Origin of the sequence: Tropicimonas isoalkanivorans, assembly GCF_900112335.1 — a bacterium.
GTDB classification, from domain to species: Bacteria; Pseudomonadota; Alphaproteobacteria; order Rhodobacterales; family Rhodobacteraceae; genus Tropicimonas; species Tropicimonas isoalkanivorans.
The window spans coordinates 446,058-502,844 of record NZ_FOLG01000002.1; the positions used below are offsets into that span (position 1 = coordinate 446,058).

52 protein-coding genes and 1 pseudogene (2 of these 53 running past the window's edge) are annotated in these 56,787 nt (G+C 65.9%); 26 read left to right on the forward strand and 27 right to left on the reverse strand.

Annotation, left to right across the window (positions count from 1 at the left end; genetic code table 11):
* The 4 genes from iolD to BM075_RS06405 form a co-directional block, all read right to left on the reverse strand.
* Positions 1 to 1,782, reverse strand: partial view of a 3D-(3,5/4)-trihydroxycyclohexane-1,2-dione acylhydrolase (decyclizing) gene (gene iolD / locus BM075_RS06390; protein ID WP_093359812.1) — the 5' portion only. 45 nt of this gene lie to the left of the window's left edge; 1,782 of the gene's 1,827 nt are visible here — the first part of the coding sequence; it begins with the start codon at positions 1,780 to 1,782; its stop codon lies beyond the left edge, outside the window.
* A gap of 75 nt (positions 1,783 to 1,857) precedes the next feature.
* On the reverse strand, positions 1,858 to 3,777 hold the full coding sequence (locus BM075_RS06395) for a bifunctional 5-dehydro-2-deoxygluconokinase/5-dehydro-2-deoxyphosphogluconate aldolase (RefSeq protein ID WP_093359813.1): 1,920 nt from the start codon (positions 3,775 to 3,777) through the stop codon (positions 1,858 to 1,860).
* Positions 3,778 to 4,978: 1,201 nt separating this feature from the next.
* A complete protein-coding gene (locus BM075_RS06400) occupies positions 4,979 to 5,797 on the reverse strand; it encodes a MurR/RpiR family transcriptional regulator (RefSeq protein ID WP_093359814.1) in 819 nt (272 codons plus the stop codon).
* A 293-nt stretch (positions 5,798 to 6,090) separates the two neighbouring features.
* The gene (locus BM075_RS06405) at positions 6,091 to 7,230 is read right to left on the reverse strand and encodes a deoxyguanosinetriphosphate triphosphohydrolase (protein WP_093359815.1); all 1,140 of its coding nucleotides are present in this window, start codon (positions 7,228 to 7,230) and stop codon (positions 6,091 to 6,093) included.
* Positions 7,231 to 7,328: 98 nt separating this feature from the next.
* Here BM075_RS06405 and BM075_RS06410 point away from each other — a divergent pair, with 98 nt between their 5' ends.
* Positions 7,329 to 7,646, forward strand: coding sequence for a HesB/IscA family protein (locus BM075_RS06410; protein WP_093359977.1), 318 nt, complete (start codon positions 7,329 to 7,331; stop codon positions 7,644 to 7,646).
* A 30-nt stretch (positions 7,647 to 7,676) separates the two neighbouring features.
* Here the strand turns inward: BM075_RS06410 and BM075_RS06415 are convergent, their stop codons facing one another.
* Positions 7,677 to 8,159 (reverse strand): D-galactarate dehydratase, encoded by a 483-nt coding sequence (locus BM075_RS06415; RefSeq protein ID WP_245758755.1) that lies wholly within the window; start codon positions 8,157 to 8,159, stop codon positions 7,677 to 7,679.
* Between the two features lie 105 nt (positions 8,160 to 8,264).
* Between BM075_RS06415 and moaA the strand changes: the two genes are divergently transcribed.
* Positions 8,265 to 9,266, forward strand: coding sequence for a GTP 3',8-cyclase MoaA (gene moaA / locus BM075_RS06420; RefSeq protein ID WP_093359979.1), 1,002 nt, complete (start codon positions 8,265 to 8,267; stop codon positions 9,264 to 9,266).
* Between the two features lie 163 nt (positions 9,267 to 9,429).
* Here the strand turns inward: moaA and BM075_RS06425 are convergent, their stop codons facing one another.
* The 4 genes from BM075_RS06425 to BM075_RS06440 form a co-directional block, all read right to left on the reverse strand.
* Positions 9,430 to 10,230, reverse strand: a complete 801-nt coding sequence (locus tag BM075_RS06425) for a glycosyl transferase (RefSeq protein ID WP_093359816.1) — start codon at positions 10,228 to 10,230, stop codon at positions 9,430 to 9,432.
* Positions 10,231 to 10,320: 90 nt separating this feature from the next.
* On the reverse strand, positions 10,321 to 11,484 hold the full coding sequence (locus BM075_RS06430) for a M20 aminoacylase family protein (protein ID WP_093359817.1): 1,164 nt from the start codon (positions 11,482 to 11,484) through the stop codon (positions 10,321 to 10,323).
* A gap of 99 nt (positions 11,485 to 11,583) precedes the next feature.
* A complete protein-coding gene (locus BM075_RS06435) occupies positions 11,584 to 12,888 on the reverse strand; it encodes a DUF3422 family protein (RefSeq protein WP_093359980.1) in 1,305 nt (434 codons plus the stop codon).
* A gap of 136 nt (positions 12,889 to 13,024) precedes the next feature.
* Positions 13,025 to 14,200, reverse strand: a complete 1,176-nt coding sequence (locus tag BM075_RS06440) for a type III PLP-dependent enzyme (protein ID WP_093359818.1) — start codon at positions 14,198 to 14,200, stop codon at positions 13,025 to 13,027.
* A 333-nt stretch (positions 14,201 to 14,533) separates the two neighbouring features.
* On the opposite strand from BM075_RS06440, the gene BM075_RS06445 reads away from it, so the two are divergent.
* The gene (locus BM075_RS06445) at positions 14,534 to 14,962 is read left to right on the forward strand and encodes an NUDIX hydrolase (protein ID WP_093359819.1); all 429 of its coding nucleotides are present in this window, start codon (positions 14,534 to 14,536) and stop codon (positions 14,960 to 14,962) included.
* Positions 14,963 to 15,041: 79 nt separating this feature from the next.
* Here BM075_RS06445 and BM075_RS06450 read toward each other — a convergent pair whose 3' ends face one another.
* The 3 genes from BM075_RS06450 to BM075_RS06460 all read right to left on the reverse strand — a co-directional run bounded on the left by BM075_RS06450 (position 15,042) and on the right by BM075_RS06460 (position 18,674).
* Positions 15,042 to 16,475, reverse strand: coding sequence for an NAD(P)(+) transhydrogenase (Re/Si-specific) subunit beta (locus BM075_RS06450; protein ID WP_093359820.1), 1,434 nt, complete (start codon positions 16,473 to 16,475; stop codon positions 15,042 to 15,044).
* Positions 16,476 to 16,488: 13 nt separating this feature from the next.
* Positions 16,489 to 18,063 carry a Re/Si-specific NAD(P)(+) transhydrogenase subunit alpha gene (locus BM075_RS06455; protein WP_093359981.1) on the reverse strand — a complete coding sequence of 525 codons (1,575 nt, stop codon included), beginning with the start codon at positions 18,061 to 18,063 and terminating at the stop codon, positions 16,489 to 16,491.
* A 128-nt stretch (positions 18,064 to 18,191) separates the two neighbouring features.
* The gene (locus BM075_RS06460) at positions 18,192 to 18,674 is read right to left on the reverse strand and encodes a methyltransferase family protein (protein ID WP_093359821.1); all 483 of its coding nucleotides are present in this window, start codon (positions 18,672 to 18,674) and stop codon (positions 18,192 to 18,194) included.
* A 133-nt stretch (positions 18,675 to 18,807) separates the two neighbouring features.
* Between BM075_RS06460 and BM075_RS06465 the strand changes: the two genes are divergently transcribed.
* The 4 genes from BM075_RS06465 to BM075_RS06480 all read left to right on the forward strand — a co-directional run bounded on the left by BM075_RS06465 (position 18,808) and on the right by BM075_RS06480 (position 21,359).
* Complete coding sequence (locus BM075_RS06465) at positions 18,808 to 19,098, forward strand: hypothetical protein (RefSeq protein WP_093359822.1); 291 nt, start codon at positions 18,808 to 18,810, stop codon at positions 19,096 to 19,098.
* A 52-nt stretch (positions 19,099 to 19,150) separates the two neighbouring features.
* On the forward strand, positions 19,151 to 19,564 hold the full coding sequence (locus BM075_RS06470) for a hypothetical protein (RefSeq protein WP_093359823.1): 414 nt from the start codon (positions 19,151 to 19,153) through the stop codon (positions 19,562 to 19,564).
* A 134-nt stretch (positions 19,565 to 19,698) separates the two neighbouring features.
* A complete protein-coding gene (gene kynU, locus BM075_RS06475; protein WP_093359824.1) occupies positions 19,699 to 20,892 on the forward strand; it encodes a kynureninase in 1,194 nt (397 codons plus the stop codon).
* Positions 20,889 to 21,359 (forward strand): GNAT family N-acetyltransferase, encoded by a 471-nt coding sequence (locus tag BM075_RS06480; protein ID WP_093359825.1) that lies wholly within the window; start codon positions 20,889 to 20,891, stop codon positions 21,357 to 21,359. The genes kynU and BM075_RS06480 overlap by 4 nt, the downstream gene beginning before the upstream one ends.
* Before the next feature lie 36 nt (positions 21,360 to 21,395).
* Here the strand turns inward: BM075_RS06480 and BM075_RS06485 are convergent, their stop codons facing one another.
* Together BM075_RS06485 and BM075_RS06490 are read right to left on the reverse strand one after the other, a co-directional pair.
* On the reverse strand, positions 21,396 to 22,613 hold the full coding sequence (locus tag BM075_RS06485; protein ID WP_093359826.1) for an MFS transporter: 1,218 nt from the start codon (positions 22,611 to 22,613) through the stop codon (positions 21,396 to 21,398).
* 695 nt (positions 22,614 to 23,308) lie between these two features.
* Positions 23,309 to 24,085, reverse strand: a complete 777-nt coding sequence (locus tag BM075_RS06490; protein ID WP_093359827.1) for a gamma-glutamyl-gamma-aminobutyrate hydrolase family protein — start codon at positions 24,083 to 24,085, stop codon at positions 23,309 to 23,311.
* Positions 24,086 to 24,392: 307 nt separating this feature from the next.
* Here BM075_RS06490 and BM075_RS06495 point away from each other — a divergent pair, with 307 nt between their 5' ends.
* Positions 24,393 to 25,346, forward strand: coding sequence for a YihY/virulence factor BrkB family protein (locus BM075_RS06495; protein ID WP_093359828.1), 954 nt, complete (start codon positions 24,393 to 24,395; stop codon positions 25,344 to 25,346).
* A gap of 128 nt (positions 25,347 to 25,474) precedes the next feature.
* On the opposite strand, the gene BM075_RS06500 is transcribed toward BM075_RS06495, so the two are convergent.
* From BM075_RS06500 to BM075_RS06515, 4 genes are all read right to left on the reverse strand, one after another.
* On the reverse strand, positions 25,475 to 26,743 hold the full coding sequence (locus BM075_RS06500) for a calcium-binding protein (protein WP_093359829.1): 1,269 nt from the start codon (positions 26,741 to 26,743) through the stop codon (positions 25,475 to 25,477).
* A 329-nt stretch (positions 26,744 to 27,072) separates the two neighbouring features.
* The gene (locus BM075_RS06505) at positions 27,073 to 27,441 is read right to left on the reverse strand and encodes a rhodanese-like domain-containing protein (protein ID WP_093359830.1); all 369 of its coding nucleotides are present in this window, start codon (positions 27,439 to 27,441) and stop codon (positions 27,073 to 27,075) included.
* A gap of 26 nt (positions 27,442 to 27,467) precedes the next feature.
* Positions 27,468 to 27,839, reverse strand: coding sequence for a DsrE family protein (locus BM075_RS06510; RefSeq protein WP_093359831.1), 372 nt, complete (start codon positions 27,837 to 27,839; stop codon positions 27,468 to 27,470).
* Between the two features lie 143 nt (positions 27,840 to 27,982).
* A complete protein-coding gene (locus BM075_RS06515; protein ID WP_093359832.1) occupies positions 27,983 to 28,528 on the reverse strand; it encodes a YgjV family protein in 546 nt (181 codons plus the stop codon).
* 203 nt (positions 28,529 to 28,731) lie between these two features.
* Between BM075_RS06515 and BM075_RS06520 the strand changes: the two genes are divergently transcribed.
* Positions 28,732 to 29,361: a TetR/AcrR family transcriptional regulator gene (locus BM075_RS06520; RefSeq protein ID WP_093359833.1), complete on the forward strand. Its 630-nt coding sequence runs from the start codon at positions 28,732 to 28,734 to the stop codon at positions 29,359 to 29,361.
* Between the two features lie 6 nt (positions 29,362 to 29,367).
* Here BM075_RS06520 and BM075_RS06525 read toward each other — a convergent pair whose 3' ends face one another.
* The 6 genes and pseudogenes from BM075_RS06525 to BM075_RS06545 all read right to left on the reverse strand — a co-directional run bounded on the left by BM075_RS06525 (position 29,368) and on the right by BM075_RS06545 (position 34,199).
* A complete protein-coding gene (locus BM075_RS06525; protein ID WP_093359834.1) occupies positions 29,368 to 30,861 on the reverse strand; it encodes an ATP-binding protein in 1,494 nt (497 codons plus the stop codon).
* Positions 30,858 to 31,913 (reverse strand): adenylate/guanylate cyclase domain-containing protein, encoded by a 1,056-nt coding sequence (locus tag BM075_RS06530; RefSeq protein ID WP_093359835.1) that lies wholly within the window; start codon positions 31,911 to 31,913, stop codon positions 30,858 to 30,860. The genes BM075_RS06525 and BM075_RS06530 overlap by 4 nt, the downstream gene beginning before the upstream one ends.
* Entirely contained in the window at positions 31,910 to 32,272 is a 363-nt protein-coding gene (locus BM075_RS06535) for a group I truncated hemoglobin (RefSeq protein ID WP_093359836.1), read from the reverse strand. The genes BM075_RS06530 and BM075_RS06535 overlap by 4 nt, the downstream gene beginning before the upstream one ends.
* A 205-nt stretch (positions 32,273 to 32,477) precedes the next feature.
* Positions 32,478 to 32,921 (reverse strand): glutaredoxin, encoded by a 444-nt coding sequence (locus BM075_RS24765; RefSeq protein WP_281244923.1) that lies wholly within the window; start codon positions 32,919 to 32,921, stop codon positions 32,478 to 32,480.
* A gap of 6 nt (positions 32,922 to 32,927) precedes the next feature.
* Positions 32,928 to 33,986, reverse strand: a pseudogene (cysK, locus tag BM075_RS06540) (cysteine synthase A); the annotation flags it as partial.
* Between the two features lie 21 nt (positions 33,987 to 34,007).
* The gene (locus BM075_RS06545; protein WP_093359838.1) at positions 34,008 to 34,199 is read right to left on the reverse strand and encodes a hypothetical protein; all 192 of its coding nucleotides are present in this window, start codon (positions 34,197 to 34,199) and stop codon (positions 34,008 to 34,010) included.
* Positions 34,200 to 34,471: 272 nt separating this feature from the next.
* Between BM075_RS06545 and BM075_RS06550 the strand changes: the two genes are divergently transcribed.
* Both BM075_RS06550 and BM075_RS06555 read left to right on the forward strand, forming a co-directional pair.
* Positions 34,472 to 36,688, forward strand: coding sequence for an ATP-binding protein (locus BM075_RS06550; RefSeq protein ID WP_093359839.1), 2,217 nt, complete (start codon positions 34,472 to 34,474; stop codon positions 36,686 to 36,688).
* Positions 36,685 to 37,404 carry a response regulator gene (locus tag BM075_RS06555; protein WP_093359840.1) on the forward strand — a complete coding sequence of 240 codons (720 nt, stop codon included), beginning with the start codon at positions 36,685 to 36,687 and terminating at the stop codon, positions 37,402 to 37,404. Before BM075_RS06550 ends, BM075_RS06555 begins: the two co-directional genes overlap by 4 nt.
* An 80-nt stretch (positions 37,405 to 37,484) precedes the next feature.
* On the opposite strand, the gene BM075_RS24390 is transcribed toward BM075_RS06555, so the two are convergent.
* Positions 37,485 to 37,658, reverse strand: coding sequence for a hypothetical protein (locus BM075_RS24390; RefSeq protein ID WP_177208263.1), 174 nt, complete (start codon positions 37,656 to 37,658; stop codon positions 37,485 to 37,487).
* Positions 37,659 to 38,037: 379 nt separating this feature from the next.
* Here BM075_RS24390 and BM075_RS06560 point away from each other — a divergent pair, with 379 nt between their 5' ends.
* The 11 genes from BM075_RS06560 (at position 38,038) to BM075_RS06610 (ending at position 50,286) form a co-directional block, all read left to right on the forward strand.
* Entirely contained in the window at positions 38,038 to 39,156 is a 1,119-nt protein-coding gene (locus tag BM075_RS06560; RefSeq protein WP_177208264.1) for a transporter substrate-binding protein, read from the forward strand.
* A complete protein-coding gene (locus BM075_RS06565; RefSeq protein WP_093359842.1) occupies positions 39,153 to 39,746 on the forward strand; it encodes an ANTAR domain-containing response regulator in 594 nt (197 codons plus the stop codon). Before BM075_RS06560 ends, BM075_RS06565 begins: the two co-directional genes overlap by 4 nt.
* Complete coding sequence (locus BM075_RS06570) at positions 39,743 to 40,642, forward strand: ABC transporter permease (RefSeq protein ID WP_093359843.1); 900 nt, start codon at positions 39,743 to 39,745, stop codon at positions 40,640 to 40,642. The genes BM075_RS06565 and BM075_RS06570 overlap by 4 nt, the downstream gene beginning before the upstream one ends.
* On the forward strand, positions 40,642 to 41,562 hold the full coding sequence (locus BM075_RS06575; protein WP_093359844.1) for an ABC transporter permease: 921 nt from the start codon (positions 40,642 to 40,644) through the stop codon (positions 41,560 to 41,562). The genes BM075_RS06570 and BM075_RS06575 overlap by 1 nt, the downstream gene beginning before the upstream one ends.
* A gap of 130 nt (positions 41,563 to 41,692) precedes the next feature.
* Entirely contained in the window at positions 41,693 to 43,318 is a 1,626-nt protein-coding gene (locus BM075_RS06580; protein WP_177208265.1) for an ABC transporter substrate-binding protein, read from the forward strand.
* A complete protein-coding gene (locus BM075_RS06585; protein WP_093359845.1) occupies positions 43,308 to 44,252 on the forward strand; it encodes an acetamidase/formamidase family protein in 945 nt (314 codons plus the stop codon). Before BM075_RS06580 ends, BM075_RS06585 begins: the two co-directional genes overlap by 11 nt.
* The gene (locus BM075_RS06590; RefSeq protein ID WP_093359846.1) at positions 44,249 to 46,024 is read left to right on the forward strand and encodes an ABC transporter ATP-binding protein; all 1,776 of its coding nucleotides are present in this window, start codon (positions 44,249 to 44,251) and stop codon (positions 46,022 to 46,024) included. The genes BM075_RS06585 and BM075_RS06590 overlap by 4 nt, the downstream gene beginning before the upstream one ends.
* 28 nt (positions 46,025 to 46,052) lie before the next feature.
* Positions 46,053 to 46,724 carry a cysteine hydrolase family protein gene (locus tag BM075_RS06595; RefSeq protein WP_093359847.1) on the forward strand — a complete coding sequence of 224 codons (672 nt, stop codon included), beginning with the start codon at positions 46,053 to 46,055 and terminating at the stop codon, positions 46,722 to 46,724.
* Positions 46,725 to 46,911: 187 nt separating this feature from the next.
* Complete coding sequence (locus BM075_RS06600; RefSeq protein ID WP_093359848.1) at positions 46,912 to 48,285, forward strand: alanine/glycine:cation symporter family protein; 1,374 nt, start codon at positions 46,912 to 46,914, stop codon at positions 48,283 to 48,285.
* An 89-nt stretch (positions 48,286 to 48,374) separates the two neighbouring features.
* A complete protein-coding gene (locus tag BM075_RS06605; protein ID WP_093359849.1) occupies positions 48,375 to 48,788 on the forward strand; it encodes a universal stress protein in 414 nt (137 codons plus the stop codon).
* Between the two features lie 139 nt (positions 48,789 to 48,927).
* The gene (locus BM075_RS06610; RefSeq protein ID WP_093359983.1) at positions 48,928 to 50,286 is read left to right on the forward strand and encodes an FAD-dependent oxidoreductase; all 1,359 of its coding nucleotides are present in this window, start codon (positions 48,928 to 48,930) and stop codon (positions 50,284 to 50,286) included.
* A gap of 32 nt (positions 50,287 to 50,318) precedes the next feature.
* On the opposite strand, the gene BM075_RS06615 is transcribed toward BM075_RS06610, so the two are convergent.
* A complete protein-coding gene (locus tag BM075_RS06615; RefSeq protein WP_093359850.1) occupies positions 50,319 to 51,494 on the reverse strand; it encodes an aminotransferase class I/II-fold pyridoxal phosphate-dependent enzyme in 1,176 nt (391 codons plus the stop codon).
* 130 nt (positions 51,495 to 51,624) lie between these two features.
* A complete protein-coding gene (locus BM075_RS06620; protein WP_245758756.1) occupies positions 51,625 to 52,875 on the reverse strand; it encodes a polysaccharide biosynthesis/export family protein in 1,251 nt (416 codons plus the stop codon).
* 198 nt (positions 52,876 to 53,073) lie between these two features.
* Here BM075_RS06620 and BM075_RS06625 point away from each other — a divergent pair, with 198 nt between their 5' ends.
* The 4 genes in view from BM075_RS06625 to BM075_RS06640 are tightly spaced (at most 16 nt apart) and all read left to right on the forward strand, a layout consistent with a single transcriptional unit that may run on beyond the window.
* Positions 53,074 to 54,318, forward strand: coding sequence for an oligosaccharide flippase family protein (locus tag BM075_RS06625; RefSeq protein WP_245758757.1), 1,245 nt, complete (start codon positions 53,074 to 53,076; stop codon positions 54,316 to 54,318).
* A 3-nt stretch (positions 54,319 to 54,321) separates the two neighbouring features.
* On the forward strand, positions 54,322 to 55,245 hold the full coding sequence (locus tag BM075_RS06630) for a glycosyltransferase family 2 protein (protein WP_093359851.1): 924 nt from the start codon (positions 54,322 to 54,324) through the stop codon (positions 55,243 to 55,245).
* Positions 55,246 to 55,261: 16 nt separating this feature from the next.
* Positions 55,262 to 56,260, forward strand: coding sequence for a glycosyltransferase family 2 protein (locus tag BM075_RS06635; RefSeq protein WP_093359852.1), 999 nt, complete (start codon positions 55,262 to 55,264; stop codon positions 56,258 to 56,260).
* An 11-nt stretch (positions 56,261 to 56,271) separates the two neighbouring features.
* Positions 56,272 to 56,787 carry the 5' portion of a glycosyltransferase gene (locus tag BM075_RS06640; RefSeq protein ID WP_093359853.1) on the forward strand. It continues 501 nt past the right edge of the window, so only the first 516 of its 1,017 coding nucleotides appear in the window; it begins with the start codon at positions 56,272 to 56,274; the stop codon falls past the right edge of the window.

The following is a 56,787-nucleotide window of genomic DNA, read 5'->3' on the forward strand; positions in this document are numbered from 1 at the left end:
CCGGGCCTTCTCCAGCCGCTCCGGGCCGCCCACCTGAGGCACCGCGACTTGCCACCAATGGCCGCCCGCGCCGGTGCCGGACACCGCCTCGGTGTCGATCACGATCACCGACGGGATGTCCCGCCCGCGCGCCGCCGCGATCTTCGCCTCCAGGTCCGCAATGTCCGCGGCTTTCTCGGCATGCGCCCCCATGGATGCGGCATGGGCGACGAAGTCGATCTCCGGCTGAACCTCGACGTTGGCGTCCTTGTACAGGTTGTTGAACTCCGCCCCGCCGCTGGCGACCTGCAGCCGGTTGATGCAGCCGAAGCCCCGGTTGTCGGTCAGCACCACGGTGAAAGGCACGCGGCGCATCACCGCCGTCGCCAGCTCCGAGTTCGCCATCATGTAGGAGCCGTCGCCGATGAAGCAGATCACCTCCTTCTCCGGCGCCGCCAGCTTGACCCCCATCGCACCGGCAATCTCGTAGCCCATGCAGGAATAGCCGTATTCCATGTGATAGCCGCCCTTCGCGGACTGCCACAAAACCTGCAACGCCCCCGGCATCGTGCCTGCGGCGCACATCGCCACGGTATTCTCCTGCGCTTGCCGCTGAACCGCGCCGATCACCTGCGCATCGCTCGGCAGCCCCTCGTGGTTCGGCATGGCGGTCACCGTGCGCACCGTCTCGTGCCACGCCTCCCGCGCCGCCGGGTCGTGCCAGTCGAAGCGGGTGTCGCCAAGCCCGGCCGAGATCCGCTCCAGCGTCGACTTCGCGTCGCCCACGCAGGGGATCGCGTAGTGCTTGGTGGCGTCGTAGCCGTGCATGTTGATCGACACGAGCTGCCGGTCACTGCCGCTGAAGACCGTCCAGGAGCCGGTGGTGAAGTCCTGGAACCGCGTGCCCACCCCGATCACCAGATCGGCCTCCGCCGCCAGATCGTTGGCGCAGGCCGAGCCAGTCACGCCGGGCGAGCCGAAGTTGCGCGCGTCCTCGTAGCTCAGGCCGCCCTTGCCCGCCTGGGTCTCCACGAACGGGATGTTGTGGGTCTCGGCGAACCGCGCCAGCGTCTCCTCCGCGCCGGAATAGAGCACGCCCCCGCCGGAGACGATCATCGGCCGCTTCGCCGCCTTGATCGCCGCCACCACGTCGGCCACCTCGCGCGGGTCGGGCTCAGGCCGCCGGATGCGCCAGACCTTCGGCGCGAAGAAGCTCTCCGGATAGTCGTAGGCCTCCGCCTGCACATCCTGACAGAAGGCCAGGCAGACCGGCCCGCAGTTCGCCGGGTCCGTCATCACCGCAAGCGCCCGCGGCAGGCAGGTCAGCAGATGCTCGGGCCGGGTGATCCGGTCGAAATAGCGCGTGACCGGCTTGAAGCAGTCGTTGGCGCTGATCGTGCCGTCGTCGAAATCCTCGATCTGCTGCAACACCGGGTCGGGGCGGCGGTTGGCGAAGATGTCGCCCGGAATGATAAGGACCGGCAGGCGGTTCACATGCGCCAGCGCTGCCGCCGTCACCATGTTGGTCGCCCCCGGCCCGATGGAGGAGGTCACCGCGTGCGCCCGCCTCCGCTGCATCGTCTTGGCATAGGCGATGGCGGTATGGCACATCGTCTGCTCGTTCTGACCCCGCCACGTCGGGAATGCATCGCCGATCCCGTGCAAAGCCTCGCCAAGGCCCGCCACGTTGCCGTGGCCGAAAATCGCCCACACCCCCTCGATGAAGCGCTCCCCGTCCTCGGTCATCTGAACACTCAGCCACCGAACCATCGCCTGCGCCGCCGTCAGCCGGATCGTCTTCATGTCATTTCCTCCCGCATGTCCGCTCTGTTCTTTCGGCCCGCCGCGCGACGGCGGGCGCCATGTTTCCGCGATCCGTCAGACCGCTGCTGCTGCGCGCGCCCTGTTCCAGACCCCGCAGAGCCGCTCGAAGCGCTCGCTCATTTGCGCCACCGCGGCCTCGTCCGAAAGCTCGCCCTTCATCCAGGCCCGCGCGGCCTCGCCGAATATCGTCCGCCCCACCGCGAAGCCTTTGACCAGCGGCTGCCTCGCCGCCAGCTCGAACGACGCGGCAAGGGACTCTTCCGAGGCATCCAGCCCCAGAACCACAACGCCGCGGGTCCGCGGGTCGTTGCGCTCGATCGCTTCCACGGACGCTGCCCAGGCGCCTTCGCTCTCGAAGGGTTCCAGCTTCCACCAGTCGGGAGAGACCCCGATGTCATAGAACCGCTGGATCAACTTCGCGGTCGTGTCGTCCTCCACCGGGCCGACCTTCGACGGGATCACCTCCAGCAGGAACTCCAGCCGGTTGCGCCGCGTCGCGTGGAACAACCGCAGCACCGTCGCCTCCTGCTCCGCCCAGGTCTCCGCATCGTCGTCGGGATGGCAGAAGCACAGGCACTTCACCACCTGATCCTGCGGCCATTCCGTCAGGCCACCGAGGTCCGGGCCAAGCTGCGGCTCCAGCATCAGCGGCCGCGAGCCCGGCCACTCCACCGGCCGGCCGATCCAGAGGCCGGTTCCCTCGGCCCGATACAGCGCCTCGCGCCCCAGCCGTCCGTCGCACAAGATACCGTAGCCGCTGTTCTCGCCCTTCACCTGCAGCGCCGCCTTCAGGCACAGCTCCTTGAACGCCCCGATCTTCTCCGGCGTCGCCCCGTCCAAATCTTCCATCTGGATCCGGTGGTCGAAGGCGAACACCCGCATCGTGGACCAGTCGCCCCCGTTCCGGTTGCGCTGCCGGTTGGTCGCCCAGTGCACCTGCTCCAGTTCCGCGTCGTTCCGCAGGTCCGGCCGCACGACGCCCCGGTCAAAGAAGAACTGCAGCTCCTCCCACGACGGATAGGCCGGCGTGCAGCCATGCCGGCTCACCGCGAAGGCGCCGCAGGCATTGGCGTACTTGATCGCGGTCGGCCAGTCCTCGCCGTCGAGCCAGCCCTTCAGCAGCCCGCCCATGAAACCGTCGCCCGCGCCCAGCACGTTGAACACCTCGATCGGGAACCCCGGGCCGGACTGCCCCTCATCCAGATCGTCAGGAATATTCCCCACGAAGGCCGTCGCCCCCTTCGCGCCCCGCTTGCAGACGAGCGCGGCGTCCGACACCTTGCGCACGGCCCGTAGCGCCTCCACCGTGTCGGTCGAGCCACCGGCGATGTGGAACTCCTCCTCCGTGCCCACGATCAGGTCGAAGTAATGCAGATGCTCCTGCAGCTTCGCCGTCACCTGTTGCGATTCGATGAACCGCTCCTCACCCGCGCCATGCCCGGCAAGGCCCCAGAGGTTCGGCCGGTAGTCGATGTCCAGCGCCGTCTGGGCACCGTTCTCCCGCGCCAGGCGAAGCGCCTTGAGCGTCGCCGCGGTCGTCTGCGGGTGGCTGAGGTGCGTGCCGGAGGCGACGACGGCGCGGGATTGAGCGATGAACGCCGGGTCGATGTCGTCCTCGCAGAGCGCCATGTCCGCGCAGTTGTCGCGATAGAAGATCAGCGGGAACTGCTCCTGGTCGCGGATGCCCAGAAGCACCAACGCCGTCAGCCGCTCCGGGTCCGTCTTCACCCCGCGCACGTCGACGCCCTCGCGCACCAGTTGCTCGCGGATGAACCGCCCCATGTGCTCGTCGCCCACGCGCGTGATCACCGCCGACTTCAGACCAAGGCGCGCCGCCCCGCAGGCCGTGTTCGTGGGAGAGCCCCCGATGTACTTGTCGAAGGACCGCATGTCCTCCAGCCGCCCACCAATCTGCGCTCCGTACAAGTCGACCCCGGCCCGGCCGATCGTGATCACGTCCAAAGGTTTCGCCATCGTTTTCTCCAGTTTATCGGTCGCCAGCGCCGTTCAGGATCCCGCGCCCCGGTGGCTTCCCGGCCGCGCTGCACCCCTTACGCCCGTCGCGAACGTCTCCTCGGCATCTCAACGCGCTGCCTGCCCGCCCCACAGCCGCGCGCACCTCGAGCCGCCGGACCACGCGCGCTCCCCTCGTAGCGGGGACCGGGTCGCCGGTTCGGCAGACGATCGAACATGCACATAGTACCCCCCTCAGCCGCCCGGCGCAGCATTCTGCGAAACCCCGTCCCGGCTCGAACAAACCGCCAGCCGCATCCTTTAGAACGCCGGCCCACGAAATGTCATTTCAGAAAATACATTCCATAAGTGCCCGCCGTGTGCAACACATTTTCACGCCAACTGGGGCTGTTTGCCACCTCCGATACCGGGCGCCCTGCCTCCCTCTCGCCGCCCTGCACGCCCGTCGCCAGCCCGATGCCGACCGGGCCAAGACGGCGACGAAAGCGCGTCCGCTTCGGTCGGCACCGCCCGGCAGTGGCAAGCAGCCGCCTCCCGCCCGCGACCCAACCCGGACACCCACCGAAGCGACCCGCCTGCGCCGCCCAAACAGCCGGCCAGACTTTTGTTCCTGAAGGCAACCGGCAAGCGACAGCCTGTTATCCTGATGAAATTTCGGCCGATACCCGCACTACCGCCCCCCCAACGCCCCAGATCCCACGCGCCCAAACGTCATGACACCCCGGCCAAGGCCCCTTGCGAACCCAAGCCTTCGCCCCACCCCATCGCGCCATCCGGAACCATTCGGCGCCACGCCGCACGGCACCATGCTCGACAGCGGGGCGCCCTCATTTCCCGCTCGGAGCCCGACTCCCCATCTCCGCAAGCAACCAATAGTCCCGGCTCCGAAAAATGAATTATTCATTCCATTTAAACTATTTGCGGCGCAAACGTTTCCAGCCGCAGGCAGCTACCCGACATACCGCGCACTGGCCCGCAGCCGCACCTCACCGTCTGGTATCAAAAGGACCCGGGCGCCGGCCCACTCCAAGCCACCTGACCGCCCGCCGGCCGGCGAGATGCTAGGTCGCCGCCATCCTTCGCCGATGCGTACGGATCACTGCGCCGCGCAACGCAGGCGGCGCACTCGCCTCATCTCAAACCTGGAACCACATGACGGAATGTCAAGTCGGAGACTGTCCTGGATAGACCCTATATTCCATCATGCGTCGTCCCGCGCGGTCCCCACCGCGACGGCAAGCGCCAGGGCGAGCGACAGTGTGGCCGACAACGAGCGGAACGCGCCGAACGTGGCCTCTGCCACCCGGATCGGCAACACACCCTCCCGATGCAGCGGCCCGGAAGCGGAATCGGTGATCGCAACCACCGGCACCGACCTGGACGTGCATTCCGACGCGAGTTCGAGCGTTTCCTCGGTATAAGGGGCGAATGTGATCGCGATCAGCGCGTCGCCCTCGCGGATCGCATGACGGTGGCTCAGCTTGCCCACCCCATCATGCAACATCGCCGGAATGTGCATCTTGTCAAAGGCATAGGCGAGGTAGGACGAGACGGGAAAGGATCGTTTCAGGCCAATGATATGGATCATGTTGGCCTTGGCCAGCGCGGCCACCGCCTGGTCCAGAATACGCGGGTCCACGGTCGTCGTGATCTTCTCCAACGACATCCGCCCCGCATCCACGAATTCCGCCAGCATCGCCGAAGGGCTCGCCGCCCCCCGCTCCCGCAGGTTCTGCAACCGCGTTTCGTAGTCGGGCAAAGTGGGTGCGTAGGACGTGCGGAACAGCTTCTGCAGCTCGCTATAGCCGGAAAATCCGAGGATCTGGCAGAAGCGGATCAGGGCCGACGGCTGCACCCCCGCCGCGGCCGAGACCTCGGAGACCGTGGAAAGCGCGATCCGATCGCTGTGCACCGCGAAATACTCGGCACATTGCTTCAACCGCTTCGGCAGGGTGTCGGACACCTCGTTCAGACGCTCGTGAAACGCCTCGATGGACTGCGGGGCGGGCATGTCCGGCATTGGCTGGGTCCTCCACTCTGCGAGCGAGCCTGCCCGGCGATCCTCTCGACACGGACATGGAAAATAAATTCCATATCTTCCAGATGGTCAACCGAGAACCGGACCGAATTCGTGATGGCATGTCACTTATCGCCCGACACGCGACCGTCGACATGTTCGCGCAGGCCGGAGAGACCGTGCCCGCACCCAGCACGCCAGACGTATCGACACCTTTCGCAACAGCCACCACAGGCGCCCACCGCCCGAAGGGCTCAAGGGGAATGCGCCGCAGGCGCGCCGATTGGCAACCGGACCTATCCCAGCAGCCGCGCATGCTGTTGCAACGCGAAGCGGTCGGTCATCCCGGCGATGTAATCGGCAACGATCCGCGCCAGCTCGGGCGCCCCCTCCGCGCGCGCCACATCCTCCCGCCATTCCGCCGGCAGCAGGTCCGTCCGCCGCATGTAGAGCGGAAACAGATCCTCGATCACCCGGGTCACCCGCTCGCGCTCTTCCACCACTTCCGGCGCGCGGTACATCCGCGAGAACAGGAACGCCTGAATCTCCCGCAGTTGCCGCCAGACCTCGTCCGAAAAGCGCACCACCGGCCGCCCGAGGTCGCGCACCGCCTGCGCATTCGCCGGCGCCGCCTTCGCCAGCCGCGCCCGCGCCGTGCCGATCACATCCGTCACCATCACGCCAAAGACCCGCCTCAGCGCCTCGTGCCTGCGCCGCTGCGCGTCCAGCCCTGGCCAGCAGCGGTCCACCTCGGCATAGGCCCCCTCCACGATGGGCAAGTCCGCAACCTCGTCATCGGTGAACAGCCCCGCCCGCAGTCCGTCCATCAGGTCGTGGTTGTTGTAGGCAATATCGTCGGCCAGCGCCGCCACCTGCGCCTCCGCGCTGGCGTGGGTGTGCAGTTCCAGGTCGTGCCGCGCGTTGTACTCCGCCAACCCATACGGCAACGGCCCCTCCACCGGCCCGTTGTGCTTCGCAATCCCCTCCAGCGTCTCCCACGTCAGGTTCAGGCCATCGAACCCCGCATAGTGCCGCTCCAGCGAGGTCACGATCCGGATCGCCTGCGCATTGTGATCGAACCCGCCGAAAGGCGCCATCAACGCCGCCAGCGCATCTTCCCCGGTGTGGCCAAAGGGCGTGTGGCCCAGGTCGTGCGCCAAAGCCACCGCTTCCGTCAGTTCCCCGTTCAGCCCGAGCGCGCCCGCAATGGTACGGGCCACCTGCGCCACCTCGATGGAATGGGTCAGCCGGGTGCGGAAGTGGTCCCCCTCATGCTCCACGAACACCTGGGTCTTGTGCTTCAACCGGCGAAAGGCCGAGGAGTGAATGATCCGGTCGCGGTCGCGCTGGAACGGGGAGCGGAACGTGCTGATCGCCTCCGTGTACAGGCGCCCGCGGCTCTCGGCGGGATCGCAGGCATAGGGTGCCAGTTCCATGGTAGTCCTTGTTGGGCCGGTCCGGCCCGCATATATCTCGGATGAGACCGGAATACGACGTGGATTTCAGGAAGATTTCAGGAAAACGACCGATGGACCTGTCCCTCCCCCCCAAAGTCACCGACCGTGCCTTTGCCCGCCTGGCCGAGATCGAGGCAGCCCCCAAGGCGCTGCGCGTCGCGGTGGAAGGCGGCGGCTGCTCGGGCTTCCAGTACGAGATCACCCTCGACGAGCCGGCGCAGGACGACCTCGTGCTTCAGGGTCAGGGCCAGACCGTGGTGGTCGACCCCGTCTCCCTGCCGTTCCTGGAAAACGCGACGATCGATTTCACCGAGGAGCTGATCGGCGCCCGCTTCGTGGTGGAAAACCCCAACGCCACCTCCTCCTGCGGCTGCGGCACCAGCTTCTCCATGTAAGCGGCCGCGCCGACCGCCGGCCGTCCGCCGTCAGCCCCCGAAAACCACCAATTCAGGCAAAGACGTCAGCGGCGCCTCCAGCACCCGCAGCGCCGGCAAGCTGACGCGCGTGCCGGACCCGGCCGCCCCGCCCGACGGGCGCAACTCCACCTTCACCGACTTGCCGTTTGCCGGGTTCTCCAACCGCCCCTGGATCACCGAATCCACCATCCCCGTCTCAGCCCAGAACCCGGGATCGGCGGGATCGCCCAGCGACGCGATCGTCGTGCCCAGCCGTTTCTCACCGTCTTCCACCGGCGCCGCAGCAGCAGCCCGCTCTTCCGCCGTCGTCGTGTCGAACTGCTCGACCGTGACGGCGGACTTCGGCGGCGGCGCCTGCTCGGTGCCCGGTGCCGGGCCCTCCGGCGCCTCCTGCACCGCTTTCGGCGCATCGGCCCGGAATGGCGCTCCGATCTGCGCGCACCCGGCCACCCCAAGCACCATCGCCGCCATCAGAACTCGTGTTGCCATCATCGGATCCTCTTCGATATGCGCCCGCAACCTGCACCGCGCTCACGAAGGTGACAACCGCTCATCGGGGGCTTGCTCCAATTCGCGCACATGCGTAGCCTGCCGGTCATGACGGCGCCCCTGATAGATCCCTTCCAGCGCGCCGTGACCTACCTCCGGGTATCGGTCACGGACAGATGCGATTTCCGCTGCAACTACTGCATGTCGGAAAACATGACCTTCCTGCCCAAGCGGGACCTGCTGACCTTGGAAGAGCTCGATACCGTCTCCACCGCGTTTATCCGCCTCGGCGTGCGCAAGCTGCGCATCACCGGCGGCGAACCGCTCGTGCGCCGCAACATCCTCTCCTATTTCCGCGCCACCGCCCGGCACCTGGAAAGCGGCGCGCTCGACGAACTGACGCTGACGACGAACGGCAGCCAATTGCACCGCTTCGCCCCGGACCTCGCCGCGCTCGGCGTCCGGCGTGTGAACATCTCGCTCGACACGCTGGACGAGGAAAAATTCGCCCGCATCACCCGCTGGGGCCGCCTCGCCCAGGTGATGCGCGGGATCGACGCCGCCCAATCCGCGGGCTTGCGGGTAAAGATCAACACCGTGGCGCTCAAAGGCCTGAACGAGGACGAACTCTTCACGCTGACAGACTGGTGCGCTTCCCGCGACATGGACCTCACCTTTATCGAGGTCATGCCCATGGGCGACATGGGGGAGGAGGACCGGCTCGACCAGTACTGGCCCCTCAGCGACCTGCGCGCCCAACTGGCCACGCGCTACACCCTGACAGACCTGCCGGATCGCACCGGCGGCCCGGCCCGCTATGTCCGTCTGGAAGAAACGAGCCAGCGGATCGGCTTCATCACACCGCTTTCGCACAACTTCTGCGAAAGCTGCAATCGCGTGCGCCTGACCTGCACCGGCGAGCTCTACATGTGCCTCGGCCAGGAAGACCGCGCGGACTTGCGCCCCGCCCTCCGCGACCGCCACACCGGGCCGCTGGAAGACGCCATTCGCGCCGCCATCCGGCTGAAGCCCAAGGGCCACGACTTCGACTATTCCCGCCAGGAAGTCGCCGGGCAAATGCCACGCCACATGAGCCACACCGGCGGCTGACCCACCGCCCGCGCGACGTTCCCCCGGCGCGCTCCGCTGCCGCCTTTCCATCTTCTCAGCAAATCACCCCGCTCACCGGGCCGGCGGGGAAGCGACCGGCCGCTGCCTCAATGCCGGAGGCATGCACCCCGAACGCGGCCCCGGCGCCCGCAGGGAACGGCCCTTAGGCCCACTGCGCGCCAAGATCCGCCCGCGCCCGGTCGATCCAATGCTCCCGCAACCAGGAGCACGCCAGCGAATGGCGCAGGATCGAGCCGTGGTAGCCGTCCACCGCTTCGCTCATCTTCGGCCGGCCGTGGAAACAGACCACCCGAGCATTTTCCGGCAGGCGCGGCTCTGTCAGGTAGTTCATCGGCGGCAGCCGCATGCAACCGTGCTTGAAGCTCACCACCTGGTCGCCGGGAAGATAGGCAAAGGCCCCCCTCTCCTGCGCGAGCGTGGAGGTATAGCGCTGCTCCGACCCCCGCGCCCGAGCCACCTGACCTGCGGGATCGGCGGCCAGCGCCTCGTAGAGCCAGCCATGCAGCGCCGGATCGAAGCGGAAGACAGACCCATGCCCCGTCTTCCGCCCGCGCCGCGCCTCCACCCAGTCAGCCCGCATCGCGACGGTGCCCGGCGCGTGGTGCAGCAGGTCGTCGAGCCCGCCGGTGACCACCACGTCGAGGTCGAACCCCAGAAGCGGCCCCTGCAGATCGGGGATCAGGCCGGGGCGAAACAGGCTGACCTTGCGCATCGCGCCCTGCCGGTTGGCGACGGCCAGCGCTGCGTCCATCTCCGCCTGGAACGGCTCCTCCGTCAGGTCCAAAACCTCCACCCCCGGATGCAGGCCCTCCCGATGCTCGGTCATGCAGAAAAAGCGCACGTCACCCGACAGGTTCCGCCGCGCCCCGGAATAGAGGCGGTTCACGTATTCGGGGCCGAACAGCGTGCCCCACTTGATGCATATGACGTTGGCTGCGGCCACGGGCGATCTCCTTCGCCCCGCTCTACCGCGTCACCCGCCGCTCCGCCAGTTGCTCCGGCGGCACCGGACCGCGAAATCTCCAAACGCCCCTCAGCCGAGCGGCATCCGCGCTTCCGCGATCTCAACCCACCAGGAGCAGCCGGCCGGGATCGCCGCGTCGTTGAAATCGTACTGCGGGTGATGAACCGACGCGGTGTCGCCATTGCCCAGCAGGATGTAGGCGCCCGGACGCTCCTGCAACATGAAGGCGAAATCCTCCCCCCCCATCACCAACGGCGCCTCCGCGCAGGCCCCCGCCACGCTGCGCGCCACCTCCGCCGCAAACGCCGTCTGCACCTCGGAATTGACCATCACTGGGTAATTGCGCCGGTAACTCACCTCCGCCGTTCCCCCGAACAGCGCCGCCGTCCCCTGCGCGATCTCGCCAAGTCGCCGCTCGGCCAGATCCTGAACCGCGGGCATGAGGGACCGCGTCGTGCCCTTCAGCCGCACCTCCTGCGGGATCACATTGTAGGCCTTGCTCGACGTCTCGACGGACGTGACGGAAACCACCAGATTTTCCACCGGGTCCGCATTCCGCGCCACGATCCCCTGAATCGCGACGACCGCGTGGCTCGCCATCACGACAGGATCGACCGTCTCGTGCGGCTTTGCCGCGTGGCCGCCCCGCCCGCGAAAGACAATGTCGAACGTGTCCGTCGCCGCAAAGAACGGCCCCGGCCGGATCGCGAAACTGCCCAGCGGCAGGCCGGGCCAGTTATGCATGCCGTAGACTTCCTGAATGCCGAAGCGTTCCATCAGCCCGTCCCGGCACATCTCCCGCCCACCGGCACCGCCCTCTTCGGCGGGCTGGAAGATCACCGCCACCGTCCCGTCGAAATTCCGCGTCTCCGCTAGGTACTGCGCCGCGCCGAGCAGCATGGCGGTGTGCCCGTCGTGCCCACAGGCATGCATCACCCCCGGCGTCTGGGAGGCATAGGGCACGCCCGTATCTTCCTCGATCGGCAGCGCGTCCATGTCCGCCCGCAGCCCGATCACCTTGCCCGAGCCCGTCTGCCGCCCGCGGATCACCCCCACGACCCCCGGTCCGCCGATGCCCGTCTCCACCTCGTCGCAGCCGAACGCACGGAGCTTCCCGGCGACCGTTTCGGCGGTCCGATGGGTGTCGAACAGAAGCTCGGGATGACGGTGAAAATCGTGCCGCCAGGTGATGATCTCGGGATGCAACTCGCCGAAACGGTTCCTCACGGGCATGGAAATCTCCTTGGGCGGGGTGGGTCGCCCGCCACAATCCCGCCCGGCGCGGGCAATGGCAAGGGGCGATCGTCGCCCCTGCCGACGCACGCGCGCCGCTCAGTGCATTCCCTTGCGAATTCGCCGGATCATCAGGAACACCACCAGCACGACGACAGGCGTCAGCAGCGCCGTCGCAAGCCCCTTGCTCAGCCCCACCGCCTCGTAGAACGGATAGGTGGCATAGCTCGCCAGGTTCAGCGCGTAGTAGCTGATCGCCACCACCGACAGCCCCTCGACCGTGTGCTGCAGCTTCAGCGCCAGGTCGGCCCGGCGGTCCATGCTCTCCAGGAGCCTCTGGTTCTGTGCCTGCCGTTCCACATCCACCCGCGTCCGCAACAGATCCCCCGCCCGCGCCGCGCGCTCGGCCATCGTCCTCAGCCGCGCCTCGGTGGAGCGGATCGTCCGCATGGCCGGGTCGTACCGGCGCGACACGAATTCGCTGAACAGTTGCCGGCCGGCAAACCGGCTCTCCCGCAGCACCCGCACCCGGTCGTGCACGATCGCCTCGTAGGCCGCCGTCGCGCCGAAACGGAAGGACGCGGTCGCCAGCAGGTTCTCCAGCTCCGCCGACACGTTCAGCAGCTTTCCCAAAGCCTCCTCGGCGGGCCGACTATCCCCCGTCAGATCGCTCATCAGCGTCACGAGTTGCTTGTCGATCTCCCCCATACGCGCGCTCACGTCCCGCGCGCGCGGCAGGCCCAGCAGCGACATCGCGGAGTAGATCTCGATCTCCGTCAGCCGCTGCACGATCCGCCCGATCCGCCGCGCGCCTACGTCGGGGCGGACGAATAGCGCGAACCGCACGTGACCCGCGGTGTCGATGCGGAAATCGCTCGCGACGATGGCCACCTCGTCCAGCACGTAGCCCGCCGACAGGCTCTCGGCGACGAACCACTCGTCCAACCGCTCCGCCACCGCCTCCTCGGCGCCGTTCTCCAGCACCTCGATCCGGATCATCGCGGAGGCGATCCTCAACCCCGGCGCCGCCGCCAGCCAGTTGGCCGGCAGCACCTCGTAGTCGGCCGGATCGAACGGCCGCGCCTCCAACCCGTCCAGAAACAGCGTGTAGGTGGTGAATTCGGTATGGCACTCCCACTTCAGCGTATGCCGCCCGAGTCGGCCGATCCAATGCGTCGCCCCCGGCTTCGGATGGGGCGCGCCGAACCGGTCGAGCAACACCACCAGATGCGCCCGGTCCTCCGCTCGGTCCCGCGTGGCGGCATCGCGCGGCTGCTTGAACGCCAGATACATCGCCCGGCACGGGGCGGAGACCTCCGGAAAGGGCCGCGCATGCAGCTCGTTGGCCAGCTCGTAGCGGCGCGGATGGTCCGACGGGACAGGGGCGGGGGCGGGATCACTCATGAGGGCCAGATAACCCTGCGGAAACAGGCCTGTAAAAAGATTTCTCCGCATGCGGCGGCATACGGCCCCCGAAACGAGAACCGGCCGCGCAGTCCCCTGCCCGGCCGGTCGCGGTTACAGATATCTTGCGGGAGCGTCAGATGACGACCACGTCCAGCGGCGGGAAGCCGTTGAAGCCCACAGAGGAGTAGCTCGAGGTGTAGGCGCCCGCGTTGCGGATCACCACGCGGTCCCCCGCGCGCAGGCTCAGCGGCATCGGCATCGGCCGCTTCTCGTAGAGCACGTCCGCGCTGTCGCAGGACGGCCCGGCGAGGATGCAGGGGCCCGTCGCGTCGCCGTCGCGCGGCGTCTCGAACTGGTAGCGGATCGCCTCGTCGATGGTCTCGGCCAGCCCGGAGAACTTGCCGATGTCGAGGTAGACCCAGCGGTGCGTGTCGCGGGTCGACTTGCGCGACACCAGCATCACTTCGCAGGCAATGGCGCCAGCCTCGGCCACAAGGCCACGGCCCGGCTCCGCCATGATCCGCTCCACAGCCCCGAACCGGGCGTGAACCATGCGCATGACGCCAGCAGCGTAGTCGGTCGGAGCCTGAATGGCCTCGCCGTAGAACGCCGGGAAGCCACCGCCGATGTTGAGCAGGCGCAGGTCGTGGCCGCGCTCGCGGGCGTCGGTCCAGATGCGCGCCATCTGGTCCAGCGTCGCGCCCCACATCTCCGCCTTGCGGGTCTGGGAGCCGACGTGGAACGACAGGCCCACCGGGTCCAGCCCCAGCATCTTGGCATGGGCCAGCAGCACCATCGCGGTGTCACGGTCACAGCCGAACTTGCGGGACAGCGGCCAGTCGGCCTCGCTGTTTTCGACGATGATGCGGATGTAGACCTGCGCGCCGGGGGCGTGGTGGGCGATCTTCTCCAGCTCCTCCTCCGCGTCGGCGGCAAAGAGCGTGATGCCCGCGGCATAGGCGAAGGCGATGTCGGAGGCGCGTTTGATCGTGTTGCCGAAGGAAATTGCCTCCGGACGCGCGCCGAGCGACAGGCAGAGCTCGATCTCACCCCGGGACGCCGCATCGAAATGAGAGCCGAGTTCGACCAGACGTGCGATCACTTCGCGGGCCGGGTTGGCTTTGACCGCATAGTGGATGTCCGCCTCACCGAGACCGGCCTTCAGCGCGAGGAACTGCTGCTCGACGCGGTCGACGTCGATGACCAGCGTCGGGCGGTCGAAGGCGGTCTGCGCCAGGTAGGCGTCCAGACGAGAGGGTACGGGAAGGGCGGCGACCGAGGCTTGCGCCTCGCCGAAATGCATCGTCATCGGTCATCTCCAATAGACCCGGCCATATATGACCGCTCAGTTCCAAGGGAGACGTTACCGTCGCTACGTAAACACGTGTCGCGAGATGCTTCAGGCCAGAGGCGCGTGCGTTGGCGTCTTATCGCGGCAGATGGGGCAGAATGGGATTCGTTGCAAGGATAGATTTTGCGGCGTGCGCGATTTTTTTTCGACTCGGCAAGATGATGCAGATCGGCGACAGCCCGCGCCCTCTCCTTGCGTCCAGTGCCGGCCCGCTGGCCGGCGGGACAATCCGGTCGCTCCGGACGGCGGACTGTGAGAAGACGGCAGTGCCACAGATCAGGAGGTTCAGACGTGCCGCAAACCGCTTCCCACGGCGCCCTACGCCCTGTCGTCGCAGTGCTCGCCGTCGTCATACGCGAGCGCTCCGTCCTTTTGGTCCAGCGCGCCAACCCGCCGGACGCGGGCCTCTGGGGATTTCCCGGTGGCAAGGTCGAGTTCGGGGAACAGATCCTCGACGCCGCAGAGCGGGAACTGCTCGAGGAAACGGGCGTCCGGGCAAAGGCCCAATGCGTCTTCAACGCGGTCGACGCCTACGACCGTCCCGACGGCGCATTGCGCCAGCACTTCGTGCTGATCGCCGTTCGATGCGAATGGGAGCATGGGGAGCCGCTGGCGGCCGACGACGCGCTGGATGCGAAGTGGATTCCGTTGGAGGCGCTGGAGCGCGCGGTCACGCTCAGCCAAGACGTCGCCGAGATCGCACGGCAGGCCGCGGGCTAAGGCGCGGCGGTGTCGCCCGGCCCGGTTGGCAGCTTGTCCGCCATCCGGGCCGGGCCGTGTCACGGGCCTGTGCCGGCCCTTAGCTGATCCGGCTGAGCAGATCGTCCAGGCTCTTCTTCGCGTCACCGAAGAACATCCGCGTGTTCTCCTTGAAGAAGAGCGGGTTCTGGATGCCGGAGTAGCCGGTCCCCTGCCCCCGCTTGGAGACGATGACCGTCTTGGCCTTCCACACCTCCAGCACCGGCATGCCGGCGATGGGGCTGTTGGGGTCCTCCTGCGCAGCAGGGTTCACGATGTCGTTGGAACCGATCACGATGGCCACGTCCGTCGACGGGAAGTCGTCGTTGATCTCGTCCATCTCCAGCACGATGTCGTAGGGCACCTTGGCCTCCGCCAGCAGCACGTTCATGTGCCCCGGCAGGCGCCCAGCGACGGGGTGGATGCCGAAGCGCACCTCCTTGCCCTGCGCCCGCAGGCGGCGGGTCAGTTCCGCCACGTTCTGCTGCGCCTGCGCCACCGCCATGCCGTAGCCCGGCACGATGATCACGCTGTCGGCGTCCTCCAGCAGGCCCGCCACGCCGTCGGCGTCGATGGCGATCTGCTCGCCCTCGACCTCCGCCGCCGCCTCCCCGGTGCCGCCGAAGCCGCCCAGGATGACACTGACGAAGTGCCGGTTCATCGCCTTGCACATGATGTAGCTCAGGATCGCCCCCGAGGAGCCCACAAGCGCACCGGTCACGATCAGCAGGTCATTGCCAAGCGTGAAGCCGATCGCCGCCGCGGCCCAGCCCGAGTAGCTGTTGAGCATCGAGACGACCACGGGCATGTCCGCCCCGCCGATCCCCATGATCAGGTGATAGCCGATGAAGAGCGCCAGCAGCGTCATCAGGAACAGCGGGAAGAAGCCGCCGGTGTTGAAGTACCAGACCAGGCAGAGCAGCGAGACCGCCGCGGCCGCCGCGTTCAGCAGGTGCCCGCCGACAAGCTGCTTCGGCTTGCCGTCGATCTTGCCCGCGAGCTTGCCGAAGGCCACCACCGAACCGGTGAAGGTGATCGCCCCGATAAAGACCCCGAGGAACAGCTCGACCTTCAGGATCGAGAGTTCGACCGGCGTCTTGTGCGCCAGCACCGCGGCGAAGCCTTCCAGCATCTCCCGCTGTTCCGGCGCCATTGCCATCACGCGGGCCGCCTCGAAATGCGCGTTGAAGCCCACGAACACAGCCGCCAGACCCACCAACGAGTGCATCGCCGCGACCAGTTGCGGCATCTCCGTCATCTGCACGCGCTTGGCGACGTAAAGGCCGATCGCCCCGCCGCCCGCGATCAGGATGACCGAGAGCAGCCAGAGCCCCGAGCCGGGCCCCACCAGCGTCGCGACAACCGCCAGCGCCATGCCGGCAATGCCGTACCACACCGCCCGCTTGGCGCTTTCCTGTCCAGAAAGACCGCCGAGCGACAGGATGAAGAGGACCGCCGCAACCACATAGGCTGCCGTCGTAAATCCGAAATCCATTGCCCTCTACTCCTTACGATTTCTGGAACATGGCGAGCATGCGCCGGGTGACGAAGAAGCCGCCGAAGATGTTGATGCCGGCCATGAACACCGACAGCGACGCCAGCAGGATCACCAGGAACGAGCCGGAGCCGATCTGCATCAGCGCGCCGAGAATGATGATCGACGAGATCGCGTTGGTCACCGCCATCAGCGGCGTGTGCAGGCTGTGCGAGACGTTCCAGATCACCTGGAAGCCGACGAAGATCGACAGCACGAACACGATGAAGTGCTGCATGAAGCTCGCCGGGGCCACCAGCCCGATCAGCAGCAGCACGATCGCGCCCACCGCGAGCAGGGTCACCTGGCTGCGCGTCTGCTTCTTGAAAGCCGCAAGCTCCTGCGCCTGCTTCTCCTCCCGGGTCAGCTCCTTCGGCTTGTCCTTCTTCGGCTGCGTCGCGATTGCCTGAACCTTGGGCGGCGGCGGCGGGAAGGTGATCTCGCCCGCGTGGGTGATCGTCGCGCCGCGGATCACGTCGTCTTCCATGTTGTGGTTGACCTTGCCGTCCTTCTCGGGCGTCAAATCGGTCATCATGTGACGGATGTTCGAGGCGTAAAGCGAGGAGGACTGCGTTGCCATCCGGCTGGGGAAGTCGGTGTAGCCGACGATCGTGACGCCGTTGTCGGTCACGATCTTCTCGTCCTTCACCGTCAGCTCGCAGTTGCCGCCGCGCTCGGCAGCAAGGTCCACGATCACCGAGCCCGGCTTCATCGCCTCGACCATGTCCTTCGTCCACAGCACCGGCGCGTCCCGGTTCGGGATCAGCGCGGTGGTGATGACGATGTCGATCTCGGGCGCCAGCTCGCGGAACTTCTCAAGCTGCTTTTCCCGGAACTCGGGGCTCGACGGCGCGGCATAGCCGCCGGTCGCGGCGCCATCCTGGCTTTCCTCCTCGAAGTCGAGGAAGACGAACTCCGCACCCATGGACTCGATCTGCTCGGCCACCTCGGGGCGCACGTCAAACGCGTAGGTGATGGCGCCAAGCGAGGTCGACGTGCCGATGGCGGCAAGCCCGGCCACGCCCGCGCCGATCACCAGCACCTTCGCCGGGGGCACCTTGCCGGCGGCCGTCACCTGCCCGGTGAAGAACCGGCCGAAGTTGTTGCCGGCTTCGATCACCGCGCGGTAGCCCGCGATGTTGGCCATGGAGCTCAGTGCGTCCATTTTCTGCGCGCGGGAGATACGGGGCACCATGTCCATCGCGATGACGGAGGCGCCCTGCGCCTTCGCCGCTTCCATCAGCGGCTCGTTCGAGGCCGGATAGAAGAATGAAATCAGGGTCTTGTCGCCGGAAAGCCGCGCGACCTCTTCCTCGCTGGGCGGGCGCACCTTGGCGATGATGTCGGCCGCCTCATAAAGCGCCTCCGCCGTCTCCAGAACCTCAACCCCGGCGTCCTTGTAGACCGCGTCGGAGAAGCCGGCGGCCATTCCGGCCCCGCTCTCTATGGCGCAGTCATATCCAAGCTTTTGCAAGGCGAGCGCGCTGTCGGGCGTCATCGCCACCCGCGCCTCGCCAGGGAAAACTTCCTTCGGTGTCCCTATCTTCACGTGCTGGTCCTCTTCGTTCAGATTCGCAGCATACGAGGGCATGCCGCGGGTCGTCGCGTACTCCCGGCGTTTCATCGCACCCCTATCGCGTGTTTACCAGCCCATTGAGGCAAACCGCGTCGTTATGCTCAGAGCCAGCGCCGGGTTCGCGCCGCCCAGTCCTCCCAGCGCGCGCCAAAATCGGCGCGCAGCCGTTCCTCCTCCTGCAGGATGAAGCGGTCGGTGATGAGCCAGACGAAGAGCGGCACGAGGATCAGGCTGGGCCAGGCGCTCCAGTGGACGATGAAGCCCGTCAGGATGAGCGTATCGGCAAGGTAGATCGGGTTGCGCGACCGGCCGAAGACGCCGTTGGTCACCAGGAAATCGGCGTGCCGGTGCGGGATAATCGTCGTCCGGTTCTGCCGCATCTGCATGACGGCAACCGCCATCAGAAGCAGCCCGCCGCCGATCAAAAGGCCGGCCAGAAGGTCCGTCAGCGGCGTGTCGATCGCCCCCACAGGCACCCGCACCGCCTGAATGCGCGCCAGCAGCAGGAACAGCAGCAGCCAGACCGGCGGCAGGTCCACCCAGTGCCGAAGCGCTATCTTCCCGTCCCCGTCCCCGTTCTCCATGGCCACTCATCCCCCGGTTGCTGTGCCCGCCCGGCGTCGCCCTCATCGGTATGACTCGGGTCCGATTGAACGTCCCTCTTGCCACACCCCCGTGCAGGCGGCGACCCTGATCCCACACAGAGGAGGATTCGATATGCACAGAGTATTTCTATTCGCCGCCCCGCTCGCCCTCATGGCCTGCGAGCAAAGTGACACGACCGTTGCCGCCACCGGAACGCCGACACCGGCCGAGCAGGCCTGCCTGCGCGACGTGACCGCCACCACCGGCAATCCCGACGTCACCCTCCTCGGCTCCGAATTCTCCGAGGCCGGCACCATGGTCCGCGTCGGCGTCGGCCCCGACCGGGCGCAGTGGCAGTGCATCGCCTACAGCGACGGCACCACCACCGGCATCACGTCGATGACCGACGAAAGCGCTCTGTAGGTCGCCGAAGCAGCAGGAGACGACCCCGAACACCCCCGAAACGGAGGCCCCTATGAACCGTCCTATCGCCATTGCCCTTGCCGGTGCTCTGACCCTCGGCGCGCTATCGGCCCGCGCGCAGCAAACGGGCCGCATCCAGTTCGAGCCCGGCAACGACAACGCCGCCGTCAGCGGCACGATCACCGGCGACGCCTACGCGGACTACGTTCTCGGGGCGTCCGCCGGACAGACAATGGCCGCGGCGCTCTCCGTTGAGTCGACCGATGGCACCGGCAGCCCCTTCTTCAACATTCTGCCGCCAGGCAGCGACAACGTGGCGATCTTCAACGGGTCCATGAGCCCTGACGGCTACGACGAGGTCGACTTGCCCGAAAGCGGCGACTACACAATCCGCGTCTACCTGATGGGTAACGACCGGGATACCGGCAAGACCGTCGGCTACACCCTGTCGGTCACCATAGAATAGCGGAACGGCCAACCGCCGGATCGCACCAACGTCGCGGTGTGGAGCCGCAAACGGCCACGGCGCGCGAAAGACTCTTGCACCAACGCGCCGGCTGCGCTCTGTCGGAGTCCACCGATGGAAGGAATGTGCGCCCGATGACCGACTTCGCCTGGACCCGCGACCAGTTCCTGCTGCCCGACGGCGTGATCTACCTCGACGGCAACTCGCTCGGCCCCATGCCCAAAGCTGCCCCCGACCGCGTGGCGCGGGTGCTGCAGCCGGAATGGCGGGACATGCTGATCGGCGGCTGGGTGAAGGCCGGCTGGCACATGATGCCCGAAACCCTCGGCGACCGCATCGCCGCCCTGATCGGCGCGGAGCCGGGACACGTGGTGGTGGGCGACACGCTCTCGATCAAGGTCTACCAGGCCCTCGCCGCCGCCCTCGCCCTGCGCCCGGAACGCCGCGTCATCCTGTCGGACACCGGCAACTTCCCCTCCGATCTCTACATGGCCGAGGGCCTCGCCCGCACCCTCGGCCACGGCACCCGCCTCGTGACCGTCGCCCCGGAGGACGTGGCCGAAGCCCTCACCGACGAGGTCGCCGTGCTCATGCTGACGGAGGTGGACTATCGCACCGGCCGCCGTCACGACGTGGCCGCCCTCACCGCCCGCGCCCACGAAGTCAGCGCGCTCACCGTGTGGGACCTCGCCCATTCCTTCGGCGCCGTTCCGGTGGACCTCGCGGCGGCGAACGTCGATTTCGCGGCGGGCTGCACGTACAAGTACATCAACGCCGGCCCCGGCGCGCCCGCCTTCATCTACGTCGCCCCCCGCCACGCCGAAAAGGCCGACACCGCGCTGCAAGGCTGGCAGGGCCACGACGCGCCCTTCGCCTTCGATCCGGCCTACCGCCCGGCCAGCAAGGTCGCCCGGATGCGCGTCGGCACCCCGCCGGTCCTGCAACTCGCCGCCCTCGACGCCGCGCTGGATGTCTGGGACCAGGTGGACATCCACGACGTCCGCGCCCGCTCCATCGCGCTCTCGGAGCGGTTCATCGCCGGGGTGGAGGAAACCTGCCCGCAGCTCCGCCTCGCCTCCCCACGCGACCCCGAACGCCGCGGCTCCCAGGTCTCGTTCCACTTCGAGCACGGCTACGCCGCGATGCAGGCGCTCATCGCCCGCGGCGTCGTCGGCGATTTCCGCGCGCCGGACATCATGCGCTTCGGCCTCACCCCGCTCTACATCGGCGAGGCGGAGGTCGACCGCGCCGTAGAGATCCTGGCCGAGATCATGAAAGACCGCCTCTGGGACAACCCGGACTACAAGGTGAAGGCCATCGTCACATGACCTGGCCCCTCCGCCCCGGCAGCACGGCCGATGCGGCCGCCTGCCATGCGGCCTACGTCGACGCCATCCGCAACGGCACCGCCCCGTTCTACACGCCGGAACAGGCCATGGCCTGGGCCCCGAGCGACACCGTGGAAGACTGGCTGCCGCCCCGCCTTGCCGACGGCACCACCTGGCTCGCCGAAGCCGAAGGCGCGGTCGCGGGCTTCCTCACCAGTTCCCCGTCCGGTCACATGGACCTCTTCTTCGTGCGCCCCCGCTGGCGCGGCACCGGCCTCGCCACCACCCTCTACGATGCCTTCGCCGCCTGGGCCGATGGCCGCGGCGTCACACGTCTGACCACCAACGCCAGCCACCTCGCCCGCCGCTTCCTCGAACCCCGCGGCTGGACGGTCGTGGAGGGAGAAACGGCAGTGCGAAACGGCGTGGAACTGAAGCGGTGGAAGATGGCACGGCCGGTGGGCTGACACGGCGCCCATCCGAACGGAAAAGCGCCCCGAGGATCACCTGCGGCCGCCGATCGTCCGGAGCAACCGTTTGCGCGACCCGTCCGGAACAGCGAGCAGGATGAAGACGGCGGAGAGCAGCGCGGCCAGCACGAAGGCCCAGGCGACGGCCCAAACCGGCCCTTCTGCCACCATCTCCACCGCCGAAGCGAACGCGAATGCCACGAGGCTCGAGACCGACGCGATGATAGACGACCCCAGCCCCGCAAGATCTCCGAGCGGCCGCATGGCGAAGGCGTTGAGATTGCCGAACAGAAGGCCGAGGGCAAAGAAGCCGACCCACCCCAGTCCGATCAGCACCGCCAAAGGCGGCTGACCCCCGGTAAGCGCCGATGCCGCAAGCAGGCCCAGTCCCGACGCGCCCTGCAACACCAGCCCTGCGAGGATCGGCCGCTCCATGCCGGTGCGCCCGACGAGGCGGACGTTCAGCAGCAGCGCCGCGCCCGTGCCCGTCGCAAGAATGGCAAACAGCGCCGGCATCATCGTCGGGAGCCCGTACAGCTCGCCGAAGATATCCGCAGCCACTGCAAAATACGTAAGCTGCGCCCCGAACGTGAAGCCGGTGGCGATCACAACGGGCATCACGTCGATCCGGCGCACCACCCCCGCAAGGTTCCGCGCCAGCCGCCGAGGTTGCAAGGGCACGCGTCGTTCAACGGGCAGAGTCTCGGGATGCCGGGTCCAGAGCCATGTCCCGAGTCCGGCAGCCAAGGTCAGATAGGCCCAGAAAACGCCGCGCCAGCCAGTAACGGCCGCGACGGCTGCACCGATGGCCGGCGCCACCATGGGGACCAGGATGAGCAACGTGAAGATGATGGACATGACCTTCGCCATGTCGGCGCCCGCATACCGGTCCCGGATCATTGCCCGCGTTCCGATCTTCGGCCCGGCCACGCCCACACCTTGAAGAAATCGGCCAAAGACCAACGTCTCGAAGCTGGGCGCCATGGCTGCGAGGATCGTGCCGAGGACGAAGATCGCCAGCCCGGCGATCACGGCCGGTCTCCGCCCCACCGCATCGCTGACCGGCCCCGTCACCAGCTCCCCCACGGACATGCCGAGCACGAGGGCGGTAATGATCTGTGCGCCCGAAAACGGCGGCGCCGGCGTCAGGTCAGCCTCGATCATCGGCATCGCGGGCAGAACGCCGTCAATGGCAAGAGCCGTGATCGCGGTCAGCGCGATATAGAGAGCGAGACGTTCGACGCGGCTCATTGCGGGAGTCCTTCATCAATTCATGCGTTGGCGTGCTTGTCGAGGACGTAACCCTCAAGAGCAATGCGCCGGTCAACTTTCTTTTGAGCCTTGATCGTAAGACGAACACTACCGGCGTCGGGGTTAAGGCACCATTACTCCACGATGATGTAGGACCTTTAGGGACGCGCGATTTTCGGCGTTGGTTGCGTTGGGTTCGGATCTGTCCCTTCCCGCGCCCTGTCTCGGCAGCTGTTTCAAAGACCGGAATGCGACGCGCAGCCCGCGAAGGCCACGCCAGCCTCCGCACCGGCGTTTCGTCCGGCTGCATTCAATCTGGGTCGCTTGGTCAGAAAGGCAGACCGTCGTCACGGTTCCCGGCGAGAGCGTCAGCCCGCAGATGTGGGTCAGCGCCGCGCGCGTGCGCCGGATTCAACGATGACGTAGAACGCACACCTGCCAAACCGCGCCGTGGTCGACGCGGACACACACCTGAGTTCGCGTGTCTTCGGGCATCGCCGGTAGGATACCATGGCGACACTTGCCGCTCGGACGTTGACCCTGTTTCGCCACGCCCGCCTGCCCGCACGGCGGGGCAAACCGGGAAAGATGGCACCGAAGGATCAACATCCAGAATGTCTTAACGGATCGTGAATCCGCGCCCGTAACTCATTGGAATACTTACGGACGCTGTCCGTCTCACCCGTGGGACAGGGTCACGCCGTCCGCAGCGCCGGCCGCCTGCGCCGCTCCGCCCAGTCGGCGACGGCCCGCCCGAAGGCCTCGAACAGCGGCCGCGAAACCGGGTCGCGCGCCGCCCTGAATTCGGGGTGCCACTGAACCGACAGCGTGAACCCGGGCGCCCCCTCCACATAGAGCGCCTCCGGCGTGCCATCCGCCGCTTCCCCGTCGATCACGATCCGATCTCCAGGGTCCTTGATCCCCTGCCCGTGGAGCGTGTTGGTCATCACCTCCCGCGCCCCGAACAAACGGTGGAACGGCCCCCCCTCGGTGAAGGTCACCTTGTGCCGCAGGGCGAACTTCTCCTCCAGCGTGCCGTCCGGCGGCATCCGGTGGTTCATCCGCCCCGGCAGGTCCCGGATCTCCGGATAAAGCGTGCCGCCCAGCGCCACATTCACCTCCTGAAACCCGCGGCAAATCCCGAGAAACGGCTGCCCCCGCTCGACCAGCGCCCGGATCAACGGCAAGGCCACCGAGTCCCGCGCCCGGTCGAAGGCCCCATGAGCCTCCGTCTCCGCCTCGCCGTACTCCTCCGGATGCACGTTGGGCCGACCGCCGGTGAACAGGAACCCGTCGCAGACTTCCAGCAGATCGGCCACCGAAACCAGTCGCGGGTCCGCCGGAATGACCATGGGGACGGCGGCCGCAACCTCCGCCACCGCCTCGGAGTTCATAGTTCCCCCGGCATGGGTGGGATAGTGATCGTCGATCAGGTGATGATTGCCGATGATACCGACGACGGGTCGCGCCATGATGCCTCTCTGCCTTTTTGGTGACCGCAACCATAGCCGCCAAGTCGTTCCTGAAAAAGCACTACCATCGCACAGGGGCAGTATCATGAGCGCAGATGCCCACTTTGCTGGCATGTCCCACAGCGAACCGAGCCCGGCGCATGCAAGACATTGCTGCCCGGGACATATTCAGACCCGGTCTGCGGGGTCCGAAATAGTCCGATCGCGCCGCCTCAGATTACCAATTTCGGAAGCCCGTGAGAGCGGGAGTACCCAGCCAAGCGGAACAAAATGCGAATGGGTCTGTTGAATTCGAAACGAGGTGAACATGGCGCAGACCGAGAACCGTGGACGACAGGCCGAGTATCCTCAAGACATTCCCAAGCAAGGCTGGCGCGACATTCTCCTCCGTGTGAAGGACGAGATGACGGTCGACCATGTCTCCGTCGTCTCGGCCGGGGTGGCGTTCTTCGGACTGTTGGCCATTTTTCCCGCGATCGGAGCCCTGATCTCCATTGCGGGGCTTGCGTTCGATCCGACCACAATCAGCGAACAGCTTGATACGGTGGCAGCTGTCCTCCCCGAGAGCGCGGCCTCGATCATGCAGACCCAGGCGGAAAAAGTCGCGTCGAATGGAGACACCGGTATCGGGTTCGCCGCCCTTCTAGGGATCATCTTGTCGCTCTACAGCGCGTCGAAGGGCATGAAAACGCTCATGGAGGGGATGAATATTGCGTATGACGAGTCAGAGGAGCGGGGCTTCATTTCCCTCAATCTCACGGCACTCGCACTGACGCTTTTTCTGGTCGTCGGCCTGATCATCGCTCTAGCGTTTACTCTGATCGTGCCCGCATTACTCGGGACCTTCGGCCTTTCGGACACTGTGGAGGCGGCCGTCGCCTTGGGCCGCTGGCCGGTGCTGGCACTGCTCACCGTTCTGGGTCTTGCTGTCGTCTTTCGCTACGGACCCTCGCGCGAAGATCCGCAATGGAAATGGGTCAGTGTTGGCGCGGTCGCGGCCACCACGGTCTGGATTGCCGGGTCCATCGCCTTTTCACTCTACGTGAGCAATTTCGGAAGCTACAACGAAACGTATGGGGCCCTTGGCGGCGTCATCATCCTGCTGACCTGGCTGTGGCTGTCTGCGTTTATCGTGCTGCTCGGAGCCGAGTTGAACTCCGAAATGGAACATCAGACCAAAAAGGATACGACCACCGGCGCGCCGCAACCGATGGGCGAGCGAGGCGCGGAGAAGGCGGACACGGTCGGCGAGGTTCCTTGACTGCGCGGTGGGCTGCCTGCTCAGCCGCGACCGCACGGCTCCCCGAGGGAGATGCGGGCGGCCTGCGTGCAGGCCAACCGCATCGAAACTGAACGCGGCATTGCAGCGCTCGTCCCGCGCTCCACCGCTCAGGTGAACATGAAGTCGTCCTCCGTCAGGCCGATCGTGTCGAGAAGTAGGAGCACGTTCAGCCCCGCGTCGCTCCGCCCGCTCGCGGCGCCGAGATCGATGCTGGTGTCCGTCCCGTCGCTGGCAACGAAGGCATCCCCGTCGTCCAATACACCCGATCCATTGCTGTCGAGGTCCGACCAGTCGAGTCGTGTCCGGCACACTTTCACCGTGTCGCCGTCGGAACTTCGGAAATCGTGGATCGTATCCAGACCGTCCTTCGCACGCAGGACGAACGTATCCGCGCCGCCGACGAATGTCGCGGTCGTGTTCCCGGATGTGGAGACGCTTCCGTCGCCCCACATGTCGTCGTCTCCGCGGCCGCCCCGAAGGATGTCGTCTCCACCTGCAAGTGTGGCGGCAACGAAGGCACCGGACGCCATGCCATCGCCATAGAGCTGATCGTCGCCGCGGCCCCCATTGAGCTGGTCATTGCCGCCGGTCAGAACCGCATCGAACGTGACGTACACGCCATTGGCGATGCCGTCGCCATAGAGAATGTCTGCACCACGCCCGGCGAGCATGCGATCGTCACCGCCGTTCAATATGGCCCACGCCTCGCCATCGCCCCACAGCACGTCATCGCCGGCAAAGGAAGCGAGCGTGTCATCCCCGCCAGTCAAGGTGCGCGCAGAGCCGTCGCCGTAAAGCGTGTCGTTTCCGTTTCTTGCGACGATCCAATCGTCGCCACCGGACAAGACGGCGAACGATCGCAGGATGCTCATGGTCCCGTCCCCTCGCACGGTATTGTCGCCATGGCCGGCGTCGATCATGTCATCGCCGCCGTGAAGCGTACCGTCGGCGAAGCTGCAATAGACAGTTCCGTCGCCGTACATGTCGTCGTCGCCGCCATTGCCGAACAGCCAATCGTCGGCGCCTTCGAGCGTGCCGACCCCGCCACTTTCCAAGTTGACCTTGCCGTCGCCGAACATCGTGTCGTCGCCGCTGTTTCCGGCGAGCAGATCTCTGCTGCCTGACAGGGTTCCCGGGACGCCATACCGAACGGTGAGGCTGCCATCGCCCGTGATTTCATCGGAACCGGCGAGCCCCAGAATGCAGTTGCGGTCCTCCGGCGCGCCATTTAGCACGTCGTCACTCGAGGTTCCCAATACGGGTACGCATATCCGGTACGCGAAGTATTTCTCCGCCCCGTCTGCAAAGCCAAACAACCTGTGCAATGCGCTGTGCACGGCCCCGTAATTCCCAACTTCCAAATTCAAATTGAACATCGATCCCCTCCCGGTTCGAAAATGACCACCGGGGCCTTGCGCGCGATGAAAATGCCAAGCCCCCGGCGCACGGGTGTTCGGGTTTCAATGAGCCACCTGTAAGGATCTGCGATAGACCCGCGTCCAGCCACCCCGACCCCGCGGTGGAAATGGTACATCAACGGCGGCCAAAAAGGGATGGCGGAGATCATCGGAACCGCCGGATTTACCCTTTTCCCGGTGCGGTCAGTGGCGAGAGCAGCCGGTGACACCGCCCGCTCCGGAATCGCTCCGGCCGGCATACGCAGGACGCAGGCCGGCCGAAGATCGGATTGGGTCGTGAGGGCCGCTCAGCGACGGGTCGGCAGGCCGGCTTTGAGCCAGGCTTCGGTTCCGCCATCCACGTAACTCACTCGGGCGAAGCCCAGTTCAGCGAAGGCGACGGCGGCACGGGCGCCCATCGGGCCCGCCTGACACGACGTGACCACGTGAATCGACCGGTCGTCGAAGGCTGGCGGAAGAGTTCCGGCCTCGATCTCCGCGATGGAGATTGTCCGGGCGCCGGGAATGATGCCGGTCGTCGCCGCAATCGCTTCGACGGGTCGCGGGTCGACGAATTCCACCCCGGCGCGGTCGTGGAGTTTACTGGCCTCCTCGGCCGTGATCGGGGTTACATCGGCGGGCGTATCGGCGACGAAGGCTTTCGCACAGTTGGTCATTTCTAGGTCTCCTCTCGGTAAGGGTGTCAGAAGCTCAGGGTGGCGGCGCCGTCCTTGATCAGGGCGTGTAGCGCGGGCGATCCGACAATCTCGACGCCGTCGACCAGATCCGTCTCGGTGTACCCGCGCACCTTGGCGCAGGGCGGGCAGGCCAGAATGCGGCCGCCGTTTTCCAGAAAGGTTGCGATCAACTCACCCATGGGCGGATCGAACGGGTTCATCCGAACGTTGTCGGCGGCACCCTTTCGCACGGTGTCGATAGCGGAGCTTACCAGGAACATGGTAACCTGCTGGCCCGAGGCCACGCCGGCGTTGGCAATGGTCCAAGCTACGGTGGCCCGTTCGTCATCATGTCCGCGTGACGAGACGATCGCGAGTTTCTGCACAGAGTTTTCCATTTCAGGTCTCCTTTTAGGTCAATGTGTTGAGGTGTGTTTGGCGTCTTGGATAGTTGGCCCAACTGGGTCGGGTTTGTAGTGTTTGGGTGGTAGGCTCTCCTTTCTGAGTTTGGGTGGTGATTGGGTGGGACAGCGCGCGCCGATTAGGCGGCGACCATTGCTCGTTGACGGGAGATCCATTCGCGCCGCAGGGCCGCGGCACCGATGGCGAAGGACAGGATTGCCCCGGTCAGGCCGGCGAGCGCGCCGACCGACAGGTCGTAGCCGATGCCGAAGGGAGAAGCCGTGAGCATGACAGCGCGCATCCGCAGGATGTCGCGCTGCATCCGGCCGAGCATGATGAGGCAACAGGCTGACGTCGCCAGCAGCGACGGCAGCCCGCACCACGTCAGGTAGGCGAGGATCAGCGCCACGGGGATGAAGGCAAACCCCATGCGGCTCAGCCACGGCTTGTCACCGGCGAGGAGGGCGATGGTGGACTGCGTCGCGCCGACCAGGCACACACCCATTCCGCTCCATTGATCCATCAGCGCGTATTGCGTGGCATAGCAACCGGCGATGCCGATCTGCGCTGTCAGGATGCTCTGACGTTGGCGCAACAGGGGCCAGGTCAATTGACCCGCCAGCCCGACAAGTCCGAAAACCGGAGCCAGCGGCAGGTCTGTGGAAAGGATTGTGAGGCTGGTCATCGTGGGCTCCGATCTCTTTCAGACTGTTTGGTCTTTTTAAAACATACCGTTCAGTCTGTTTCGGAATTCGGTCAGCCGGTGTTTCAATTGTAACGACTGCCTTGAACGGACGGAAACCGCCGCATCTATCGGTGAACGTTTGCGTGGTGCGCCGGAAAGGGGTAGGATCAGAACAGACGAACCAGACTGTTTCGGGAGGCACCGTGTCCAAGAAGGGCGAACAATCCCGCGAGAATATCCTGATGGCCGCCAAACAGCTGGTCATGCAGAACGGCTTTGCCGGCACCTCCATCGACGACATTCTGAAGGCGGCGGGCGTCTCGAAGGGGGCGTTCTTTCACCACTTCCGGTCCAAGGCGCACCTGGCCTCGGAACTCGTGCGCTGGCACGCCGGCAATGACATCCGCATGTTCCGGACGCTCGCTGCCGAGGCCGAAGCGATGTACGACGATCCTTACGACCAGTTGATGAAATTCCTGACGGACTTCGAGGCCTACATCTCGAATTCGGCCGAACCGTCACGCGGCTGCATGTATGCCGTCTATACCTACGAGAGCGAAGCGCTCGACGAGGACGTGAACGCCTTCGTCGCTGAAACCTTGCAGCAGTGGAGCGCGATTTACATCCGCAAGTTTCAGGAAGTGATCGACCGATACCCACCCGTGCGCCCCGTCTCTGCGCGGCAACTCTCGGAGATGATCGTGTCGCTCATCGAAGGCGGCCTGATCCTGCAGCGTGCCTATGGCAACACGCAGATCACCGCGCGGCAGTCGGAGCATTTCCGGGATTATCTCGATTTGCTTTTCGCGCAATCACGGGACGCGGCCGCCTGAGGCGGGTCAGCTCTGCGCAAGCGGCAAGTCGATAAGGAAGGTCGCGCCCTTAGCGGAGCCCCGGTCAAGTTGGATCGCGCCCCCATGGGCGGTCATGACCCGGTGACAGAACGCCAAGCCGACGCCGGTTCCCTTCCCTTTCGACTTCGTCGTGAACAGCGGATCGAAGATCCGGCCGTGAATTTCGCTGGGAATGCCGGGGCCATTGTCGGAGATCACCAGACGCACAAGCCCCGCCGAGGGAGGCCGTCGTTCCGCGGTGATGCGAATCCAGTCGCCCACCCCAGCCTCCGCCATGGCCTGATCGGCGTTTATCAGCAGGTTGAGGATCACCTGCACGATCTGAATCTCGTCCACCGAGACCAGCGGAAGATCCTCCGGCAGCGACAGCGCGATCTCCGCACGGCCCTCGTCGGCGTGGCTCCGGAAGGCATCCAAAGCCGTTTCCACCAATTCCTTTAGCGGAGCCGACGTCACAGACAGTGGCTGTTGCCGCGCCATCGAAAGGAACGTGCGCACAATCCGTACGCAGCGATCCGCCGCGTCGCTGAGCTTCTCGACCCGTTTTTGTGCGGATGTCTCCAACGCCTCCTCGCTGAGCATCGCCGCATTCCCCACGACGACCGAAAGCGGATTGTTGAGTTCGTGCGCCACGCTGGCGAGGAGCTCCCCCAGAGCGGACATCTTTTCGGACTGAAAGGCCAGATCCTTCTGCCGCTCCAGTTCCGCCTGCAGGGCAAGCTCGTGCGTGAGGTCGATCATGTTGGCGACGACGACCTCCTCCCCACGATATTCGATCAGGCGCGCCGACAGGGATGCCGGAAACTCCGTCCCGTCCCGCCGACGGCCTGTGACGCGCATGTCGTCGACGCGGGCATCGGGGAGCAACGCGGTAATGAAGTCCGCCCGTTCCTCGAGGTTGGCGAAGTGATCGCGGCTGTTGCGGACGGGGCCAAGCAATTCGGTCGCGGCCGGTGTGCGGTAGAGGATCTGTCCGTCACCAACCCGCGACATGGTGAGGTTGGCCGGGCAGGCTTCCAGCACCGTAGACATGAACATCTCCGCCAGGCGGTCGCTGTCGGCTTGCGCGGTCTCGTCGATCACCTCTGTCCGGATCATCGCGAACCCGCCATTCGCGGTCGGCTTGAGGCGAATGTGATAGGCTTTTCCACCCCCGGGGCGGTGCACGACCGGCACCGACGGAGGCCCACCACGCGCGAGCATGTCCTCGGCAAGACGGAGGGCGGCGCAGACCTCGTCGGTCAGCAGCCCGTGCCGACCGGCCTCCAGCAGAAAGATCTCCCAGGAAGAGCCATGGGATACGTACTCGCGTATGCCCGCGAAAGCGGCGTTGAAGCTGTCGTTCGATGCGACGACCCTGCCATCCGCATCGAAAAAGGCGACCGCCTCCTCCATGAGGTCGATCGCCTCGGTCAGCGAAACCGACGTATTCTCGACATGCCCTTGCGTTCCCACCTGCCCCATCGGACCGCGCGTCACGATAGCCCGGCCGCCACGGCGGACCCGGCCTCCTCCAGCAGGAAGAGACCTTCGTCGGGCTCCGGTCGGGCCTCTGCGGGGGCGAGCGGCGTGAGGACGAACCGGGAATCCAGCAGGTCGCGAATGCTGGGATGCGCGGCAATGGCCATCCCCGGCGCGCGCGTCCGCGTCTTGGTCGCCATTTCGACGGCCGGGCCGAAGACGTCGTAAATGTACTTCTGCACGCCCACCACCGAGCCCACCACCGGTCCGGACGCGAGACCCAATCGGGCCTGCCAACGGATCGGGTGGCTTTCATTGCGCCGCGCGAGGTAACGCAGGAATCGCACGGCGGCATTGGCGACGGACTGGGCGTGGTCCAGCACCGGATCGGGCACGCCGGACACGGCGAAGTAGCTGTCGCCATTGGTGCGCACGCGCTCGCAACCGAACTGTTCCCCGATCCGGTCGAAGGCGGTGTAGATGTCGTTCAGATCGCTGACGATCACCGCCGGATCGTTGACTTCGAGGATCTTGCCGAAGTTCTCGAAATCCAGGGTCAGAACGGAGACGGACTCAAAGATGCGCGGCGCGACGACACCGAAGGACTTGTATTCCTCGTAGGCCGAGCGCGGCATCATGTTGAGCAGCAGCTTTTCGACCTGCTCCTTCTCCCGTTTGATCTCGTGCGTGTTGCGCTCGACCATCATGGAGTAGGAATCGATCATCGATTCCAGTTCCTTGATCCGCGAGATGTTCTGGCAGACGAGCACGGCGATGCGCTCGCCGGCATTGTCGGCACGGGTGAAATCCATGGCGACGGTCATGCGGCGGCGCTTCATCTTGAAACTCGCCTCGGCCGTGTACTTGCCGCCATCGGACATTGCGGCGGAGAGCGCCGCGGGATCGAGCATGGGGAAGAGCTCGGTCAGACCGGCGCTGGCCTCCGGCCCGCCGAACCACTCCATGAAGGTATCGTTGCGAAAGCGCAGCTCCAGCGTCTCCAGGTCCAGCAGGGCCACGCCGACGCCGATGGCGCGCAGCAGTTGCTCGTTGATGGCTTCAATGGTCATGAGGCGCCAACCAGAATGTCGCGGCGGGCCTCGAATTCCGCGAGGACAGCTTCGATATCTTCATCCTCCACGTCGAACTCGCGCAGGGTTTCGTCGACCAAGGCTTTTAGCCGATCGAAATGCAGAGGCTCGATGTCCAGGTTGCGGTGGGCCCTCTCGATATGGGTGTCCGAGAAGGAGGCCGGCCCTCCCATCAGCGTCGCCACGAACTTGGTCTGGTGGTCGATCAGCTTGGGCATGTCCACGTCGTCGAAGAAGGGCCCCACATCGTCGTCGTCCAGCAGCTTGTCATAGAGGCGCATGACGATTTTGCTGACCGTCGAAAAGCCACCGTACTTGTCAAAAAGGTTTGTTTCCATGAGGGTGCCCTCCCCATCCTTCAGGCGGCTCGCCCGTGCGCGCAACTTGCCGTTGGGTAACTCTATTCATCCTGCCACCGTCCGCAGAACCGCACAAGAAAATCGGCCCCGCCCATTGGACGGGAACGCCGGCACTTCAAATGGATACGTCCGGTGGACCTTTGTCGGCCGGGGGTACGGCGACGGGACGGTCCACCGGGGCGCATCACCGGGAGTGGAGCCATTTCGGCAGGAAGGAGTAGGCGTTCTTTTGCATCTTTGCATCGAACCCCACCGACGCCGCGTTCAGGGTCGCCTGCAGGTCTCCGGAATTGAAAGCGTCGAATGTCTCGGTCGCACCCCCGATATGTTGGCCGCCCACGAAGATCTGTGGGATCGTCGGCGCACCGGTGATCTCGCGCAAGACCGCCCGGTAGCGGGTCGCGCGCTCGGGATCGCCGTTCAGGAAGGCGACGGAGTCCAGATCGACGCTTTCGTATGGAATTCCCGCTTCGATGAACATGTTGCGGACCGACCAGGTGAACTCGCACCATTCCAGCGCGAAGATGACAACCGGCTCGCGGGCAATGATCTCCTCGACCTCCCTCCGGGTTTCCGGATCGACCGCGGGAGCCGGGGCCACGGCGGGCACTGGCGCCGGGGCAGTCACGTCGAAGCGGTAGTTCGGCGTGGACCGCGACAGCGCCATCTCCTCCTCGGTCATCTCTTCCGGCACGTCGGCAAAGAGCGGCGTCGAGAGATACCGTTCACCCGTGTCCGGCAACATCGCCAGGATCTTCGACCCTTTGGGCGCCGTGCGCGCGACTTCCAGCGCGGCAGCGAAAGTCGCCCCGGCGGAGACACCGCAGAAGATACCTTCCTTGGCCGCCAGATCCTTCGCGCATTGCATCGCCGCATCGCCGGGCACGGGCTGAAATGCGTCGATGTGGCCGGAGTCCAGTACCTGCTGGGCGATCTGCGAGATGAAATCGGGCGACCAGCCCTGCATCAGGTGCGGGCGCCAGTTCGGGTGACTTCCGACGGCGGCGCCATCGGCGCCGAAGGTCTGGGCGATGCCGGAGTTCAGCAGCTGCGAATTGTCGGGCTCGGTGGCGATGATCCGAGTCTTCGGGCTACGCTCCTTCAGGACGCGCGCCACCCCGTTCATCGTTCCCCCGGTTCCGAAACCTGAAACCCAGTAATCCAGCCCGTACGCGCCGAAATCGTCCAGGATCTCCACGGCGGTCGTGCGGGCGTGCACGTCGGAATTCGCTGGATTGTCGAACTGCCTGGTCCAGTACCAGCCATGCGTCTCGGCCAATTCCTTCGCCTTGGCCACCATCCCGGTGCCCTTCTCGGAAGCAGGCGTCAGAATGACCTGGGCACCGAGAAACCGCATCAGCTTGCGCCGTTCGACGGAGAAGCTCTCGGCCATGACGAGGACAAGCGGGTAGCCCTTCTGGGCGCAGACCATCGCCAGGCCGATGCCGGTATTGCCGGAGGTGGCCTCGACCACCGTCTGCCCGGGCTTCAGCTCGCCGCTCCGCTCGGCGGCCTCGATCACGCCGAGGGCCAGCCGGTCCTTCACCGATCCGAGCGGGTTGAAGGCCTCGCACTTCACGTAGAGCTCGACGCCCTCGGGGGCGATATTGTTGATGCGCACCACCGGCGTGTTGCCGATCGTGTCGAGAATGGAAGATTTCAGTCCGGGCATGGAAAGTTTCCTCAAATGCATGTTGTGCGTCGCAAGGGGGGATCAGTGGCCGATGCGATTGACGGCCACGGCAGATGTTTCGGGGCTCCGACCGGTCTGCACATGTGCGAGCGTTCCGACGTGCGCACGGCGATGCCGATCGAATGGCACCACGACCGAAGCGCGGCGCGGAAGGGGCATGTCCATCGCGGCGTCGATCAGGAACGAGCCGTGGCGGGTGCGGGTGGTGGTCATGTCGTCGGTCCTTTCGGGGAGCCGTGGGCGATGGCAACGAATGCCGATGACCCGACTTTCCGTCACCTACGTTGCGCTCTCATGTCCGCAGGCCCGGAACGGTGTTTCGAAAGCTTCAAACGACCTGAGTCGGCGGCTTGACAACAACCCACTGAGATCCGGAGACATTTCCGACATTTTCGGCAAATAACGCCTTTGCCGGCTGTTACAATTGAAACGTTTCGCCCCAACGCTGAAAACCGCATGAAACACCCGGCGCGTACGCGAGAGTCATGAACCAGTTTCGCGCCACTCCCGAAGACCCCGACCAAGCAAGCACGAGCCCGCTCGCAGAGGCCATGGACGCCCTTTCGGAAGGCATGGCCGTTTTCGATGCGGAACGGCGGCTGGTCTTTCGCAATGACCGGTTCGGCGAGATGTTGGCACCCATCGGCGACATGCTCTCTCCGGGGCTGCGGTGGGAAGACATGCTACAGGCCTGCGTGGCAGGCGGCGTCTATGCCGACGCGAAGGACCGCGATCTCGAATGGCGGGCCAATATCGGCGGCGATAGCGGCGGCGCCGTGGAAATCGTGCAGTCCGACGAGCGGCTCTATTCGGTGCGCTACACTGCGACCGCGTCCGGCGGGTTCGTCATCCTGCGGAAGGATGTCACGGATTTTCGGCGAGACAGCCGGTCCCTGCAGGAGAACGAAGCCCTCCTCCGCACCATTCTCGACACCAATCCGATGCCCGTGGTCATGTCGCGGGTGCGCGACGGGCGGATCGTCTATCGCTCGCCCGCTGCCCGGGCGTTGTTCGGGGACACCACCGATGTGCATGAGCACTACGACAACCCCGCCGACCGGGAGGACTACGTTCGCCTCCTGCGCCGGGCCGGGCGGGTGGACGATCACCGCATGGTGTTTCGGACCGCCGACGGCACACGCATACCGATGTCCTGCAACGGACGGCTGACGCAATATTGCGGAGAGACCTGCGTGGTCTCCACCCTGATAGATCTGCGCGAGTTCGCCGCGCGAGACGCCATCATTCGGAAGGTGGTGGAGAACTGCCCCGCGCCGATCCTGATGAATGACGCGGAGAGCGGGCGGGTACTGTTCCGAAGCCCGGAGATCGACAAGATCTTTGGCCCGGAAGAGAACACGCGCAACTTCTACGTCAATCCCGCGGACCGGGCGGGCTTTCTGGAGGCGTTGCACACCCACGGACAAGTCACCGACTACAAGGCCCGCTTCCACCGCGCCGACGGCCAGCCATTCTGGGCGGCCATCTCGGCCCGGCTGATCTCCTACGAGGGGCGGGACGTCATCGTGTCCTACTCCCGCGACATCACCGAGCAACTCGATCTGGAGGTGGACCTCTCGCGCCGCCGCGAGCGTATGTTCCAGAACGAAAAGATTTCCGCGCTTGGTGGGCTGCTCGCCAACATTTCGCACGCGCTGAACAACCCGCTGTCCGTCGTGGTCGGCCATGCCCTCATGCTGCGTGAGGACAGCGACGATCCGGAGGTGGTGCGGCAGGCCACAAGGATCGGCGAAGCGGCGGAACGGTGCTCCGACATCGTCCGCACCTATCTGACCATGACGCGGCAGGAGCCGGTAGACCTGCAGCCGTCCGATCTCAATGACGTCGTGACGACGGCGCTGGATGTCGTCCATCACGGGTTTGCCGAAGACGGTCAGGCGGTCACATGCCGCTTCGCGCCCGACCTGCCCCGCGTGCTGGTCGACTCCGACCAGATGGCGCAGGTCGTGATCAACCTATTGCAGAACGCCCGTGCGGCCATCGCCGAGGCGGGCGGCGGCGGCGCGATCACGATAGAGACCAGTCACGACGCGCGCGCCGGGTCCGTCCGCATCGCCGTGGAGGATCAAGGGCCCGGAATCTCGCAAGACATCGCCGGGAAGATCTTCGATCCCTTCTTCACCACGCGCGGCGTGGGCAACGGCAAGGGCATCGGGCTGACATGGTGCCATCGTGTGGTGCAGACCCACAACGGGCGTATCTCGCTCGATCCCGCCCATCGGAACGGCGCCCGCTTCGTGATCGAGATCCCCGCCCTGGAGGCGTCCGGCGACAGCGGCGGACCGCCGATCGAGCAAGACCGCGCCGCCCGAATACTGGTGATCGACGACGAGCGCGATGTCGCTGACCTGAACGGCGAGATCCTGGAAAGAATCGGATACAATGTGACCGTGGCCTATTCCGGCGCAGATGCGATCGACGCGATCGCCACGCAGGACTTCGACTGCATCCTCAGCGATCTGAGCATGCCCGACATCGACGGGCGGCGGCTGTTCGAACACATTCGCCGTAACAAGGCAAATCTGCTAGACAAGACGGGCTTCGTGACCGGCGACACGATGGGTCGGGCATCGCAGACCTTCCTGCTGGAGTCCGGCAGGCCCTACCTCGAAAAGCCGGTCGCACCGAAGGAATTGCGGGCATTCGTGGCCGAAATCTTGGAGCGTGGAGGCAAGGGATGACAGACGCGCTTAATCCCACCGTTCTGATTTGCGACGACGAGGTCGACCTGTGCGAGATGCTGTCGGAATACCTCGGCAAACGGGGGTTTACCGTCACCGTCGCGCATGATGCCGCCCAGATGCGCCAACGCCTCACCGAGGGAGATGTGGACCTGATCCTGCTCGACGTGAACATGCCTGGCGAGGACGGCCTGACGGCGCTGCGGGCGCTCAGGGCCGACGACAGGACTCCCGTCGTCATGCTCACCGCTGCTGGCGAGACCATCGACCGGATCGTCGGGCTGGAAATGGGCGCGGACGACTACCTCGGCAAACCAGTCGACCTGCGGGAACTGGAGGCGCGAATAAAGGCGGTGCTGCGCCGCGCGCCATCGCAGGCAGATGCGCCAACAATCGTGAACGGGCAGCGCCGTGTCGTGCCCTTCGGACCCTATACGCTCGATATCGACGCGGCGAAGCTCTCTCGCGATGGCGGAGAAGAAGTGCCGCTGACCGCGATGGAGTTCCGGCTGCTCAAGCTATTCGCGGAAAACCGCTCCCGCGTGCTCAATCGCGACCAGATCCTCGAGCAGGCCCACGACAGGTCCTGGGACCCGTTCGACCGCAGCATCGACATCCGGATCTCGCGCCTGCGGCGAAAGATCGAAGCGAACCCGAACAAGCCGGGCCTGATACGGACGGTTCGGGGCATCGGCTACGTCTTCGATCCGGACTGAGCGGCGCGGTGGGCGACTCGAAAAGGCAGACGGCCTTGGGAGCGGACCGCCTGCCTTTTCGGGAGGAACGGGAGGGAGGTTCAGGCGAGGATCGGAGCCACGCAGTGGACGAACACGCCGGCGGCAGAGACACTGGCGGCGATAGTGGCAGGTTTCTTCCAGTCGCGGGCGGCACGGGTCCGGGGCCAGAGCGAATATGGGCCAATCACGTCCGCGGGGTTGGGGTGCTTGGCGGTGCGGGCAAAGGCGGTCATGTCATCCTCGATCTGGGTTTGGTGAGCTGGGTTTCCATTTGGCGTAGGGTCACTGTGCCAGAGCGTCGTTTCGAGAGTATTTCGGGCTCCGACCAATTGCGTTTCAAATGTTTCCAGCGAATGGGGCCACGGGTTCCCCTTCTTCGCGGCGTCGCCGTCGCCGCCTGATGAAGGTGCACGCTTCCTGGGCGAGGCGCATATTTTTTAGCCAACTTGGGCCGAGACACACGGCGTAGGGACAGGGCGTTCTTGCCAGCGCACGAGCCCCGTGCTCAACTTTCCTCATCAGGACAAACATGCTGACGGCAATCGGGCCCCAAACCCTCATGATGTGAGGGAATGGGGCTTTTTGCGTGAGCAGATGCAGGGGTGTGAACTGTTGACTGGAGTTTTCCAGATCGGGCTTATCTTTTCCCTGAGCGGCCCCTACACGGCCCTCGGACAAGCCTCGCTGGACGGCGCGTTGATGGCGATTGACGACGTGAACGCCGCCGGCAAGCTGAGATTGAACGCGGTTCATGGGGACCCGAAGGGGGTGCCGTCCCGGTACGAAGACCTCGTTGAGGAGATGGTGCGGAACGGCCCGCTACGCCACATCGTGGGCGGCATCACCTCTTGGTCGCGCAAGGACATGATCCCGGCCCTCGAACGTAAGGGTGCCCTGCTCTGGTACCCCTGCCCCTACGAGGGGTTCGAGTGCAACGATCACGTCGTCTACCTCGGCGCGTGTCCGAACCAGCACCTGCTACCGCTGATCGACCACGTCGTGACGCGTGGAATCCGGAAGGCATTCCTCGTCGGGTCGAACTACGTCTGGGGCTGGGAGACACTGCGCGTGGCGCGAGAGCAGCTCGTAAAACGGGGCGTGGACGTTGTGGGCGAACGTCACCTGCCGTTGGGCGACACCGAGTGCGATCGGCTGCTGGCAGACATCGCGGCTTCCGGGCCGGATCTCATCGTCGACAGCCTGATCGGCCCGTCGAACCACGCCTTCATGCAAGCCCTGGCCGCCGAACGCCCCACGGGCGGGCGCCCGCTTATCGTCAGCGCCAACCAGACGGAGGCCGATCTGGCCGCCCTCGGCCCGGCGGCAGAAGGGATGATGTCCATCGGGGCCTGGTTCGAGGCCGTGTCGGGCGAAGGGTTCCGCGCCCGCATCGCCGAGCGGTATGGACCGGACTATCGCGCCTCCTGCAACTTCGCCACCGCCTATGCAGCGATCCAACTCCTGGCCGAAGGGTTTGCCAACGCTGGCTGCGACGATCCGCAGGCTGTCTTTTCCGCCGTGGCCGGACGGTCGCACGAGACGGTGCTGGGCGAGATCGAGATCAACTCCGTCAGCCGGCATACGAGCCTCGTTCCACGACTTGCTGTTGCCGAAGGGGGGCGGTTCCGGATTATCGTGGATCAAGACCATGCGATCGCGCCGGATCCATATCTGACGAACGTGGCCCCGGCTCCCGCGCGCCGCGCGCCCAACCTGAGGATCGTATCATGAGTCCTGCGTTGGAGCTGAACTTCTCGGGCCGTACGGCCGTGATCCTGCACCCGGCGGAGAGCGTGCGCGCCCAGCTGTCCGACCGCCTCGCAGCGCTCGGCCTTACGGGCGCCGGGCACTGGCCGGATGCGGCGGAGGCAATCCTCAAGGCCGACTTCCTGTTCGTGGACGTCGACACCGGCCACGACGAGCAGATCCCGTGGGAAGCGGGCTGCTCGCCGATTCCGATGATCGGCCTGATCCGATCCGAAAGCCCCGGGCGTCTCTCGTGGGCGCTGAGGCAGAACTTCGACGCGTTCCTGTCGCAGGCCGCGCCCGGGCTGGTCTATTCCACTCTGGTCGTCGCCTCGGCAAAATGTGCTGAGCGCCGGGGCAATGCGGAACGCGCGGCCGAGGCCGCCCGCCGCGCCGGGCAACGCCACGTGCTGATCCGTGCCGTGCTGCTGCTGATGCAGGAGGAAGCTATCGACGAGATGGCCGCCCTGAAACGTCTTCGGGCCCTCGCCATGGTTGAGCGCCTTCCGCTGGAGGATGCGGCGGCGAAGTTGCTCGACACCACCGACGGCAAGCGGGCGGGCAAATGGTCATGAGTGACGCGACCATCGCTCCGCCGCCGGTGGCGCGTAAGCGCAACGCCGCGTGGGTCCTCCGGGAGCTGTTGCGCCGGCCGCGCTCGGCCTTCGGGCTGACGGTGATCGTCCTCATGGTGGGCGCCGCGGTCCTGGCGCCGTGGATCATGCCGTATGACCCGAACGATCAGATGTTCGACGGGCTGAGCCTCGAAGGCGCCCCGCTACCGCCATCGGCGAAGTTCTGGCTGGGGACGGACCTGCTCGGGCGCGACCTGTTCTCCCGTCTCATCCTGGGCACCCAGACTTCGCTCATAATCGGGGTGCTGGCCAACGGCATCGCCGTCGTGCTGGGCGCGACCGTGGGGATCACCGCGGGCTACTTCGGCGGCTGGATCGGGGGCGTCCTGATGCGCTTCACGGACCTGATGATGGCTTTCCCGGCGCTGCTTCTCGCCATCGTGCTGGCGGCGATCTTCAAGCCGTCCCTGCTGATCGTGGCGCTTGTGATCGCCATGGTGAACTGGGTGCAGATGGCACGGGTGCTCTACACCGAAACCCGCAGCCTCGCGCAGCGCGAGTTCATCGACGTGCAGCGGGCCATCGGCTCTTCTACCTGGCGCATCCTCGGCCGGCACATCTTTCCGCACCTCGTCTATTCCATCATCGTCTTCGGGACGCTTGGCATATCGACGACGGTGCTGCTGGAAGCCACGCTGAGCTATCTCGGCGTGGGCGTACAGCCGCCGACGCCCTCCTGGGGCAACATCATCTTCGAGAACCAGACCTACTTCGCCAACGCGCCGTGGCTGGTGTTCTTCCCCGGTCTCGCCATCGTGCTGCTGGCGCTGTCCTTCAACCTGCTGGGCGACGTGCTGCGGGACACGCTCGATCCGAAACTGAAGGGGCGGCACTGATGTGGGCCTATCTGATCCGCCGGATAGGGGAGTCGCTGCTGATCCTGCTCGGCATCAGCCTCGTGACCTTTGTGCTGCTCTACCTCGTACCCGCCGACCCCGCCCGTCAGATCGCGGGCCGCTCCGCCACCGCGGAGACAGTGGCCAACATCCGCGCCCAGCTCGGCCTCGACCAGCCGTTTCACATTCAATACATCCGCTACCTCGGCAACCTGCTGCACGGCGATCTCGGCCGCTCCTACCTGCAACGCACGGAGGTGGCGGAACTGATCGAGGCGCGGATGCCGGCCACGCTGCTGCTGATGCTCGCCGCCATTGTCGTCGAGCTGATCCTGGGCCTCACCATCGGCGCGGTCGCGGCGTTGAAGCGGAATTCGGCGCTGGACCAGACGCTGATGGTGTTTTCCTTCGTCACCATCTCGGCGCCGCAGTTCGTGGTGGGGATACTGCTGCTCTATGTCTTCGCGGTACAGCTCCAGTGGTTCCCCATCGGGGGCTATGGCACCTTTGCCCATCTCGTCCTGCCCGCCGTGACCATCGGGCTGCTCGGGACCGGCTGGTACAGCCGCATGATGCGCTCCTCCATGATCGACGTGCTGGCGCAGGACTACGTGCGCACCGCGCGCGCCAAGGGACTCGGACGGTTGCGGATCATCCTGCGGCACGTTGCGCCCAACGCGATCCTGCCGATCATTGCCATGATCGGTATCGACATCGGGCTCTTCATGTCCGGCATCGTCGTGGTGGAGAGCGTCTTTGGCTGGCCCGGCATCGGTCAGCTCGCCTGGCAGGCGATCCAGCGCATCGACATCCCCATCATTATGGGCGTCACGCTCGTCTCCGCTTGCTTCATCGTTCTGGGCAACCTGATCGCGGACCTGGTCGCGCCGCTGGTGGACCCGAGGATCAAGCTGAAATGAGAACCGGCGCGCCCATACCGCCCTTCCGACGCGCAGGGTGGCTCGCCGAAGGCGCCGGCAGTGTGATGCGGACCGAAAGTTACCAACAACCAACTGAGAAACTGCGACACCCAACAGGAGAAAGCTCACAATGACAAAGACATTGATGACCAGCGCCCTCGCCCTGGCGGCCGCGCTCGGCGCCGCGCAGGCGCAGGATTTCACCGAGGCCAAGCAGGGCGGCTCGATGATCGTCACCTACAAGGACGACGTCTCCACGCTGGATCCGGCCATCGGCTACGACTGGCAGAACTGGTCGATGATCAAATCGCTGTTCGACGGGCTGATGGACTATGAGCCGGGCACCACCGAGCTCAAGAAGGACCTCGCCGAGGACTACACGATCTCCGAGGACGGCAAGACCTTCACTTTCAAGCTGCGCGAGGGGGTAAAGTTCCACAATGGCCGCGAGCTGACGGCCGAGGACGTCAAGTATTCGCTGGACCGCGTGACGAACCCCGAAACCCAGAGCCCCGGCGCCGGCTTCTTCGGCTCGATCGAGGGCTACGACGCCATGGCCGCTGGCGAGGCGGATAGCCTTTCAGGCGTAACGGTCATCGACCCCTACACCATCGAGATCAAGCTCTCCCGCCCGGACGCGACCTTCCTGCACGTGATGGCGATCAACTTCTCCTCCGTCGTGCCGAAGGAAGCCGTGGAGGAATGGGGGCAGGACTTCGGCAAGCATCCCGTCGGCTCCGGCGCCTTCAAGCTCGCCGACTGGACGCTCGGTCAGTCGCTGACCTTCGAGCGCAACGAGGACTACTGGCACGAGGGCGTGCCGAAGCTGGACCAGATCACTTTCGAGATCGGCCTCGAGCCCATCGTCGCGCTGCTGCGCTTGCAACAGGGGCAGGCCGACATCCCCGGCGACGGCATCCCGCCGGCCAAGTTCCTCGAAGTGACCGAGGATCCGGCGTTTGCGGACTTCGTGATCGAGGGTGGCCAGCTCCACACAGGCTACATCACAATGAACGTGAAGATGCCGCCCTTCGACGACGTGAAGGTGCGTCAGGCGGTGAACATGGCGATCAACAAGGATCGTGCAGTGCGCATCATCAACGGCCGCGCCGTGCCCGCCAACCAGCCGCTGCCGCCGACCATGCCGGGCTACGCGCCTGACTACGAGGGGTATGCCTACGACCCCGAGGCCGCCAAGGCTCTGCTGGCGGAGGCGGGCTTCCCCGACGGCTTCGAGACGGAGCTGTTCGTCTACAACACAGACCCCAACCCGCGCATCGCACAGTCCTTCCAGCAGGACCTCGCCGCCATCGGCATCGACGCCGAGATCCGCAACCTTGCTCAGGCGAACGTCATCGCGGCCGGCGGCGAGCCGGACCAGGCGCCGATGATCTGGTCGGGCGGCATGGCCTGGATCGCGGACTTCCCCGATCCGTCGAACTTCTACGGGCCGATCCTGGGGTGTGACGGCGCGGTGCAGGGCGGCTGGAACTGGTCCTGGTACTGCAACGAGGAGCTTGACGCCAAGGCGGTGGAAGCCGACGCGATGACCGACCCCGCCATGGCGGAAGAGCGCGAAGCCAAGTGGCGCGAGATCTACCTCGCCATCATGGAAGACGCCCCCTGGGTGCCGGTGTTCAACGAGCAGCGCTACACCATGCGCTCGGCCAAACTCGGCGGGCCGGACGCGATCTTCGTCGATCCGGTCCACGTTCCCGTCAACTACGACTACGTGTTCTCCAACGATGTGCAATAACTGCGACCACACCATCCACGGCCGGCACCATCACTACGGGTGGGATCATTCGATCCCGCCCATCGCCACCGTGGCCCCGGGCGAGAGCGTGTTCTTCGAATGCCTCGACAGCTCGGGCGGGCAACTTTCGGCGGAGAGCACCGTGGAGGACCTGCCGGCCCTCTCCTTCGACAAGGTCAACCCGGTCACCGGCCCGATCTACATCGATGGGGCGGAGCCGGGCGATGTGCTGAAGATCCAGATCGAGGCCTTCACCCCCTCCGGCTGGGGGTGGACGGCAAACATCCCGGGCTTCGGCCTTCTCGCCGATCAGTTCGAAGACCCCGCGCTGAACGTCTGGTCCTATGACCCCGAGAGCACGGCGCCGTCGCTCTACTGCGGCATCGCGCAGGTGCCGCTGAAACCCTTCGCCGGCACCATCGGCCTCGCGCCGGCGGAGCCGGGCCTGCACTCTGTCGTCCCGCCGCGGCGGATGGGCGGGAACCTGGACATCCGGGATCTCGCCGCGGGCACCACGCTCTACCTTCCGGTGGAGGTCGCGGGCGCGCTGTTCTCGGTGGGCGACACCCATGCCGCCCAGGGCGATGGCGAGGTCTGCGGTACGGCCATCGAGAGCCCGATGAACGTCGCGCTCAGCTTCGACCTCATCAAGGACCAGCCGCTGAAGTTCCCGCGGTTTACCACGCCCGGGCCGGTGACGCGGCATCTGGATGCCAAGGGGTACGAGGTGACGACCGGAGTCGGGCCGGACTTGATGACCGGGGCGCGGGACGCGCTCTCGGCCATGATCGACCTGATCTGCGCGACCTGGAAGCTCAGCCCGGTGGAGGCTTACATGCTCTGCTCAGTCTGCGGCGACCTGCGGATCTCGGAGATCGTCGACATGCCGAACTGGGTCGTCTCGTTCTACCTGCCGCGGGCCGTGTTCGAATGACGGCCGAAGAAAACTCCGGGCGCGCTGCGCCGCGCCCGGTCCTCACTGTCTCGGGGCTGAGCGTTCAGGTCGCCACCCCGGAGGGTGCCAAGACCGTGGTTGAGGATCTGAGTTTCACCCTGAACCACGGCGAGACGCTGTGCCTGGCGGGTGAGAGCGGGTCGGGAAAGTCCATGACCGCGCTCGCGATCATGGGCCTGCTGCCGTACCCCATGGCGCGCATCTCCGCCGGCTCGATCCGTCTCGCCGATGGCACCGAACTGGCCGGCGCGAGCGAACGCGCGCTCCGGAAGGTCCGCGCCATGCGGATCTCGATGATCTTTCAGGAGCCGATGACCTCGCTGAACCCGGTGATGACCATTGGCCGGCAGCTTTCCGAGGTTTTGCTGGAGCACAAGGTCTGCACCCGTGCCGAGGCCCCCGGACGCGCGCTCGAATTGCTGCGCGACGTGCAGATCACCGAGGCGGAAAAGCGGCTTGGGCAGTATCCGCATGAACTCTCCGGCGGCATGCGCCAGCGGGTGATGATCGCCATCGCGCTGGCGTGCAGCCCGGAAATCCTCATTGCGGACGAACCCACGACGGCGCTTGACGTGACCGTGCAGGCAGAGGTGCTGGAACTGATCCGCGCGCTGCAACGAGAGCACGGGACCACTGTTCTGATGATCACGCACGACATGGGCGTCGTCGCCGAGATGGCAGACCGGGTGATCGTGCTGCGCAACGGCCGGCAGGAAGAGGCCGCCCCTGTTCGCACCCTCTTCGCCGCGCCGGAGACGCCCTATGCCCGCGAACTGCTCGACGCCGTCCCCCGTATCGGCGAGGCCCCGGCCCGCCCCGCGCCCGACCGCGTGCGCCACACGGTGGACGTGGAGGATCTCAGCGTTCGCTTTCCGATGCGCGGCGGCATCCTGAACCGGGTGACAGCGCAGCTCCACGCGGTGGAGGGGGTCGACTTCCGCATCGCGCCGGGAGAGACGCTGGCGCTGGTCGGGGAATCCGGCTGCGGCAAGTCCACCATCGGCAAGGCGCTCCTGAGCCTCGTGCCGTGGCAGGGCAGCATCCGCATCGACGGGCAGCAAATGGCCGGCCTCAGCCCCCGCGCTCTCAAGCCGATCCGCCGCAATGTGCAGATGGTGTTCCAGGACCCTGGCGCCTCGCTCGACGCCCGGATGACCGTCGGCAAGCAGGTGGCAGAGCCGCTGGTTGTGCATGGTCTCGCCTCTGGGTCGGAACTTCAGGACCGGGTGGAGTGGCTGTTCCGCCGCGTGGGCCTCCCGCCGGATCATATGGACCGCTTCCCGCACGAGTTTTCCGGCGGCCAGCGCCAGCGCATCTGCATCGCCCGCGCTCTGGCGCTGCGGCCCAAGGCCATTGTCGCTGACGAAAGCGTCTCGGCGCTCGATGTCTCGGTGCAGGCTCGGGTGCTCGACCTGCTTCGCGAACTGCAGGAGGAGGAAGGACTGGCCTATCTGTTTATCTCGCACGACATGGCGGTGATCGACCAGGTCGCCGACCGGGTGGCGGTCATGAACCTTGGCCAGATCGTCGAAACCGGTAGCCGGGACCAGGTCCTGCGAGACCCGCAGCACAGTTACACGCGGCGGTTGCTCTCGGCCGTGCCGATCCCCGACCCGACGCACCTCCGCCCGCCGGTGCTGCCACGGGAGGGCCCGGTCGGGTCCCCGGTCCGGCCGCTGGGCGAAGACGTCACACGTTTTGCGATGCAGGAAATCGCCCCCGGCCACTGGGTCGCCGACCGCGCCGCATGATCCGTTCCGCCAGAAAAGGATGCCCCCGATGAGCTGGAAGACCGCCTTTCGCTCCTTCTATTACGAGACCGCCGATGAGCCGGAGGACATCGTGTTGCCGCCCGAGGAAACGGCACTGCTCGTGATCGACATCCAGAACACGTACATGGAGGTCCCGGAGGATCAGGCGGAGGCAAACCGCTGGGCGCCGTTCCATGAGCGGATGAACGAGATCGTGATCCCCAACACGCGGGCCTTGCAGGACTGGGCGCGTGGGACCGGCATCGAGGTCATCCACGCCCGCATCGCCTGCCTGAAGGAGGACGGGCGGGATCGTTCGCTGAGCCAGAAAAAGCCCGGCTTCAACTACCTTCTGCTACCGAAAGACCGCGAGGACAGCCAGATCGTCTCGGCGGTGGCCCCGCAAAAGGACGAGATCGTTGTCACCAAAACGACCGACAGCGCGCTGACCGGAACCAATTTGCGGATGACACTGCACAACATGGGCGTGAAGAACGTCATCGTCGCCGGCATCTTCACCGATCAGTGCATTTCCTCCAGCGTCCGCAGCCTGGCCGACGAAAGCTTCAACGTCATCGTGGTGGAGGATTGCTGCGCGGCTGCGACGGACGACCTGCACCGGCACGAACTGGAGGTGATCAACATGATCTACTGCCACGTGGTGAGCAAAGACGACGTTCTGGGGTTCTTGAAAGCGTGAAAGCCCGGCGGCGCGACAGCGGGTCGCATACTTTCATAGGCTCAGCACGCGCGTAATCTCAGGGCGTGGGGAATATCAAAGAACCATGTGCGGCGAGGCCGTATTTCCGAACGTCCGGTTTTGCTAAGCTGGATCCACGCCGTGTGGGCACGGCGGGTCCATAATATGAAAAAAACGAGGGATTGACATGGAAGCGTTATCCAATGTCGTGGGACAGATAAATTCGATCGTTTGGGGGCCGCTCATGCTGGTTCTCATTCTCGGAATCGGCCTCTTTCTCCAGATCGGATTGAAGTTCATGCCGATCTTGCGCCTGGGCACCGGCTTCGGCCTGCTTTGGAAAGGGCGGCAGGGTACCGGCGAGGGCCAGATCAGCCCCTTCAACGCGCTGATGACCTCACTTTCGGCCACAATCGGAACGGGGAACATCGCGGGCGTGGCGACGGCCGTCTTCCTCGGCGGACCGGGCGCGCTTTTCTGGATGTGGATGACGGCGCTGGTCGGCATGGCGACCAAGTACAGCGAAGCGGTTTGCTCCGTGAATTTCCGCGAACGGGACGAATTGGGGAACTACGTCGGCGGGCCGATGTACTACATCAAGAATGGCCTCGGAAAAGGCTGGTATTTCCTCGCGCCGCTCTTTGCGGGTTTCGGTGCAATCGCCGGATTCGGGATCGGCAATACCGTGCAGTCGAATTCCGTGGCGCAGGCGATGGAAGGTGCCTTCGGCCTGCCGCCTCTGGTAACCGGCATCATCCTGATGGTCCTGACGGCGGCCGTGATCCTGGGCGGCATCACCCGTATCGCCGCCGTTGCGGGTAAACTGGTCCCGGCCATGGCGGGCCTCTACATCCTCGCCGGCCTGATCGTACTCATCATCAACATCGACAACCTGGGCACGGCCTTCGGGCTCGTCTTCGCCCACGCCTTCACGCCATCGGCAGCCGAAGGGGGCTTTGCCGGCGCAGCAGTCTGGCTTGCGATCCGGTTCGGCGTTGCGCGCGGCGTCTTCTCGAACGAAGCAGGCCTCGGCTCGGCGCCCATCGCGCACGCCGCAGCGGAAACCAAGGGGCCGGTGACACAGGGCCTCGTCGCCATGCTGGGAACGTTCATCGACACCATCATCGTCTGCACCATCACCGGACTGGCGATCATCGCCTCTGGCGCCTGGACGTCGGGCGAATCCGGCGCCGCGCTCACATCTCTGGCCTTCGAGACCTCGATGCCCGGGCTGGGAAATTACATTATCGCCCTGGCGCTCTCGATCTTCGCCTTCACGACGATCCTCGGCTGGTCGTTCTACGGCGAAAAATGCGTGGAGTTCTTCCTCGGTGTGAAGTCCCTCGTGCCGTTCCGGCTCCTGTGGTGCGTGGCCGTTCCGCTCGGGGCGACGGCGGATCTCGGGTTCATCTGGCTGCTGGCGGACACACTGAACGCCCTGATGGCCATCCCGAACCTCATCGCCCTGGCGCTTCTCAGCCCGATCGTCTTCCGGCTGACGAAGGCGTATTTCGCCAGCGGCGGAATGTCGGAGGAACCGGGCAGGACGCCTGCCGAGTGACGCAATTCCCTCTGAAAGAGCACCCGGGGCTTCCGCGCCCCGGGCAGCATCGCTTCAAGTCACATGATCTCGCCCTCGGGAGTTGAACAATGGTCCGCAAGATCCTCCTGCCACTCGATCACACCGATCCCCGGTCCTGGGAAAAGGGACTGCCTGTCGCGCTGGAGCAGGCGCGATCGTTCGGCGGGGAAATACACGTGATCTCGGTCATTCCCGAGATCATCCGCCTGCCAAACCTTCCGGCAAACTACGGAGCCGGAGCGAAGGATCACGTCGCCAGCGTGCTGCGCAAGGTACTCGATGAGAACGGCGCGGCCGACGTTCCGGTGACGGTGGAACAAGGCAGTGTCTACCGCGAGGTGCTGAAACGGGCCAAGGACGGCAAGTTCGACATGATCGTGCTCGCATCGGCCAAGGGCTCCGCCCCGTACTACGAAATCGGCCCGCACCTTGCGCAGATCGTCCGCTACGCCCCGTGCTCGGTGCTGGTGGTCCGAGACTGACACCGTGGTCACTGCAAGATGACAACGGCCGTCCGAAGGGATGGCCGTTGTTTGCGTTCAGACCGTCGATCATCGTTAATCCGGACATACGCCACCCACGGTGGCATTTGGCGCGTGAGGACAGTCTGCAATGAACACCATGACGATTTCTGAGCCGCCGCGCCAAACGCCCGTCATCCACACGACGGATGTGCTCGTCGTCGGCTCCGGCCCCGGTGGGCTCGCGGCCGCACTGGCCGCCGCCCGCTGCGGCGTGGCGGTCACGTTGCTGGAACGCTTCGGCTGCTTCGGCGGCAACATTACGGTCGTCGGCGTGGAGGGCTTCGCCTGGTATCGCCATGAAGCAACCCTCGAAGCCGGCGGGATCGGACGGGAATTCGAGGACCGCGCGAAAGCCATGGGACTGGCCACCCCGGAAAGCCAGTCGTTGAGCTACGAACTGGACAGCGAAGGGTTCAAGCTGGTCGCGGACCGGCTGGTGGAAGAAGCCGGTATCCACCCCATGTTGCATCGCCAGTTCGTCGCCCCGATCATGGAGGGCAACGCAATCCGGGGTGTGATCGTCGAGTCCAAGGCCGGGCGCGAGGCAATCCTCGCGGCGCGCGTGATCGATGCCACCGGGGATGCCGATGTGGCTCACCGCGCCGGGGCCCCCACTCGCAAGACCCCGGTCGAGGACATGCAGGCGGCGAGCGTCATGTTCCACCTGGCGGGTGTCGACAAGGCGGCCTTTTTGGAAGGCGTCCGCGCCGATCCGCAGACATACGCCGACTGGTCCTCGGGTGAGTGGCAGGTCGAGACCGAGGGGAAGGAGGACGCAATGTTCTCCCCGTTTCTCGGCAAACCCTTCAGGAAGGCAATCGCGGACGGCGTCATTCCCCCTCACCTCAACACCATCGGCGGGACGTGGGGCGCAGTGCACGACACCGGCGAGATGACCTATATGAACCTCGTCCATCTCGCTGGATGCGACGGCACCGATCCCGACAGCCTGACCCACTTCGAGATGGAGGGCCGCCGGCAGGCCATGCACGCAATCGACGCGTTGCGGCGCTACACGCCCGGGTGCGCGGCAGCGCGGCTCCGCAATTTCGGGATGTCCATCGGCATTCGCGACACCCGCAAGCTCGACGCCGTCTACAACATGACCGAGCAGGACGTTCGCGGTCAGGCGCGCTTCGAGGACAGCATCGGCATCTATCCGGAGTTCATCGACGGCTATGGAATCCTCATCTTGCCGACGACGGGCCGGTACATGCACATTCCCTACCGGTCCCTGCTGCCGAAGTCGGTCGAAAACCTGATCGTGGCGGGCCGCGCCACCGGCGGCGACCGGGTGGCCCATGCCGCGACGCGCAACATGGCGTGCTGCGCCGTGACCGGACAGGGCGCCGGGGTCGCCGCGGCGCTGTCCGTCCGGCACGGATGCGCGCTGGACGCCGTGAACATGGCGACGCTGCAGGGGGAAATCCGGCGTCAGGGCGTCCGCATCGACTAACCGCCACACCTCGTCACCGCCGGAGGCACCGGCTAAATCCCGGCGGCCGCCTTGAACGCGGGCAAGCTGGCCTCGATCATCTCCGAGGTGGCGGTCAGGCAGATCCGGAAGTCCGACGGCCTGTCGAACAGCGTGCCGGGCATGATGAAGACGCCGTCCCGGGCCAGCGCCTCGGCAAAGGCCGCGGAATCCCCGCCCGGCGCCCGCCCCCACAGGTAGAACGTCCCGGCCGGTTTCGTGAGGTCATACCCCCATTGGGTCAACGCACCATGCATCCGGTCCCGCCGCGCCTCCAACGCGCCGATGTCGATGGACAGCTTCTCAAGATCGCCGATGGCGTATTGCAGCGGCGCGTCGGGAAAGGCCCAGCCCTCCGACACTTGCGTCGTGGTCATGATGGATTGAAGCGCCGTCCGCTCGTCTTCCGGCATCAGCGGCGAAATCGCCAGGTATCCGATCCGCAGCCCCGGCGCCAACAGGATCTTGCCGTAGCTGTAGTCGATCAGTGTCCGGGCATAGATAGCGGCCGGGCTGGTGAACGAATGCCCGTCGAACCTGATGCGGCGGTAGGGTTCGTCCGACAGCACGAAGATCGGATGGCCAATCTCCTCCGATTTTGCCGTCAGCATATCCGCGAGTTCCGACAAGCGCTCGCGGCTGTAGATGACGCCCGTCGGATTGTGCGGCGTGTTGACGACGACGATACGTGTGCGTGCCGTGATCGCCGCCTCGATGGCCGCGACGTCCAGTTCGAACGTGCCTTCGGATAAAGGAACGGGCACGGTGCGGGCACCACGCGCAGCAAGCATCGTGCTGTAGCAGAACCACCCAGGCAGGGGCGTAATACACTCGTCGCCCGGATCGAGCAGCATGGAAAAGGCGGCGGCAATGGCGCCGAATGCCCCGGCAGTCATCGCGATGTCCTCGGGCGTGAAGGGGAGCCCGAGTTCCGCGCGCAATGTGTCCGCAACGGCGGTGCGCGGCTCCTCCTCGCTCGTCTTGTAGGCGAACCAGTCCACGGAGTGCGGTTCGGCCCGGTCCTTCAAGCACGCCACCAGCCCCGGCAGTGGCATTTCGTGCGGGTTGCCGAATGTGAGGTCCGCGCGGACGTTCTCGTCTGGCACGTCGGCGCGGTACCCGGCGAAGAACTCGAAGACAGGCCGGATTTCATCGGACGCCGAGCGGGAGCGTTGAGACAGGAAAGACATCGGGACCTCCGCGGTGTTACCCGCAGCGTACCCGAAAACGCCTCTCACGGAAATCGCGGCCTCCCCTTACCCTTGGCATCGTGCGGCGGAGCTTTAGCTCATGAAGTATCGTGCGCGGCCCTCAGGCAGGTCAGGGCGCCGATACCAGCAGTGCCGCGCCCCCAACGATGCCCAGCACCCGCGCCGCGTCGGTCACGTTGGTCACGCCGCTGTCGTAGCAGGCAATCGCGTCTCCTGGCAGCAGGAAGGGATCATAGTCGTCCCGGTCCTGGCGCACGCGCATGTCCTCGATGCTGCGCTCGATGACGATGGAGACATCCGTGATCGGGTTGCGGGAAAACAGCGCCGCCGTGCGGGATGCATTCGTGGCCCGCGCGCCTCCGACGCAGTTCGTGCTGACGATGCCCTGAAGCAGCCGGGTGCCGTAGGGAACCTGTCGTGCCTCACGTCCAATTGCAGCGGAGGCGTTGCTTTGCGTGGGCACGACGAGGTTGGAAAGGAACAGGCTGATGCCCGGTGGGCTGATCGGGCTTGGCACCATGAGATCGTCTTGGAAGCAGAGGCGGCTCGGCACCACGATTTCGTCGCCGCTCAGGAGCATCACATCGTCGAACGCGCGCCCTTCGATCACCGGGCGCAGATCGAACCGGTAGCTGCGTCCGCCGCGGCGCAGTTCCACCGCCGAAAGGTCCGCATCCGGGCGGACGCCCCCTGCCCGGCGCAGCGCCACGGTCAGGTTGCGCGCCTCCGTGGAGGCGCCACGGGCCTGTTCCCGGCGTTCGCTGACGACCGCGCCGTCCCCCGTGCCGAGGTCGATCGGGCTTGGCTCGAAGACGGCGCCCGACACCGATACGCGCGCCGAGGCCAGATCGGACAGCAAGACGGAGACCCTGGGCGCTTCGTTGTAGTATCCCCCCGCCTGCAGTGCGCGGGAAATCTCGGCGGAAAGGGCCTCGGGCGTGCGGCTCTCGGCCCGGAAGGCGCCGATGAAGGGGATCTTTATCGTGCCCTCTCGCGAGATGATGTAGTCGCCGGAAAAGATCGCCTCCTCTCCGAGAACGGCCTGATCCCCCTCCACATGTACCTCCACGAGGTCGCCGCGCGAGAGCGATTCCCGCCGTAGTTCAAGCGGCAGAACCTGCGCCCCCTTCGCTCCGCCATCCCCCGCCGCGGGGCGGCAGCGTTCGGCATTCATGCGTTCGGAAACGAGATAGTCGGCCGCCGCGCTTCGCGGAACGGGGTCGCGGTACTGGGCCTGATAGGCAAAGGACGTGCTCGTGCGATCCACCGTTTCGAGGTTGGTCGCCCTGCCCTGCGGGCCGCAGCCGTGCAGCGCTACAGCTCCGCTCACAGCGATCAAGATAGCAGTTGCCCGTTTCACGACCGTTCTTCTTCTGCTCTGCTCTCGGCGTCAGAGTAGTCGGTGCGCCGTCGCAAGTCTATCCGAAGGGATAGGACCCTCTCCGGCGTGGGCGCGAAGGTGTCCGTCGGCGCACACCACCGGCCGTCCCCCCCACGCTACTATCTCCTCACAGTCACCCGCCAAACCGCCACATTCACCGCGACAGGGCCAAACAGAATGATGTTCCCCTCCCAGATTGCCCGGCTCGGCCCCTTCGCCCGCGACCTGCTGGCCTACTCCGTTTCCGAGGCGGCGGCCAAGGCGTCCCGGTTGTTCGTGGTGATCGCCGTGGCCCGCACCATGGAGGCCGAGGCCATCGGCATCGCGGCAGCCGCCCTTGCCGCCTCGGATATCCTGAAAGCCCTGACCGAGAACGGCGCGGTCCAGCGCATTATCGCTGCACCGGACGCCGCGCTGGAGAGTACCTGCCGCACCGCCAGCCGGATCTTCTGGGTCTGGTGCCTGGGCCTCTTCGCCCTGCAAGTTGCCGTGGCTGGCGCCCTGTTCGCTGTCGGGGGGACCGCCGTGATCTCGATGCTGATCGTGATCCTCGCCGCCGAGTACCTCTTCATGCCTGCGGGCCTCGTCCAGGTCGCCCTCGCCATGCGGGAGGGCAAATTGCGCCAGACCGCCGCCATCTCTGCCGGGCAGGTTGTGGGGGCGAACGTCGCTTGCGTTGCGCTCGCGCTGATCTGGCCAGGTCCGCTCGCGCTGGTCCTGCCGCGCCTGATGTCGGCCCCGATCTGGCTCGTCGCGGTGCGCCGACTTCGGCCGTGGTCGCCCGACCGGACACAGCCCTTTGCACCGCTGCGCCCGTTCGTGGCCTACGGCGGGGCGGTTCTGGGGGTCGAGGTCGTCAAGGCGCTGCGCCTGCAGATCGACAAGCTGCTTGTCGGGCTCCTGATGGGCGCGGAGATCCTTGGCCTCTACTTCATGGCCTTCAATGCCGGCCTCGGGTTGGCCAACTCCTTCGCCCTCGCTTTCGCCCGCGTTCTCTTCCCGCACCTTTGCGCCAGCGACGACCGCGCCTCGGCGCTGCAGCGTGGCCTCACTCTGGCGCTCCGGGTCATCGTCCCCATGGTCGTCCTCCAGTCTCTGGCCGCACCCTTCTATGTGCCGGTTCTTTTCGGCCCGGAGTGGCAAGACCTGAGCGGTGTCGTCGCGATCCTCTGCCTCGCGGCCATCCCGGGCGTCGTCTGGTCGGCGGCCGCCCAGTGGCTCAGGGCCGAAAACCGCCCGGACCTGGAGTTCGTCGCGACCCTCGCCATGACGGCCGCGCTCATCGCCAACACGGCACTCATGGCGCCCTACGGCCTGACGGCGCTCGCGTGGGGCTACCTCGTCACGGCGACCGTCACCCAGCTTCTCGCCGCCCTCCTGCCGCTTGCCGGCGCCCTGAAACCCGCAGCCGCGGAGGTTTGATCCATGCCTGTCTTCACTGTCGTGATCCCATTCTACAACGCCGGATGGTCCCTGCCGGCAACGCTCGCCAGCCTTTCGGCGCAAAGCTTTACCGATTGGGAGGCGATCTGCGTCGATGACGGCTCGACCGACGCGAGCAACGCCCTGATCGAGCGCATCTCCCGAGCCGATCCGCGCATCCGCTGCGTCGCCAATCCCGGCAAGGGTCCGAGCGCGGCCCGCAACTTCGCGGCGCTCACTCGCGCACGGGGCCGGTATATCGCCTTCCTCGACGCCGACGACATCTGGTCGACCGAAAAGCTCGCCGTGACCGCCGCCGCGTTGCGAACGGCCACCGTGGATGCCAGCTTTTCCCGCGTCGCCTTCTTCGAGCGGGAGCAGGCCGACGCCCGTGCGATCTCCCGGGTCCCGTCCGGACCGCTGACAGTAAGCGATCTGCTGGGCGAGAATCCCGTCTGCACGATGTCGAACCTCACCGTGCAGCGGGATCTGTTCGCGGCCACCGGCGGGTTCAACGAGGCGCTCGTTCATAACGAGGACCTTGAATGGCTGATCCGTTTCGTCGGCGCCGGTCACCGGCTTCGGGGCATCGATCGGGTCCTGACCTACTACCGGGCCAACACGCGCGGCCTTTCGGCCGATCTGGCGAAAATGCGTTCAGGCCGGGCGGCGGCGTTGGCCACCGCTCGGAGCCTGGGCGCCACGCCGTCGCGTCGTCACGAGGCGGTGCACCTGCGCTACCTCGCCCGGCGGGCTTTGCGGCTGCAATCCGGGCGCTTCCTCCCCCTGCGCCTCACCCTTGCTGGCTTGCGGCAAAGTCCGTCGGGTTTTTTCTCCGAGTTCCGCCGCGGCGGGCTTACGGCGCTGGCATCGGTCATCGATCCGCTGGTGCCGGAGCCGCTCGCCCGCCGGATCTATGCCCGCTGACATAAAGGACACCCCCATGCCCAAGGCCTCCATCGTCGTTCCAGCCTACAATGTGGCGGCAACCCTCGCCGAAACCTTGCGCGCCCTTCTCCGACAGACGTTCGACGACTACGAAATCGTTCTGGTCGATGATGGCTCCACCGACGCCACCGCCGCGATCGCCGCGCCGTTCGAGGGCGCGCGCTTCCGGATCGTCTCCCAGTCCAACCGTGGTCTTGCCGGCGCCCGCAACAGCGGCATCGCTGCGGCGCGCGGCGACTACATCGGGTTCTGCGACAGCGACGACCTGTGGCACCCGGCCAAGCTGGAGCGTCACGTGCGGCACCTCGACTCCCGGCCGGACGTCGGCGTCAGCTTCAGCGGCTCCGCCATGATCGACGAGACCGGCAAGCCGCTGGGACTCAGCCAGCGGCCAATGCTCCGGGGCATCGACGCGGCCCACATCTTTCGCCGCAATCCGGTGGGCAACGGCTCCGCGCCGGTGATCCGCCGCGCCGCGCTCGATGCCATCGCGTGGCGCCCGGCGGGCGAGTACACCCGGGACTGGTGGTTCGATGAGACCTTCCGCCAGTCGGAGGATATCGAGTGCTGGCTGCGCATGGCCCTTACCACCGACTGGTCCTTCGAGGGCATTCCCGGCGATCTGACGCTTTATCGCATCAACTCCGGCGGCCTTTCGGCCAGCACGGAGGCGCAGCTCAGGGCCTGGGAACGGCTGGTGGAAAAACTGTCCCCGCTGGCGCCGGGCTTCTTTGCCCGCCACACGCCGGCCGCCCGGGCCTATCAACTGCGATACCTCTGCCGCCGGGCCATCAGCGACGGCGATGCCACAGCGGCGGGGCGGTTGGCCAAGCACTCGCTGCTGAGCTCCCGCCGGCCGCTTTGGGAAGAACCAGCCAAGAGCGCAACCACCCTGGCCGCAGCCCTCGTTCTGGGCGGTCTCGGGTCGGATCGCTTCCATTCCCTGCGGGCCGCGCTCGGAAAGCGCGGCTTGCCGACCAACGAAACTTCGTGAGGAGAAGAAACATGCCTGCCAAAACCATTGTCCACCTCGTCGACGACACCACCGCCGGCGGTGTCACGCGCGTGATCGACTTCATGCTCGCGTCCCCGGAGATGGCCGGCCTCGGCCGGCATCGGGTGGTGGTCGTGCCGCGTGGCCGCTTCTCGGCTCCGGCGCTCGACGACGACATCATCGTCTCCCACTTGTCGGTAAGCTGGCGGAACCTGCCGCAACTGGTCGCTCTTCGCGCCCGCTACGCCGATCGCACGCTGATCCATGTGGAGCACAGCTATACCGCCGCGTTCACGGGGCTGAAGGTGCGCCACAGGCCACGGTTCTTCGCCCTGCTTCGAACGGCTTATTCGCTCTTCGACCGTCTCGTTGCGGTCAGCGAGGCGCAGGGGCGCTGGCTGTCGGAACGCGGGCTGGTCCGGCGCGAGGCGCTGGCGGTCATCCCCTCCTGCGTGGATCTCGCGCCCTTCCTGCGCATGCCGCCACGCTACGGGACGCCTCGGGTCATCGGTGCAATCGGGCGGTTC

Bases quoted from the DNA above. Each gene is read 5' to 3' on its own strand.
- BM075_RS06395 (WP_093359813.1), bottom strand. From the start codon at position 3,777: ATGGCGAAACCTTTGGACGTGATCACGATCGGCCGGGCCGGGGTCGAC.
- BM075_RS06400 (WP_093359814.1), bottom strand. From the start codon at position 5,797: ATGCCGGACATGCCCGCCCCGCAGTCCATCGAGGCGTTTCACGAGCGT.
- BM075_RS06405 (WP_093359815.1), bottom strand. From the start codon at position 7,230: ATGGAACTGGCACCCTATGCCTGCGATCCCGCCGAGAGCCGCGGGCGC.
- BM075_RS06415 (WP_245758755.1), bottom strand. From the start codon at position 8,159: ATGATGGCAACACGAGTTCTGATGGCGGCGATGGTGCTTGGGGTGGCC.
- moaA (WP_093359979.1), top strand. From the start codon at position 8,265: ATGACGGCGCCCCTGATAGATCCCTTCCAGCGCGCCGTGACCTACCTC.
- BM075_RS06430 (WP_093359817.1), bottom strand. From the start codon at position 11,484: ATGCCCGTGAGGAACCGTTTCGGCGAGTTGCATCCCGAGATCATCACC.
- BM075_RS06435 (WP_093359980.1), bottom strand. From the start codon at position 12,888: ATGAGTGATCCCGCCCCCGCCCCTGTCCCGTCGGACCATCCGCGCCGC.
- BM075_RS06440 (WP_093359818.1), bottom strand. From the start codon at position 14,200: ATGACGATGCATTTCGGCGAGGCGCAAGCCTCGGTCGCCGCCCTTCCC.
- BM075_RS06450 (WP_093359820.1), bottom strand. From the start codon at position 16,475: ATGGATTTCGGATTTACGACGGCAGCCTATGTGGTTGCGGCGGTCCTC.
- BM075_RS06460 (WP_093359821.1), bottom strand. From the start codon at position 18,674: ATGGAGAACGGGGACGGGGACGGGAAGATAGCGCTTCGGCACTGGGTG.
- BM075_RS06465 (WP_093359822.1), top strand. From the start codon at position 18,808: ATGCACAGAGTATTTCTATTCGCCGCCCCGCTCGCCCTCATGGCCTGC.
- BM075_RS06470 (WP_093359823.1), top strand. From the start codon at position 19,151: ATGAACCGTCCTATCGCCATTGCCCTTGCCGGTGCTCTGACCCTCGGC.
- kynU (WP_093359824.1), top strand. From the start codon at position 19,699: ATGACCGACTTCGCCTGGACCCGCGACCAGTTCCTGCTGCCCGACGGC.
- BM075_RS06480 (WP_093359825.1), top strand. From the start codon at position 20,889: ATGACCTGGCCCCTCCGCCCCGGCAGCACGGCCGATGCGGCCGCCTGC.
- BM075_RS06485 (WP_093359826.1), bottom strand. From the start codon at position 22,613: ATGAGCCGCGTCGAACGTCTCGCTCTCTATATCGCGCTGACCGCGATC.
- BM075_RS06490 (WP_093359827.1), bottom strand. From the start codon at position 24,085: ATGGCGCGACCCGTCGTCGGTATCATCGGCAATCATCACCTGATCGAC.
- BM075_RS06495 (WP_093359828.1), top strand. From the start codon at position 24,393: ATGGCGCAGACCGAGAACCGTGGACGACAGGCCGAGTATCCTCAAGAC.
- BM075_RS06500 (WP_093359829.1), bottom strand. From the start codon at position 26,743: ATGTTCAATTTGAATTTGGAAGTTGGGAATTACGGGGCCGTGCACAGC.
- BM075_RS06505 (WP_093359830.1), bottom strand. From the start codon at position 27,441: ATGACCAACTGTGCGAAAGCCTTCGTCGCCGATACGCCCGCCGATGTA.
- BM075_RS06510 (WP_093359831.1), bottom strand. From the start codon at position 27,839: ATGGAAAACTCTGTGCAGAAACTCGCGATCGTCTCGTCACGCGGACAT.
- BM075_RS06515 (WP_093359832.1), bottom strand. From the start codon at position 28,528: ATGACCAGCCTCACAATCCTTTCCACAGACCTGCCGCTGGCTCCGGTT.
- BM075_RS06530 (WP_093359835.1), bottom strand. From the start codon at position 31,913: ATGACCATTGAAGCCATCAACGAGCAACTGCTGCGCGCCATCGGCGTC.
- BM075_RS06535 (WP_093359836.1), bottom strand. From the start codon at position 32,272: ATGGAAACAAACCTTTTTGACAAGTACGGTGGCTTTTCGACGGTCAGC.
- BM075_RS06545 (WP_093359838.1), bottom strand. From the start codon at position 34,199: ATGACCACCACCCGCACCCGCCACGGCTCGTTCCTGATCGACGCCGCG.
- BM075_RS06550 (WP_093359839.1), top strand. From the start codon at position 34,472: ATGAACCAGTTTCGCGCCACTCCCGAAGACCCCGACCAAGCAAGCACG.
- BM075_RS06555 (WP_093359840.1), top strand. From the start codon at position 36,685: ATGACAGACGCGCTTAATCCCACCGTTCTGATTTGCGACGACGAGGTC.
- BM075_RS24390 (WP_177208263.1), bottom strand. From the start codon at position 37,658: ATGACCGCCTTTGCCCGCACCGCCAAGCACCCCAACCCCGCGGACGTG.
- BM075_RS06565 (WP_093359842.1), top strand. From the start codon at position 39,153: ATGAGTCCTGCGTTGGAGCTGAACTTCTCGGGCCGTACGGCCGTGATC.
- BM075_RS06570 (WP_093359843.1), top strand. From the start codon at position 39,743: ATGAGTGACGCGACCATCGCTCCGCCGCCGGTGGCGCGTAAGCGCAAC.
- BM075_RS06575 (WP_093359844.1), top strand. From the start codon at position 40,642: ATGTGGGCCTATCTGATCCGCCGGATAGGGGAGTCGCTGCTGATCCTG.
- BM075_RS06580 (WP_177208265.1), top strand. From the start codon at position 41,693: ATGACAAAGACATTGATGACCAGCGCCCTCGCCCTGGCGGCCGCGCTC.
- BM075_RS06585 (WP_093359845.1), top strand. From the start codon at position 43,308: ATGTGCAATAACTGCGACCACACCATCCACGGCCGGCACCATCACTAC.
- BM075_RS06590 (WP_093359846.1), top strand. From the start codon at position 44,249: ATGACGGCCGAAGAAAACTCCGGGCGCGCTGCGCCGCGCCCGGTCCTC.
- BM075_RS06595 (WP_093359847.1), top strand. From the start codon at position 46,053: ATGAGCTGGAAGACCGCCTTTCGCTCCTTCTATTACGAGACCGCCGAT.
- BM075_RS06600 (WP_093359848.1), top strand. From the start codon at position 46,912: ATGGAAGCGTTATCCAATGTCGTGGGACAGATAAATTCGATCGTTTGG.
- BM075_RS06605 (WP_093359849.1), top strand. From the start codon at position 48,375: ATGGTCCGCAAGATCCTCCTGCCACTCGATCACACCGATCCCCGGTCC.
- BM075_RS06610 (WP_093359983.1), top strand. From the start codon at position 48,928: ATGACGATTTCTGAGCCGCCGCGCCAAACGCCCGTCATCCACACGACG.
- BM075_RS06615 (WP_093359850.1), bottom strand. From the start codon at position 51,494: ATGTCTTTCCTGTCTCAACGCTCCCGCTCGGCGTCCGATGAAATCCGG.
- BM075_RS06625 (WP_245758757.1), top strand. From the start codon at position 53,074: ATGATGTTCCCCTCCCAGATTGCCCGGCTCGGCCCCTTCGCCCGCGAC.
- BM075_RS06630 (WP_093359851.1), top strand. From the start codon at position 54,322: ATGCCTGTCTTCACTGTCGTGATCCCATTCTACAACGCCGGATGGTCC.
- BM075_RS06635 (WP_093359852.1), top strand. From the start codon at position 55,262: ATGCCCAAGGCCTCCATCGTCGTTCCAGCCTACAATGTGGCGGCAACC.